This window comes from Nocardia callitridis, assembly GCF_039543305.1.
Taxonomy (GTDB): Bacteria; Actinomycetota; Actinomycetes; order Mycobacteriales; family Mycobacteriaceae; genus Nocardia; species Nocardia callitridis.
Window position 1 is genome coordinate 230,687 of record NZ_BAABJM010000001.1, and the last position, 57,671, is coordinate 288,357.

Consider the following 57,671-nt stretch of genomic DNA (forward strand, 5'->3'; position numbering starts at 1 on the left):
AAGTCGATCAACTGCTCGCGCGTGATCGACTCCGCACCCAGCCAGGTGAGCGTGGTTTCCTCGACGAAGGCGATCCAGCCGCGCATGGCCAGCAGCAGCCGGGGACGATCCACCTCGTCCACCTCCACCGGGACCTCGGTGAGGATGATGCCGATGATGGCGCCTCGGGTCTGGTCGACCAGCGGGACGAGGTCGGGGCTCACGCTGGTCGGGCCGCGCAGCAGAGCGGCGTACGAGGACCGGTTCTCGCTGACGTACTCGATGTAGCGGGTGATCGAATCGCGCAGCATCTCGAAGACGCCGAGATTACGGTCGGGGGTGACGCGTTCGATCAGTTCCGCGTTCGCGTGCTGCACGATCGCCAACTGGAAGTCCTGCTTGGTCGGGAAATAGTGGAACAGCAGACCACGGGAGATCCCGGCCGAGGCCGCGATCTCGCTGATGGAGATGTCCTCGATGGCACGCTCACCCAGCATTTTCGTGCCGAGAGTGATGAGTTGGTCGCGGCGTTCGTCGGGGCTCAGGCGGGTGCGTTTCGTAGCTTCTCCCGAAATCTTGCTGCTCACATCGGCCACTTTACTGAACGGCAGTCAATACTGTTGACTCGCGCTCAATAGGACCGTACGCTTCGTTACATGAGTCGCAAGGTTACAGACAACACCGGTGTTGCTGACGCCGCTGAGGGCACGCCTGCCCGCCACGCCAAGACGATCATCATCGGCAGCGGACTCGCGGGGCTCGGCCTGGCGATCCGACTGAGCCAGCAGGGTCGTACCGACTACCTGGTGCTCGAACGCGGCAGCGATGTCGGTGGCACCTGGCGCGACAACACCTACCCGGGTGCCGCCTGCGACGTGCCCTCGCACCTGTACTCGTATTCCTTCGCGCTCAACCCCGACTGGTCGCGCTCGTTCTCCCGCCAAGGCGAGATCCAGCAGTACATCCAGAAGGTCTCCAAGCAGCACCGCGTGCTCGACAAGCACATCTTCGACTGCGATGTCACCAGCGTCCGCTGGAACGCCGAGGCCAGCCAATGGGAAATCAAGTCCACCCAGGGCGAATTCACCGCTGACACCGTGGTTTCCGCGGTCGGCGCACTGTGCGAACCCGCGCTGCCCGACATCAAGGGCATCGACACCTTCGAGGGCGAGACCTTCCACTCCGCGCGCTGGAACCACGACGCCGACCTCACCGGTAAGCGCGTCGCCGTGATCGGCACCGGCGCCTCCTCCATCCAGATCGTTCCCGCGATCGCGGAGCAGGTCGGCCACCTCGACGTCTACCAGCGCACCGCACCCTGGTTGCTACCGCGCTTCGACCGGCCCTACACCAAGCTCGAACACCTTGCCTTCAAACACATTCCAGGATTCCAGCGACTGTCTCGGGCCGCCATCTACGCCGCGCGCGAAACCCAGGTCGTCGGCTTGGCCAAGTTCCCGCCGTTGATGCGCGGCTTCGAACTGATCGCCAAGGCGAAACTGCGCAGCGAGGTGCCCGACCCCGAACTGCGCAAGAAGGTCACCCCGAACTTCCGGATCGGCTGCAAGCGCATGCTGATCTCCAATAACTACTACCCCGCCGTGAGCAGGGACAACGTCGACGTCGTCACCGAAGGCATCGCCGAGATTCGCGCCAACTCGATCGTCACCGAGGACGGCACCGAACGCGAGATCGACGCGTTGATCGTGGCCACCGGCTTCCACGTCACCGACTCGCCGACCTACAACGCGATCGTCGGCCGTGACGGCCGCACCCTGGCGGAGGTCTTCGACGACATCGGTCAGCAGGCCTACAAGGGTGCCTCGATCGCCAACTTCCCCAACCTGTTCTTCCTACTCGGCCCCAACGTCGGGCTCGGGCACACCTCGATGGTGTACATGATCGAATCGCAGATCAACTACGTCGCCGACGCGCTGCGCACGATCGAGAAGAAGAACCTGCGCACCGTCGAGGTCCGACGCGGCGTGCAGGACGCGTTCAACACCGACCTGCAACGCAAGCTGCGCAACAGCGTGTGGCTCAACGGCGGTTGCGCCAGCTGGTATCTGGACAAGCACGGCAACAACACCACGCTGTGGCCCGATTTCACCTTCCAATTCCGTAGGCTGACCAAGGAATTCGACGTGGCGGCCTACAACACGACAACCATCGATCCCGACCACGGCAACCGAGCCGATCTGAAAGCGGTGACAACCCGATGAGCAATGACGCTTACTTCAAGGACAAGGTCTGTGTGATCACCGGGGCGGGCTCCGGTATCGGTCGCGCGCTCGCCCTCAACCTCGCCCGCCGCGGCGCCAAGCTCGCGCTGTCGGACATCGACACCGAGGGCCTCGCCGAAACCACCAAGCGCTGTGAACAAATCGGCGCCGAGGTGAAGTCCGACCGCCTCAACGTGGTCGAGCGCGAAGCGGTGCTGCTCTACGCCGACGCCGTCAAGGCACACTTCGGCAAGGTGCACCAGATCTACAACAACGCGGGCATCGCCTACCACGGTGACGTCATTCGCTCGGAGTTCAAGGACATCGAGCGCATCATGGACGTCGACTTCTGGGGCGTCGTCAACGGCACCAAGGCATTCCTGCCGCTGATCATCGAGTCCGGTGACGGGCACGTCGTCAATATCTCCAGCCTGTTCGGGCTGATCGCGGTCCCGAGCCAAAGTGCTTACAACGCGGCGAAGTTCGCGGTGCGCGGGTTCACCGAGTCGCTGCGTCAGGAAATGCTGATCGGCAAGAAGCCGGTGAAGGTCACCACCGTGCACCCCGGCGGCATCAAGACCGCCGTCGCGCGCAGCGCCACCTACGCCGAGGGCATCGACGGTAAAGAGGCCGCGTCGATGTTCGACAAGAAGCTGGCCATCCACACCCCCGAAATGGCGGCGCAGACCATCACCGAGGGCGTGCGCAAGGGCCACGGCCGGGTGCTGATCGGCTGGGAAGCCAAGCTGCTCGACATCTTCGTCCGCGTCACCGGGTCCTACTACCAGCGCATCGCCGCGACGGTCAGCGGACGCTTCATTCCGTAAACCGGTCGAACGCAGGACCCGATCGAACACGTGCCTGATTCGAACACGTCGAGCACTCAGCCGAAGCAAGGAAAAGCAATGCGGGACATCACCTTTCCGCTGCCCGTGGTGCGGGCGGCGCTGAATCCCCTTTACCGAGTCACGCTCAACCGCCGGTTGCCGTGGCGCACGCAGCGGCTGCTGCTCGACCTCAGTTCGCGGGCGCAACCGGTGCCCTCCGACACCAATGTGGCGCGTATCCAGCTCGGCGGACGGCCGACCGAGCTGGTCACCAATAACGTCACCGAGCAAGCCGGTGCCGTGCTGTATCTGCACGGCGGTGGGTACGCGGTCGGCTCACCGCAGACCCACCGCTCGCTCGCCGCGCGGCTGGCGAAGGAAATCGGTTGCGCCGTCTACGTTCTCGACTACCGGCTGGCACCGGAGCACCCCTTCCCCGCCGCACTGGAGGACGCCGAAGCCGCGTATCTCGAGTTGATCGACAACACCGGATTCAGCGCCGACCAGATCGCCGTCGCGGGTGACTCGGCCGGTGGCGGGCTCGCGCTCGCGCTCGCCCAGCGACTCATCGCGAAGCACGGGCACACCCCCGCCGCGCTCGGACTGATCGCGCCATGGGTCGACCCCAACCAGATCCCCGAACGAGATCGCGACCTGGTGATCAGCAAGTCGTGGTCGCGCGTGTGCGCGGCCGCCTACCTCGGCGGCGGCGACAGCGCCGACCCCGGCTACGCGCCGCTCACCGGCACCCTGCACGGGCTGCCGCCGACCTACGTTCAGGTCGACCGCAGCGAGTTGCTGCACCCGCAATGCGTGGACTTCGTCGAGGCACTACACGCGGCGGGCGTGCACGCGCGCTTCACCGAGAGCACGGGCCTGTGGCACGTCGCCCAGCTGCAATCCGGGCTGGTCGCACACGCCGCCGCGGCAACCACCGAGCTGGCCGAATTCCTCAGGGAAGCGATCCAACCAGTGCGAATGCGCGACCTAGGATAGAAACCGACGCCGCAAGGGCGCTCGACGCTCGCGCGGCGCCACTTCGGCGAGAGTTGACGCCTCACTCGCAAGCCTGGACGCGGGTGTCGTAGATTACTGGCGAGTAAACCCACCTGGAAGGGCACAGATGCGAGAGTTCGAAGTCCCGGCTTCCTACACCATCCCGGACGACGCGAACAATTCCGATAACGTCTTCCGGCACGCCGAGCAGGCGCCGAACACGGTCGTGTTCAACGTCCCCGGCGCCAACGGCGGATACGAGGACGTGACGGCAGCGCAGTTCGCGAAGACCGTCACCGGGGTGGCGAAGGGCCTGATCGCTTCGGGCATCGAACTCGGCGATCGCGTCGCCATCATGGCGCCGACCCGCTACGAGTGGGCCGTGCTCGACTTCGCCATCTGGGCCGCGGGCGCCTGCACCGTCGCGATCTACGACAGCTCCGCCGCCGAACAGGCCAAGTGGATCCTGCAGGATTCGGCGACCAAGCTGGCGGTAGTCGACAGCGACAAGCACCGCGCCGTCATCGATGAGATCGAGGCCGACGCACTGCCCGATCTGAGCGAAACCTTGCAAATCGACAAGGGTGCCGTCGATGAGCTCATCACTCGCGGCGCCGACCTCGACGACGACGCCGTGCACCAGCGGCGCGCCAAGGTGAACGCGAGCTCGCCCGCCACTCTGATCTACACCTCCGGGACCACGGGCCGCCCCAAGGGCGTCATGCTCTCGCACGCGAACCTCTACGCCGAGTCCAAGTCGGACCGAATCGCGTTGAGCGAGTATGTCACCGAGGGCAAGAAGACACTGATGTTCCTGCCGCTGGCGCACGTGTTCGCCCGCGCGGTCGCCCTCGCCGCCTTCGACGCCAAGGTCGTCGTCGCGCACAGCTCGGACTGGTCGACACTGGTCGAGCAGTTCGGCAGCTACCAGCCGCACTTCATCCTCTCGGTGCCGAGGGTGTTCGAGAAGGTGTTCAACGCCGCCAAGCAGAAGGCACACGACGGCGGCAAGGGCAAGATCTTCGACGCCGCCGCCGAGACCGCCATCGAGTGGAGCGAATCCCTCGACAAGGGCGGGCCCGGCTTGGTGCTGAAGCTCAAGCACGCCGTGTTCGACAAGCTCGTCTACGCCAAGCTGCGGGCCGCGCTCGGCGGACAGTGCGAAGCGGCCGTCTCCGGTGGCGGCCCGCTCGGCGCGCGCCTCGGGCACTTCTTCCGCGGCGTCGGCGTCACCATCTATGAGGGCTACGGGCTCACCGAGACCACCGCGGCCATCACGGTGAACACTCCCGGCCACATTCGTGTCGGTTCCGTCGGTCGCCCGCTCGACGGCCACGCCGCCAAGATCGCCGAAGACAACGAGTTGCTGCTGCGCGGTCCCGTCGTGTTCAACGGCTACTGGGGCAACACCGAAGCCAGCGAGGAAGCCCTGGTCGACGGCTGGTTCAAGACCGGCGACCTCGGCGCCATCGACGGCGACGGCTTCGTCACCATCACCGGGCGCAAGAAGGAAATCATCGTGACCGCGGGCGGCAAGAACGTCTCCCCCGGCGTGCTGGAGGACTCACTGCGCGCGCACCCGCTGATCAGCCAGGTGATGGTGGTCGGCGACGGCAAACCGTTCGTCGGCGCGCTCATCACCCTCGACCCCGAGTCGCTGCCCGGCTGGCTGCAACGCAACAACCTGCCCGCCGACACCCCGATCGAGAAGCTGATCGAGAACCCCGACCTCAACGCCGAGATCGAGGCCGCGGTCGCCGACACCAACAAGAAGGTGTCGCGGGCCGAGGCGATCAAGAAGATCCGCATCCTGCCGATCGACTGGACACAGGAGACCGGGGAACTCACCCCGAAGATGTCGCTCAAGCGCGCGGTCGTGATGAAGCAGCACGAGCAGGACGTCGCCGAGATCTACAGCTGAGCCCTCTCGGATAGAGGCGCTGCCCGCGAACTATTGACGCGGGCAGCGCCTTTCCTTGTCATTGCGCTATCCCTACACGCACCGTCGCCCGTCCTCGATACGAGATACCGCAAGTCGATCAGCGTGATTTCCTGGGAGATTCGTCTTACCGGCAAGCGTGCGGATCCACGATGCGCTCGAGTGCGTGCAGGTCGGATTCGAGGGTGTAGCCGCCGACGACTTCGACGCCACCGACGTCGGCCCCGCGGACTACCCAGACGTGGATGCGCACCCCGGTCGTCACCGCAGCTCGGCACCACGCTCGCGGCCTGTGTCACCAACGGCAAGCGTGCATCACCGACGTCGACGGCGCAGGATCCGCTACTACAGGGATCTCCTCGTCGGGAAAGCCAGGTGCTCGACAGCGGTGTCGAGTGTGACGCCGAGTGGGTGATCACGCACAGCATTTGATGCGGACAGTGCGGTGTCGGCGCACTTGATGGCGTGCCGCATGCCGCGACCTGGCCAGCGCCTTCGGTCTGCCACCGTCCGCAGCAGTTCGCACGTCACAGAATGGTCATCTTGTGCGCGTGCGCGCGGACGTAGGCTCGCAACCATGGCTCACCTGCGTCTTCGTGTGATAGCCGGGATCCTCGCCGCGGCGGTGATCCTCGGGGTCGCCGAACTGCTCGCGGCATTCTTCGGTGCCGACACCGCCCCGCTCAACGCGCTCGGCGCCACCGTCGTCGACCACACGCCGGACGCACTGCGGGAGTGGGCCATCAGCACTTTCGGCACCAGCGACAAAGCGGTGCTGTATCTGATCATGGGTGTGGTCGCGGTGGTTGTCGCCGGGCTTGCCGGTGCGCTGGAACGGACGGCGGTGTTCGCGGGGTCGGCGATGCTCGGGGTTTTCGGGCTGGTGGCCGCGGTCGTGGTGATCGGGCGCGGTGGCGTGATCGCGGTGGTGCCGACCGTTATCGGGGTGGGTGCGGGAATCTATGCCCTGCGGGCACTGACTCGGCGGATCGATGACCTGCCCGAGCCTGCACGATCAAGCGAAATATTCAGCGACACAGGCACATCTGACCTCGCTGACACCTCCGATGAAACGGACACAGGTGAGCCTGCCACGGGCGTGTCCGGCGCAGAGATGACGGCGGAGCTCCCGAACACCGACCCCGCGGCAGCGCTTCCCGCCGATGACACGAAGAAGCTACCGAACACCGCCGACTCACCTCGAGTCGCGCCGACGGGCGAGTCACAGCACGACGTCGACAAAGCCCCCGCACCCGTAGCGAAGGACTCGAACCGCGCGAATGCCCCCAGCACGTCGGGTGGAACTCGGGACCCGAGCACAACGGCGCGAACCGAAAACGACTCGGCCAGCACGCTCCCCGCGCGACGACAAGTGTTGCGCGGCATGGCGATCGCGGGTGGCGTCGCCGCAGTCGCGGGGATCGGCGGCAAGCTGTTCGGCTCGTTGCGCACCGATGTCTCCGGCGAACGCGCCGCCGTGCGGCTACCGCAGCCGATCGCACCACCGGAACCGATCCTGGAGGGATCGGAACTGCGGTTGCCGGGACTCACGCCCTTCCTCACACCGAACGACGAGTTCTACCGCATCGACACCGCTTTGGTGGTTCCACAGGTCTCCAAGGACTCGTGGTCGTTGCGCATCCACGGCATGGTCGACCGCGAAATCGTGCTCACCTGGGATGATCTGGCGAACCGCGCTGCCGTCGAACGCCTGGTCACCTTGGCGTGTGTGTCCAATGAAGTGGGCGGTGACCTGATCGGCAACGCGCGCTGGCTCGGCTACCGACTCGACGAACTCCTCGCCGAAGCCGGACCACACCCCGACGCCGACATGGTGCTCTCCCGCAGCACCGACGGCTGGACGGCGGGCACGCCGCTGTCGGCACTCACCGATGGCCGCGACGCCATCCTCGCCGTCGGCATGAACGGCGAACCCCTTCCCGTGCAACATGGTTACCCGGCACGGCTCGTCGTGCCCGGCCTCTACGGGTACGTCTCCGCCACCAAATGGGTGACCGAACTGGAGGTCACCCGCTACGACCGCGCCACCGCCTACTGGACCCGTCGCGGTTGGTCGGCACAGGGCCCGATCAAAACCGGCACCCGCATCGACACCCCACGCCCACGACGCCGAATCGACAAGGGCCACACCATGATCGCGGGCATCACCTGGGCCCAACACCGAGGCATCAGCGGCGTCGAGGTCCAAATCGACAACGCCGCATGGCAACCCGCCCGCCTGGCCGACGAACAATCCATCGACACCTGGCGCCAATGGGTCTACGAATGGGATGCCACCCCCGGCCAGCACACCATCCGCGCCCGCGCCACCGACGGCACCGGCGAAACCCAAACCGCCACCCGCGCCGACGTCATCCCCGACGGCGCCAGCGGCTACCCGTCGGTCCTGGTCCAGGTGGGGTGAGCTGCGGCTAAGATCGAGTTTGCCCCCATCGGGCCCGACCCAAGGAGTGCAGATGTCCGCCATCTTCGACTGGGCAAAATCCGATAACTTGCAGCCGGAGCCCATCACCCTGGAGATCTGGCGACAACTCCCCGAGGACTTCTGCCGTGAGGTCGAAGTGGTCAATGGCGAGGCTATCCGAGCCGAGTCACCGACAAGGCCGCATCAGAAGGCGGCCCGCCGGTTGGCGAACATGCTCGAATCGGCCGCCGAAGCACATGTGCGCCAGTATCAAGACGGTTGCCTCGACGTGGAGACTGATTTCGATGTCGTGCTGTGGGAGTTACCCAGGACAACGATCCGACGGCCGGACGTCGCCTTGTTCGAGTGCGCGCCACCCGAGGTCCGACCGCTTCCGACATCGCTGGTGAAGCTGATCATCGAGGTGGTTTCCCCCGGCACGGAAAAGGTCGACGTCGCCGAGAAGAAGGCCGAATACGCACTCGCGGGGATCCCCTGGTACTGGATCGTCTGGGTCGTCGACAACAGCGTGAAATCCATCGAAGTCCACGTCCTTGATCATGCCTTCGGCCAGTACCGCCCGCACGGCGTACTGGATGCGCGGAGTTCGGAAACAGTGGCGGAACTGCCGATTCGCGTCACCATCGACTGGGACCGGCTCACCGAGCTTTCGCTGTAACATGTTGCCTTACAACATGATCGGTTGGACCCGGTAAGTCCTACCTCGACCGATGCGGCGTTCTTCTCCCATGACCCTGATAAAGACCTTGGCGCACGTCGACGCCGACGACTTGGCGACTAGCAAAGAAGCCGCAGTACGCGACGACGTCAGCGAAGCCGCGATCTTGCGCGACGCGATACGTCTTGCGGCCGCACGGGTTCGCCGCCAGTCAGAACCACTACAGCCCAGGCGATTTGCGAGCGGTGATCCCACCCTTGCCGAACGTGTCGGTATCTCCATCGACGAGGTCTAGACAGGAAACCCGTTGCTCCACAGCGGTAATGCCGCGGAGCAACGGGTACTGGATCAGGCGCTGACGGAGTCGGCCTTGGCTCGGCGCTCGCCAGGGTTGGTGGGGGCGGAGGCGCCGTGGCGGATGAACAGGGCCGAGGCGACGACGCCGATCAGCAGGATGAAGGCCGGTAGCAGGATGGCCTGGCCGAGGGCGCTGCTGAAGGAGTCCTTGACGAATTCGGGGATGGCGCCGCCACCGCCCTCCATCGACTGTTGCTGACCGCCGCCGAGACCGTTCGCGCTCAACCGTGCCGCGACCAGTGCGCTGATCGCCGCACTACCGAGTACCGCACCGACCTGACGGGTGGTGTTGTAGACACCGGCACCCGCGCCGGCCAGATGGATCGGCAGATTGTGCGTCGCGGTCGAGGCCAGCGGCGCCCAGATGCAAGCGTTCGACAGACCCGCGAGCGCACCCGCGAGCATGAACCAGATGATCGGCGAAGTCGGTGTCATCAGCACCGCGAACAGGAACACCGAGATCGCGAACAACCCGAAGCCCGCCGTCGGAATGATCCTCGGGTGCACCCGATCGGAGAACTTGCCGATAAACGGCGCGGCGACGCCACTGAGGACCGCCATCGGCGCGAACACCAGGGCCGACTCGGTCGGCGTCATCTCGCGCACGCTCTGCAAGTAGAAGTACGCGGGCACCATCATCGCGGTCACCGAGGCACCCATCGCGGCGATCGCCGCGTTCGACATCGCGAAGTTCCGATCGCGGAACAAGCTCAGCGGGAGCAGCGGCTCACCACGGTTGCGTGCCTGGTTGATGACGAACGCGATCAGCACCAGAACACCGGCGCTGATCGTCACCCAGATGCGCGGCGACCAGTCGTAGCTATTGCCCTCCTGAATGCCGAACACCAGCAGGAACAGGCCGATACCGCTGAGCAGCACACCGGGCACGTCGAACTTGTGCTTGTGGGTGGGCAGCGCCGGAACCAGCCACACCGCCAAGCCGAACGCGATCAGGCCGACGGGAACGTTGACGATGAAGATCCACTCCCAGCCGAGGCCGTCGACCAGCAGGCCACCCAGGATCGGGCCGACCAGCGTCGCGAGACCGGCAACGCCGCCCCACAGGCCCATCGCCGCACCTCGACGGTCGGGCGGGAAAGTCCTGGTGATGATGGCCATGGTCTGTGGTGTCATCAGCGCGGCGCCGATGCCTTGCGCGGCACGCGCGGCGATCAGCATGCCGATCGTGCCCGACAATCCGCACCACAGCGAGGCGGCGGTGAAGACGGTGAGGCCGATCAGGTAGATGTTCTTGGGCCCGTAGCGGTCACCGAGTCTGCCGGTGACCAGCAGCGGCACCGCGTAGGTGAGCAGGTAGGCGCTGGTCACCCAGATCACCTGGGAGATGTCGGCGTGCATACTGCTGAGGATCGCCGGATTGGCGACCGCGACGATCGTCATGTCCAGCAGGATCATGAAGAAACCGACGACAAGCGCGCTGAGCGCTAGCCACGGGTTGCGTTGTGTGGACATGAAATCCGATTCCTATCTCAGATTTTGCGCGCCGACTCGGCGCTGTGTGGCATCGGCTCGGCGTCTGGTACGTGCGCCGAACACGCTTCGTCGTCTGTGTCGATCCGACCGCCGGTGGCCGGATCGAATTCCGCCCACTCCATCTCCCCGCTGATGAGGTCGGCGATGAAGCCGTTGACCCATTCGATCTGAGCGCCCGTTGTCGCGTGTAGATACGGCAGAACGATCCAGTAACGCCGCTTCGACTTGCGCGCCAGCGCCGCCTCGATGATCGACTCGATATCGGCCAGGTCGGCCTCGAGCCGAGACACCCGTTCACGCAGCAGCGCGAGCACATCTTCCTTGGGCAGGTTGTGCGCTTCTGCCAACGCGACGGAGAACTCCGGATATTCCTGCGCGGGCTCGGTGAGCATCTGCGAAACCCGCGTACGCAGGCTCTCGCGGCCGTAATCGGTGATTCGGTAGGTGGTCCGTTCGGGACGATTGCCGTCGCGGTCCACGCCCTCCGACCGCACGAGTTCGCGCTCCGCGAGCCGCGACACCGTGTGGTACAGCGACCCCGGTCGCAGCTTCACCAGCCGGTCCTGACCACGAGATACCAGCAATTGATACATCTCGTAGGGATGCATAGGTCGCTCTTCGAGCAGTGCGAGCACCCCGACCCCCAGCGGCGTCAACCCCATGCCACACCTCTCTTCCTCGAATACGCGAAACGGCACCCGCAACCCGACACATACTCCAACCGGAATACTCCACGCCGAATAATCCAAATGGACTATACGCCGCCCCAAGCCCCACCCAAGCAGATGTGGTGGCCGTAACAGTGAGATCTACAAGATCACCAGGACATGGGTGTGGGCATTTGTGGGAGCAGCCGACAGGATGTCCTGGTGATCTCGGCTTTTTTTTTGGGGGGGGGGTTAGAGTGCGTGGTCGTCTAGCCAGGCGTTGGCTACTGTGGCCGGGGTTTCGTGTTGGTCGCGGACGCGGCGGATCATTTCGGTGAGTTCGTCGGTGGTTAGTTCACCGGATACGTAGTTCACCTTTTTGGACTGGGTTGCGTCGAGCATTCCTTTGCGCATCAAGGCCACCACGTTTTCGGCGGGGATGGCGTAGGTGTCGTCGGGCAAGACGACTAGTCCTGTGGTGGCCTCGGCGGTGGGGGCGTTCAGGAGGGCGGCGTGGATTTGGCCGTCCAGCAGGGCTTTTCGCAGGGTAGCCCAGTCGGGGAACTCGAGGGTCGCGGCGAATTCGCAGCCGGAATCCCTGGCGAGGGTGTTGGGTTGGGCGATCGAGTCCGTGGTGGCGAGGACGCCGACGGCGGTGGTCGCGCACTGTGGCGCGAGGTCATCGACCTTGTGGATGTCCGCACTGGTCGCGGCTTCTTCGGTGAGCAGGACGCGCGCGCGGAGGTCGGCGCCGTCGGCGGGGTCGGAGACGACGAGGCCTTCCGGGAGTGCGCCGTTCACCGCGTCGGAGACTTCTTTGGGCTTGCGCGTGCGGTTGCCCGCATCGGCATCGGCATCGGCATCGGCATCGAAGTAGCTCAGCAGCGCGCCGGTGTGTTCGGCGACGAGTTGCACACGGTTCGCGTCCAAGGCGGCGAGATAGTCGGCGCGTTCGCCGAGATCGCGCTGCACCGCGGTACGGGCGCCGGTCCTGGCGAGGGCGTTGGCGTAGATCTCGGCCAGCACCGTGGATTCGAGGGAATCGCCTGCGCCGACCGTGATTCGCGCGCCGTCGTCAGCGCCGCAGGACACGGCCAGTGTCGCGGTCGCGACGATCATGATTCGAGCCAGCATCCGCGGCGGCGCGGCCAACATCACTCTGCGACACCAACTCTCCGAGAGACCGACGAAGCCGACATGAATCACCATGCGGCCGAACACACAGAATGTACCGGCGAACGTCCCGTCGCCAGGATTCGCCTCGCACTCCGGCGGGTGAACACGGCCCGAGACACCCTGACAGCCCCCGAAACCCACCGACTGCCACGGCCCGCGCCGACGGATCGAGCGCGCCCTCGCGCGTGACCCCTCGCGCGTGACCCCTCGCGCGTGACTACGACATCACCCACACCACACTGCGGGTCGACGACGAGCGACGCCCACCGCCGCAACGACGGTGGGCGCCTGCTGCGCACGAAAACGTGGGCCTACGCCACACCCTCCGCGCGAGCCGCGGCCGCGACGGCCTCGGCCACCGCGGGAGCGACGCGCGGGTCGAGCGGGCTGGGGACGATCATTTCGGGGCCGATGTCGTCGCCGACCACATCGAGGATGGCGTTGGCGGCGGCCAACTTCATGCCCTCGGTGATCCTGCGGGCGCCCGCGTCCAGCGCGCCCTTGAACACGCCGGGGAAGGCGAGAACATTGTTGATCTGGTTCGGGAAGTCGCTGCGCCCCGTGGCCACGATCGCGGCGTACTTGCGCGCGACGTCGGGATGGATCTCCGGGTCCGGGTTGGACATCGCGAACACGATCGACTCGGGCGCCATCGAGGCGATGTACTCCTCCGCGATCTTGCCGGCGGACAGGCCGAGGAACACGTCCGCCCCGGCCAGCGCCTCGGCCGCGCCACCATTGCTGCCGCGCGGGTTGGTGCGCGTTGCCAACTCGGCCTTCACCTCGTTGAGGTCGCCGCGGTCGGTGCTGATGATGCCGCGCGAATCGAGCACGATGACATCGCGGACACCGGCGGCCAGCAAAATGTTGGTGCAAGCCACACCGGCGGCGCCGGCACCGGAAACAACCACCTTCAGGTCCGCGATATCGCGGCCCTGGGTCTTGGCGGCGCCGTTGAGCGCGGCGAGCACCACGATCGCGGTGCCGTGTTGGTCGTCGTGCATCACCGGGCAGTCGAGCGCTTCCACGACCCGCTTCTCGATCTCGAAGCAGCGCGGTGCGGAGATATCTTCCAGGTTCACCGCGCCGAAGCTCGGACGCAGCCGGATCAGCGTCTCGACGATCTCGTCGACATCCTTGGTGTCCAACACCAGCGGAATGGAATTGAGCCCGGCGAACTTCTTGAACAGCGCCGCCTTGCCCTCCATCACCGGCAGCGAGGCGCGCGGGCCGATATCACCCAGGCCGAGCACCGCGGTGCCGTCGCTGACGACGACGACCAGCCGGTCGGTCCAGGTGTAACGCTTGGTCAACTCCACATCCTGCGCGATGGCGCGACTGACCTGCGCGACACCAGGGGTGTAGGCGATCGACAGGTCGCGCTGCGTATCCAGCGGCGCGCTGAGTTCGACCGAGAGCTTGCCGCCGAGGTGTCCCGCGAAGATCTCGTCGTGGCTGATCTCGGAAAGGTCAGCGGTTGCGTTCGGTGCATCAGTCACAGAGGACACGATTTCACTCCTGCTCGGATCTGGCTATACCGGGGGACGGTTACCACCGGGTATCTGGCTAAAAGGTGATACACAACGCTCATCGAGTGCGCTGACCTGGACGTTTCCTGGTCACGACTGGCATGTGAACTCGCCGTGGCCAAGCCGACGACGGGTAGCTCGAGCACCTGCGCGTAATGATCCGCGCGGCGGAGGCCGGACGGGTGTGTCCGGACGGAACTGGCGTTATCTCGGGTCGCGACAAGTGCGTCGCGGCGCGGAGACCGCTTAGATCTCCGTGGCTCCGATACCCCGCGGTGGCATGGGTACGGACTTCGCCACATTCTGCCAGTACACGCGGCCAGTTGCCAAGCCTGGTCACCGCTCGCGCCGCCGAATGCCACCGTTCGAGCCTAAGGCGCGCGAATTACCCTGAGGTAAGCGGAAACTCGCGACGTCGAGAGTTGGAGCGGTGAGCTTTTCCCTTGCGCCCGGTACTCCTGAGGTGCGCGGGCACCGCGACGCCGACCTTTCCCGAATCACTCTTTCCCGAATCACTCGGCGCCGCCGTCACCAACGCGTCCGGGCGCACCCACACGCTGTCGAGCCCACCGGAGGCCACGCGAAGCCGCCAGCCCTCGGCAACACCGGGGTGGTCGGTGCGCCGATGCATCCCCCTGGACTCGACCCGAGCCAACGCGCTGTATTCGGTCCACCGCGCCACCGCGAGCAAGGCCGCCGCCTGCCTGGCGACCAAACGGTCGGCGCCGCTCCCGCCGAGACCGTGCTGGGCGCCCGGCCACAGCGAGTCGAGTTCGGCGATGCTGTCGCGCAGGCTGCTCGCGCTGCGCCGGTAACTGCGCCGCAGGGGCAGCGTGTGTTCCTGCACGAGCCCGACCACCGCACGCGGGTCGATGCGCGAGGACGCGCGCAATCCGGCGCCCGGCACCATACGCACCGGAGCTTCGCGGTCGGCAGCGTGCGCGAACTCGGCGGCACCGGCCCCCGCCCACGCACCGGACGCCATCGCCCACGCGCCACCTTCGCCGCCGAAACCACCTGCCGCGCCGGTGATCTGCTCCCTCGTGGTGACGTCACCCGCGCCATAGAGACCGGGAACCGTTGTCGCGCAATGCTTTCCCATTACCTTGAGGCCGCCCGTACCGCGCACGGTGCCCTCGAGCACGGCACGCACCGCGACCTTGCGCCGCACATCGCCGACGCCGTGTCCCGCGAGCCAGGCCCGCACGTGATCCGGTGCCTCACCGAACGCGGCGAAAACCCTTCGCCCGTCAGCGAGCGCCGCGAGCGCCGCGGCGCGGTTGCCCTCCAGCGCGGCACCGGTCTGGTCGTAGAAGGTGGCGAAGTGCAGCACCGTGCCGGTGGCGAAACCCGACTGCACGGCGGCGGCGACCGCACGCGGCGGAGCGATCAGACTGTAGGCGCTGGAGAACTCCATCCCCGACAATTCGGCGCCCGCCTCCGCGGCCAGCAGCAATCCGTCGCCGGTGTCGACCTCCGTCCCGACACCACCGGAGAGGAAGGCGCACCCACCGGTCGCGACCACGACCGCGCCCGCGCGCACGCGCCAGTTCCGAAACCTGTTGCGCTGCTGTACTCCCGCCGCACCCGCGACGGCACCGTCGCGGTCGACCATCAGTTGCAGCGCGGGATGGTGATCGAGAATCCGCACCCCCGCCGCGAGCGCGTCCTCGCGCAGACGCCGTAGGTAATCGGCGCCGTCCAAGTACACCCGCAACGCCGGGTCGGATGTGCCGGGCCCCTCGGGGAATCGGTGCCCCCGCCGCGCCAACTGCTCGATGCGGGCGTGGGTTTCGGCGAGCACCCTGTGCATCGACGCCGCGTCGCCGAGCTCGCCGCCGTGCTGATACACCCGCCGCACGGCCTCGTCGCGAAAACGGCCAGGCGGGATGTTCCACAACGAGGTGACGCCGAACGCCGTCGGCCCGCTGGCACCGCAGTACGCCTTGTCGGCCAACACCACTCGCGCGCCCGCCGCCGCGGCGGAGACGGCCGCCCAGATCCCGGCGGGGCCACCGCCCAGAACCAGTACGTCCGTCTCGAGTTCACTCACAAGATAAAATGTTCGGCCACAATTCACCTGGCCGCAACCAATATCCCGATATCAACCCCACCATTGTGACCAGAGCAGCACCCCGGCCGTCACGAACACCACCGCCGAACCGAACAGAGACGCGACACCGCGGCGGCGATCCGAATAGATCTGCGCCCCAACGGCAATAACCGACGCCACCACATGCCAGGCGACCGCCTCGCCACCCGGACCGGGAAACCCGCGCCGGCCCGCGATCACCGCGGCACCGACCACCACCAACATCAACGCGACCGCGCCACCGGCGGCCACCCCGCTGAGCCCGCGCAGCACCCTCACGACACGACCACGGGGACACCGGTGGCTTTGCCGACCAACTCCTCGAATTGCGCGGGGTCGGTGGTGAACTCCCCTAGCTCGATGGTCTTGTTCGCGCCGTGATAGTCCGACGAGCCGGTGCGCAACAGACCCAACTCGGCTGCCAGCCCGGCCAACGCTTCCCGGTCGGGCGCGGAATGGTCCGGGTGCGCGATCTCCAAACCACCGAGCCCGAGCTCGGCGAGTTCCCGAATATCCGACTCCGCGAGCAGCCGACCGCGCTTGCGCGCCTTGGTGTGCGCGAGCACGCTCACCCCGCCCGCCTCGGCGATCATCGAGACCGCCCGTCGCAGCGGAGTATCGGCCTTCTCGACGTAGTAGCGTCCCCGCGCGGCCAGCAGATCGGTGAAGGCCGCGTCCACACTCGACACCACACCGGCCGCGACCAACGCGCGCGCCAGATGCGGTCGACCCGCCGACGGCCCCGCCGAGGCGAGTACGGCCTCGGGATCGATCGGTAGTCCGTCGGCGGCCATGCGCTGCGCCATCGCACGCAATCGGTCGACCCGTTCGGCGCGCAACCGCTCACGCTCGTCAGCGAAACTGCGATCGGTCGGATCGAACAGATAGGCCAACAGGTGCACCGACACCGGATAACCGTCCTCGCCGAGCCCGATACACGACATCTCCATGCCACGCACCAACGTCAACCCCGCGGGCAGCGCCTCGACAGCGGGAGCCCATCCCGCCGTGGTGTCGTGATCGGTGATCGCGACGACGTCCAACCCCGCCGCGGCCGCGTTGACCACCAATTCGGCAGGGGTATCGGTGCCGTCGGAGGCGGTGGAATGGGTATGCAGGTCGATGCGCACATCCTCCAGTCTTGCAGTGCGCGCCGAGGAGTTCACACGCGACGGCGACAATGCCGTGCTCGACGTAGCATCGTCGGCGTGCCGTCGATACCCCCACTACCGTCGTTTCGCGGGTCGAACCGGGCCACCGCGGCGCGTCCCCGCGTGCCGGTGCCCACGGCGCGGGCGATCGTCGACTGCGCCGTCTACGTCGACGGCGCACGGCTGAAGGGGCGCTTCACCCACGAGAGCGCGCTGGCCGAAGTACGCGAGCGCGGAACCGGATTCGTGTGGGTGGGTCTGCACGACCCCGACGAAACCCAGCTCGCCGACATCGCACACACCTTCGGACTGCATCAACTCGCGGTAGAGACCGCATCGCACAAGCATCATCGCCCGAAACTCGAGCGCTACGACGACGTCCTCGTGCTCGTGCTGCGCACCGTCAGCTACGTCGAACACGAATTGCACAGCGTCAGCGAGATCGTCGAGACCGGCGAGATCATCGTGTTCACCGGGCCCGATTTCGTGGTCGCGGTCCGCCACGGCGAACACTCGAAACTCACCGAGGTGCGCAGGGCGCTCGAACACGATCCGAGTCAACTCGCGCTCGGCCCCGGCGCGGTACTGCACGCGATCGCCGACCGTGTGGTCGATTCCTACATCGAGGTCACCGAGCTGATCGAGAACGACATCGATGAGATGGAAGAGGAGGTGTTCACCCCGCGCAGCGCCGTCACCATCGAGTCGATCTATCAGCTCAAACGCGAGGTCGTCGAGCTACGCCGCGCGGTGAATCCGCTCGCGGTGCCGCTCCAGATGCTCAGCCACAAGCCGGATCTGCCTGTCCCCAAGGAGGTTCGCCGTTATCTGCGCGATGTCGCCGAACATCACACCACCGTCGCCGAACGGATCAACGACTTCGACGACGCGCTCAGCGCACTGATCAGCGCCGCGCTCGCCAAGATCGGCGTGCAACAGAACACCGACATGCGCAAGATCTCCGCGTGGGTGGCGATCGCCGCGGTACCGACCATGGTGGCGGGCATCTACGGCATGAACTTCGAGCACATGCCCGAATTGCACTGGACCTACGGCTATCCCGTCGTCATCGGCATCGTGCTGCTCATCTGTCTCGGGTTGTTGATCAGCCTGCGCCATCACCACTGGCTGTAAGGATTCCCTTCACAGGCTGGCCGCACCGCGCGCGGGATCGTGCACATCGATTCCGGCCTCGCTCCACGCCTCCCGCAACGCGTCGGCGCCGCGCACCCGCACCCACGCGGCCTCGGTCGCGGTCACCGGCGTCACCGCGAAGTACCGCACGGGGTCGGCGGGTTCGGGCAACACCACCTCGGGCAACTCGCTCGGACCGAGCAGCACCGCGGTGAACGGCGCGCCGTGCCAGAGCGACTCGCTCACGTCGAGCAACGCGTCCGGTTGCAGCACAACGCCTTCCACCGCGGGCGCCGCGGCGAGCACGCCCAACGACTTGGCGAGTCCTGTGGTCGATCCCGCACCGAAACGCAAGGTCAACACCAGTTCGCCGCGCGGGCCGCGTTCCGGATCGGCGAGCAACTCGCTCGGGTCACCCATCGGCTGCCGCGAGGCGCCCAGCGTCAGGTAATGCACCAGGTCGCCGCGCACGATCCGCAGAATCTCGATCGGCGCCAACCCCAGGAAGGTCACCGACGCCGAATCCACCCCGGCCGCGTCGACGCCGTAATGCTCGAATATCTCGCCGCGGACTTGTTCCACTACCTCCACGGGTCAGATCGCCAACCGCGCCAGCAAGTCCCTGGCCTGCTCGGCCGACTTGGGATCACACAGCACGTCGTAACGACCGGCCACCAACTGCATGCTGGAGGCGAAGTCACGCTGGCCGCGGCTGGCCGCGTACGGGATCGAGGTGGTGATCACGCCGAAGATGATGCCGCCGACCAGGCCGACCAACAGCGGGCCGAGCGCGCCGCTGGTGGTGAACAAGCTCAGCAGCAAGCCGAGAAACAGGCCGAGCCATGCCCCGGACACGACACCACCGCCGATGACCTTGCCCCAGGTCAAGCGGTAGAGCACCCGCTCGACCTGCATCAGGTCGACGCCGACGATGGTCACGTCCTGCACCGGGAATTGGCCGTCGGCCAGAAAGTCGACGGCCTTCTGTGCCTCGGCATAGGTCGGATACGACCCCACCGGCCAGCCCGAAGGCGGAGTTGGCAGCCCCTGTCGCGCGCGATTCGAGTTCCCCAAGGGATTCGTCATGCCCCTATTCTGCTACTCCGGCGGGGCGAATTGCGTGGTGCGTCGCATTCCGGCCGCCCTGCCCTGCTCCGCGATCACCGCCGCCATCTTCGCGCTGGCCTCGTCGATCATCTCCGAACCCAGCATCGCCGCACCTCGGGAGCCTCCCTCGGCCGAGGTATGGAAGGCATATGCCTCCAGGATCAGCTCCGCGCGATCGTAATCAGATTGTCGCGGACTGAAGATCTCGTTGGCCGCGTCGATCTGACTCGGATGCAATACCCACTTGCCGTCGAAGCCGAGTGCGGCGGTGCGCGCGGCCGCGCGCCGGAATCCGTCCAGGTCGCGAATCTGTAGATACGGACCGTCGATCGCCTGCAATCCGTGCGCACGCGCGGCGAGCAGGATGGTCATCAGGATGTGGTGGTAGGCGTCGCCGGTGTCATAACCCTCCGGCTGCTCCCCCACCACCAGGGTGCGCATATTGATGCTGGCCATGAAATCGGCGGGCCCGAATACCAGCGCCTGCACCCGAGGGCTCGCCGTGGCGATCGCGTCGATATTGCGCAGTCCCAGCGCGTTTTCCAGCTGTGGCTCGATCCCGATCTTGCCGACCTCGAGGCCGCAGGACTTCTCCAACTGGGTCAGCAACAAATCCAGCGCGCGCACCTGACCGGCATCGGTCACCTTCGGCAACAAGATCGCATCCAGTGCCGCGCCGCCGCCCTCGACAACGGTGATCACATCGGTGTAGGTCCACGCCGTCGACCAATCGTTGACCCGAACCACCCGCAGTTGCGTGCCCCAGTCGGTGTCGTTGAGCGCGGCGACGATATTGGCACGGGCCTGCGCCTTCGCCGAGACGGCGACCGCGTCTTCCAGATCGAGGAACACCTCGTCCACCGGTAGCGACTTGGCCTTGCCGATCATTTTCGTGTTGCTGCCTGGACACGCGAGCACCGAACGGCGCGGCTTCATGATCACTCCCATCGACGTCAACCTCTAGCCTTGGCAGCATGGCAGCAACCAAGGTGTACGCCGCCAGGCTCACCGGCCTGGCGGTGCTCGGGCCGGACGGCGAGTCTATCGGCCGCGTTCGCGATGTGGTCGTCGCTGTGCGCTACGACCGGCAGCAACCGCGCGTGCACGGGCTCGTCGTCGAATTGCCCACCCGGCGCAGGATATTCGTGCCGATGCTGCGGGTCACCAGCATCGAACCCGGCGCGGTCGCGCTCAACACCGGCACCGTGAGCCTGCGTCAATTCACCCAGCGCCCCGGCGAATTGCTCGCGATGGCGCAGATCGTGGACTCCTCGGTGCGGGTGGAGGATCCCGATCTTCCCGACCTCGCCGGGGTCGAGGTGTTGGTGGTCGATCTCGGGATCGAACAGACCAGGACGCGGGACTGGCGGGTCAGCAGGGTCGCGGTGCGCGGTCATCGCAGGCTCGGGCGGCGCAGGAGCGTGCACGTCGTCGACTGGATCATGGTGTCGGGTCTGACGCCGTACGAGATCAACAAGCCGGGCCAGGACGTCACCCAGTTGCTCGAACAATTCGAGGGTCTGCGCGCCGCCGACGTCGCCAACCAGCTGCGCGAATTGCCACGCAAGCGGCGGATCGAAGTGGCCGCGGCGCTGGCCGACGACCGTCTCGCCGACGTGCTGCAAGAACTGCCCGACGAGGCGCGCATCGAAGTGCTGCACAGCCTCGATCCCCGACGCGCCGCCGACGTGCTGGAAGAGATGGACCCCGACGACACCGCCGACCTGCTCGGGGTGCTGCCCGATACCGAGGCCGAATCGCTGCTGGCGATGATGGATCCGAAGGAATCCGAGCCGGTGCGTCGACTGCTCGAACACTCCCCCGACACCGCGGGCGGTCTGATGACGCCGAAGCCGGTCATCCTGACACCCGCGACCACCGTCGCCGAAGCGCTGGCCAGGGTGCGCAATCCCGACCTCAGTCCGGCGCTCGCCTCGATCGTGTTCGTAGTGCGCCCGCCGACCTCGACGCCCACCGGCCGCTACCTGGGTTCGGTGCACATCCAACAGTTGTTGCGCGAGCCGCCGGCACACCTGGTCGGCGGGATTCTCGATTCCGACTTGGCCGCATTGCATCCCGAGGTGCCGCTGTCCGCGGTGACCAGGTACTTCGCCACCTACAACCTGGTGTGCGGGCCGGTCGTCGATGACGGGAACCATCTGGTGGGCGCGGTCAGCGTCGATGACGTGCTGGATCATCTGTTGCCCGACGACTGGCGGGATCAGGAACCCGACCACCGGCAGGTGGCCGAGGAAGGGTCGGCCGAAGACCACGCGCCGCGCGCGGTCGGCAACGCGATCCGATCAGGCAGCCACGACCCACGATTCACCGAAGGTGTCGAAAAGCTATGACCGACAAGGAATCGGTGAACACCAGGGTCGCGACCGCCGCACGGCAGCGCCTGGAAACCCCCGCGGGGGCGCGGTTCAGGTTCGACTGGGACTCGGATGCGATCGCGCGCGGCAGCGAACGGGTCGCGCGCTTCCTCGGCACCGGTAGGTATTTGGCGATCCAGACGGTGGTGGTGGTTGTCTGGATCCTGCTCAATATCTCGCTGGTCGCTTGGCGTTGGGACCCTTACCCGTTCATCCTGCTGAATCTCGCGTTCTCCACCCAGGCCGCGTACGCGGCGCCGCTGATCCTGCTCGCACAGAATCGGCAGGACAATCGCGACAGGGTGGCACTGGAAGAGGATCGGCTGCGCGCGGCACAGACCAAGGCCGACACGGAGTTTCTCGCACGCGAACTCGCGGCGCTGCGCCTCGCGGTCGGCGAGGTCGCGACACGCGACTATTTGCGCCGCGAACTCGATGAGATGAGGGAGATACTCGAGCGGATCGAAAACGCGGGAGCCCACGCGGATCTCGCGGACGACGAACCGGACGAGGCGCGAACCGAGCGATCGAACAAGGCCGCGAAGAAGGTGCAGCGCAAGAAAAGCACTGGTCAAAAGCAGTCCTCAGTTCCGGTTTCACCACCCGCAGCGGACGATTGACCGGAAATACCGAATTTTTCCTTACTGGTAGGTAGCCTGGAAGACGTTGTCCAGAGCGGGACAGGGGCGCCGAACGTCCACCAGTGGCCGTTCCCACGACGTAGATTGGTGCGGCTGAATGCGAATATCTACACCGGTAACCGTGTCGGCCATGGTCGTCGCTGGTTTGGTCGCCTCGGGCTCGGCCGCACACATCCCGCATTCGGACACACCCCCCACCGCACCGGAGGCACACTTCGCGGCCTCGGATCCCGACGGCCCCGAAAACCGCGACGCCACACCCGCATTGTCGAAAACTGTGGGACTGCTTCCGGTCAGCCCCGAGGCCCCGCGCAAGCTGCGCGCGATGAAGGCACCCGGCGACGGCGCGCCGCTGTTCGCGGGAACGGTGCCACTGGGCACCCTCGAGCTACCCCGATCCGGTGGGGCACTCGGCATTCCCGAAATCGTCCTCGCCGCCTACCGCAATGCCGAACTCGCGCTGGCCTCCACCATGCCCGGCTGCGGGGTGTCCTGGAGTTTGCTCGCGGGGATCGGTCGCATCGAATCCGGTCACGCCAGTGGCGGACACACCGACGCGGCGGGCACCACGACCACCCCGATCTACGGCCCGACGCTCGACGGCACCTTGCCCGACAACGAGGTAATCCGCTCGGCCGACGGCGGTTACGTGCGCGCGGTGGGGCCGATGCAGTTCCTCCCCAGCACCTGGACGCACTACGCCTCCGACGGCAACGGCGACGGGGTCGCCGATCCGAACAACGTCTTCGACGCCGCACTCGGCGCTGGCAAGTACCTGTGCTCCGGCGGAATGAATCTGCGCGATCCGGCACAGGAGCTACGCGCGGTCCTGCGCTACAACAACTCGATGTCCTACGCGGCGAACGTACTCGGCTGGTCGGCGTCCTACCGCAGCGGAGGCACAACGACGCCCGGCCAGGTCACACCGGGAATCATTCCGCCGGGCAGCATCCCACAGGGACCCGACATGTCGGCCGCGAACACCACGAAACCGCCGACAACGCCACAGCCAGAACAGACGCCACCACGTGGACTGCCGCAGCAGCGGCCACAGACACCTGCGCCTGAGTTGATGATCAGGGTGCCCGGCCTGCCGCCGATCCCCTGCGGGATCCTCTGCCCTCCACCACCGCCGAAGCCCTCCTCGCCGTGTGAGCCCGACCAGCTCGCGATCGTTCCGGCGCCGATGCCGCGTCCCGGGCAACCGCAGCAGACCCTCAGCCCCGCACAGACCTACGGTTCCGGCGTCGACCCGAACAGCACGGCCACCCCCACCGAGCCCGAGTCCACCGACAGCAGCGCGTGTATGCGCGCGATCGGTCCCGACGAGGCCGCGCCGGATCAAACCGGACATTCGGAAGACCCGACACAGCAGACGGACTCGCAGAGCCCGGCTACCACGATGCCGGAATCCGAAGCGCAGCAATCAGATTCGGACCCCTCGGAGCCCACCATCACGACCGAACCCGCGCCATCGGCCGAACCGGCACCGATGCCGCCGCCCGCGCTCACCCTCCCCTTCGGCATCGTCGTTCCGCTGCCAGCGGCGCAGGGCTGATTCGGTCGCGAATCCGTGCGGGAGTAGGGTCGGCGACTCGAACCCATGATCCGCGCGGTGCGCGATCATGCACGGCCGTCGCAAGAGTCGGTATCGAAGGCAGGATGATCGCACGTCGAGCCCGCCCGAAAATACAGGTCACGAGGGAGTAACAAAAAGGTCTCGAATGCGGTAATCTTCTCTTCGTTCAGTCACGAAGGGCTCACCCCGAGCCATTGGAGGGTCACCGAACAGTGGGGCGTCACCGCAAACCGCAGCCTGCTACCACCAGGCGTAACAGCTCCGTTCTCGCGCTGACCGGACTTGTTCCCGTCGGACTCGTCGCCGTCACCGCCGTGACCGATATCGGCGGCGCCAGCTCGGCCACCGCCTCCGTGCAGCAACAGCTTCCGGACGGCGAAGCGCAGCAGCCAGTGCTCGCGCAGCAGGCCGCCGTCGCACCGATCGATATCGACGTGGACGCCGAGAACTCGATGGCGAAGTCCTCACCGGGCGCTCCCGCGGTCGTGAAAGCCGTTGCGCTGGCCGAAGGTAGGCAGATCGCGGATCTCCCCGCCGGCCCGCTCGATGTTCCGGGTGTTGCCGTTGCCGCGTACAAGAACGCCGAAAGCATTCTGGCCGCGTCGAATCCGGAATGCGCCATGCCGTGGTCGTTGCTGGCCGGAATCGGCCGGGTCGAATCCCACCACGCCAACAACGGCGCGGCCGACGCCGACGGCTACCCGCTCACCCCGGTCTACGGACCGGTCCTCGACGGATCACTCTCGGGCAATCGCGCCGTCACCGACACCGACGGCGGCGCGCTCGACGGACTGTCGGGCTACGACCGCGCGATCGGCCCGATGCAGTTCCTTCCGCAAACTTGGGAGAAATTCGGTGCCGACGGTAACGGCGACGGCATTGCCGACCCGCAGAACCTCTTCGACGCGGCGCTCACCTCGGGGAGGTACCTGTGCGACGGCGGCCTCGAGATGGGCGACCTCTCGCAGCAGTCCCGCGCCATCCTGCGCTACAACAACTCCATGGCCTACGTCGCGAACGTGATGGCATGGGAGACCGGCTACAGCACCGGGGTCGCACCACGGCCCGGCCAACTGCCAAAAATTTGACACGCCTAAAATTTCTGCCATGTCAGTAGTTGCGGAAGCCGATGTCCGGGGTGCCCTCGCGAAGGTCGACGACCCGGAGATCCGCAAACCGATCACCGAACTCGGCATGGTCAAAAGCGTCGCGATCGCCGACGACAGCGCCGTGCACATCGAGATCTACCTGACGACGGCGGGCTGTCCGCTGCGGACCGAGATCACCCAGCGAGTGAGTAAAGCCGTCGCGGATGTACCCGGCGTCGGCGCCGTTACCGTCGAACTAGACGTCATGGACGACACGCAACGCACCGAGCTGCGCAAGAAGCTGCGCGGCGACTCGGCCGAGCCGGTGATCCCCTTCGCCCAACCCGGTTCGCTGACCAGGGTTTACGCGGTGGCCTCCGGAAAGGGTGGGGTCGGAAAGTCCAGCGTCACCGTCAACCTCGCGGCGGCCATGGCCGCACGCGGCCTCTCGGTCGGCGTGTTGGACGCCGACATCTACGGTCACTCCATTCCACGCATGCTCGGCACCGACGCGCGTCCGACCCAGGTCGAGCGGATGATCATGCCGCCGATCGCGCACGACGTGAAGATGATCTCCATCGCGCAGTTCACCCAGGGCAATACCCCGGTGGTCTGGCGAGGGCCGATGCTGCACCGCGCGTTGCAACAGTTCCTCGCCGACGTGTTCTGGGGCGACCTGGACATCCTGTTGCTCGACCTGCCGCCGGGCACCGGCGATGTCGCCATCTCGATCGCCCAGCTGATTCCCAATGCGGAGATCCTGGTCGTCACCACACCGCAGGCCGCGGCGGCGGAGGTGGCCGAGCGCGCGGGCGCGATCGCGTTGCAGACCCGGCAGCGCATCGCGGGCGTGGTGGAGAACATGTCGTGGCTGGAATTGCCCGACGGCAGCCGGATGGACCTCTACGGTTCCGGCGGCGGCCAGGCCGTTGCCGAACGACTCACCCGCGCGGTCGGCGCGAACGTGCCCTTGCTGGGGCAGATCCCGATCGAGCAGGCCTTGCGCGAGTCCGGCGACGAGGGAACCCCCTTGGTACTGCAGGAGCCGGCTACCCCGGCGGCCAAGGCTTTGCTGGAGGTCGCCGACAAGATCGCTGTGCGGCGACGGGGGCTCGCCGGCATGTCGCTCGGGCTCGACACCAACCGCAAGTAGCTGGTCGCGGGCGGCGTGAGCACATGATCGAGAGTCCAGGTGTCAGGGCTGTCGGTGGGTGCCCATAAGCTCGTGTCATGCTCACGCTGCTGTTGTATGTCCTGATCGTCGGTCTGGTCGCCGCGGTGTTGTTCCTGCTCGCCAGCGCCGTGTTCGGCCGTTCGGAGGAGCTCGCACCACTACCAGAGGGCACAACGGCCACGGTGCTGCCGGCCGAGGGCCTCTCCGGCGCCGACGTGCGCGCCCTACGGTTCCAGCAGGTGTTGCGCGGTTACAAGGCCAGCGAGGTGGACTGGGCGCTGGCTCAGCTCGCGGGACGGATCGACGAGCTGCAACACCAGCTCGCCGAGGCACAGGCCGCGCAGTGGACCCCCGTTGGACCGGTCGCGCCGTTCACGCCGGAGATCTGATGCCCGCGACACCCGCCATGGTGGACGACGGCAAGGTGCGTTGTTCGTGGCCGATGAACGACCAGCTCTACCTGGACTACCACGACACCGAGTGGGGCAGGCAGGTGCACGGCGACGACGCCCTGTTCGAGCGGATGTGCCTCGAGGCGTTCCAGTCGGGTCTGTCGTGGATCACCATCCTGCGTAAACGGCCCGCGTTTCGTGCCGCGTTCGCCGGATTCTCGATCGAGCGGGTCGCCGAGTTCGGCGACGACGACGTGACGCGATTGCTCGCCGACGCTGGCATCGTGCGCAACCGGTTGAAGATCGCTGCCGCGATCAACAATGCCAAGGTCGCGCGGGAACTGGACATCGGCCTGGACGCACTGCTGTGGTCGTTCGCGCCGGCGCCACGCCCGCGCCCGAAGTCGGGTTCCGACGTCCCCGCGGTCACCGCGGAATCTACGGCGATGGCAAAAGAATTGAAGCGAAGGGGTTTTCGCTTCGTCGGGCCGACCACCGCCTACGCGCTGATGCAGGCGACGGGAATGGTCGATGACCATTTAGCCGACTGCTGGGTGGAAAACCGCGCCGACTGATTCGGCCACGGTGGTCACTTTTCGAACTCAGCTACCCGTCTGCATCGGGGATAGGGAAGAATAGGGCGGGTGTAGCTCGCCAAATGCCGGCGGGCTACTTGGTTGGTGACAACTGGAGTTGGCGAGAACGTGCGCAGGATACCGCGCAGATCTGGAGGGAGCAGAGGATGGCGGCCATGAAGCCCCGTACCGGGGACGGTCCCCTCGAGGCAACCAAGGAAGGGCGTGGAATCGTCATGCGGGTTCCACTCGAGGGTGGCGGGCGTCTGGTCGTCGAACTCACGCCGGATGAAGCAGCGGCACTCGGAGACGAATTGAAGAGTGTCACCGGCTGAGTGGCCTCAGCTGATTTCCCGGCCTTGGCGGCCGTAGCCGATCTTTTGGCGTGCCCACAATGCGCGCGTCCCGGTCGGTCGGCCGCCGAAGCCGATTCCGCCACGACGACCGGCGCGGCGCTCGCACTCGAACCAGGAGAGCGGGCGCTGCGTTGCGTGCGTGGCCACAGCTTCGACATCGCCAAGCAAGGCTATGTCGGGCTGCTCACGGGTGCCTCGACCAAGATGACCGGCGATACCCCGGCCATGCTCGACGCGCGCGCGGCATTTCAGCGCCGACAACACTTCACCCCCATCGCCGCCGCGGTGACCCGTGCCGTCACCGCGGACACCGGCCCCGGCGCCACGCTGCTCGAAATCGGCGCGGGGACCGGCTACTACACCGCCGACGCACTCGACGCCGCTCCCACCGCCACCGCCATCGCGGTCGATGTCGCCAAACCGGCCGCGCGACGCTGCGCCCGCGCGCATGAACGCGCCGCTGCGGTACTCGCCGACGCCTGGCTCGGCCTCCCGGTCCGCGACGGCACGCTGACGGCGGTGCTTTCGGTGTTCGCGCCGCGCAATCCCGACGAGGTCGCTCGCGCGCTCGCCCCCGAGGGGCGGTTCGTGGTGGCGACACCCACCGATCGGCATCTCGGCGAACTGATCGGGCCGTTGGGCATGGTGACCGTGGACCCGGACAAGGACCGTAGGCTCGATGCCGCACTGTCGGGACGCTTCGACGTCGCCGACCGTGTCCTGATCGAATATCCGATGGAACTGGACCGAGCGGACGTGGCGAACGTGGTCGGTATGGGGCCGTCGGCATTTCACGCGGGGACCGACGACTCCAGGCTGGCCGCCGTGGCCGACACGACGAAGGTCACCGCCTCGGTGCTGGTGTCGACCTATCGCGTCACGCCGCGCGCCCACTCATAGACCTCGATCGCCACCACGCGATCCACCCCGGCCGAACCCCGCGACCACCGTCGAACGGCGGCCGTGGCCATCACCATCACCGCGCGGCACCGGTATCGACCTACCGCCTCACGCCGCGCGCCCACTCATAGACCTCGATCGCCCACCACGCGATCCACCCCCCGGCCGAACTCCGCGACCACCGTCGAATGGCGGCCGTGCCCATCACCACCACCGTCACCGTGCGCCGCCGGTATCGACCTATCGCCTCACGCCGCGCGCCCACTCATAGACCTCGAACGTCCACCACGCGATCCACCCCCCGGCCGAACTCCGCGACCACCGTCGAATGGCGGCCGTGGCCATCACCACCACCGCGCGGCACCGGTATCGACCTACCGCCTCACGCCGCGCGCCCGCGCATAGACCTCTAGGGTGCGCCGCGCGATCCTCGGCCAGCCGAACTCGGCGATCGCCGTCGCCCTGCCGCGCGCACCGAAATCGGCGGCGAGCACCGGATCACCCGCCACCTCGTTGACCGCCTCGGCGAGCCCCCGCTCATAGTCCGCGACGGCCAGCGGGTCGTAGTGCACCAATCGACCGGTGTGCCCGTCGGCGACCACCTCGGGGATACCGCCCACATCCGAGGCGACCACGGCGGTCGCGCACGACATCGCCTCCAGATTCACGATGCCGAGCGGTTCGTATACCGAAGGGCACACGAAGACCGTCGCCGCGGCGAGGATCTGGCGGATCTGTTCGGTCGGCAGCATCTCCCGCACCCAGAACACGCCGCCCCGATGACGTTGCAGCCGCCCGACCGCCTCGGCCACCTCGTCGGCCAATTCCTCGGTGTCCGGGGCGCCAGCACACAACACCAGTTGGATGCCCGGGTCGAAGTCGCGCGCGGCGGCCAGCAGGTGCCCGACACCCTTTTGCCTGGTGATCCTTCCGACGAAAGCCACGATCGGGCGGTCCAAACGCACCCCGAGCGTGTCGAGTACGGGCCGCATGCCCTCGGCGACCGAGCCAGGATGCCACGTTTGCGCATCGATCCCGTTGTGCACGACGTGCACCCGGTCGGGGTCGACGGACGGGTAGGCGTCGAGGACATCGCGGCGCATGCCCGCGCTTACGGCGATCACGGCGTCCGCGTGCTCTACGGCGTTGCGTTCCGACCACGAGGACAGCCGGTATCCACCACCGAGCTGTTCGGCCTTCCACGGCCGTCGTGGCTCCAGCGAGTGCGCGGTCAGTACGTGCGCGCCGCCGGAGAGCGTGGCGGCGAGGTGTCCGGCCAGCCCGGCGTACCAGGTGTGCGAATGCAGGATCTCGGCGTCACGGGCGGCATCGGCCATGCGCAGCTGTGCCGACATCATCCGGAGCGCGGGATTGGCGGCGTCGAGCGTCGGATCGGGTTGATGCGCAACAGCGTTCACCCGTTGCGCGCCCATGCAGTGCACGGTCACCTCGGTCAGCCCGCGCAGGTGCGCGGCCAACTCGGTGACGTGCACCCCGGCCCCGCCGTATACCTCGGGCGGATACTCACGGGTCAACATCGCGACCCGGAGCCGATTCTCTCCGTAGGAGTCCGCTGCCGGAGTATCGCCGTGCGTGCCGAAACTCACCGATTCAAACTAGACGTTCGGGTCGGCTGCAGCCACTCGCACGGCGACCACCCGGTACTTTGTCAGTGTGAGGAGCCAGCCGCACGTACTCGGGATCGTGCTCGCCGGTGGCGAGGGTAAGCGCCTTTTCCCACTCACGGCCGACCGCGCCAAGCCCGCGGTGCCCTTCGGCGGGGCCTACCGTCTGATCGATTTCGTGCTGAGCAATCTGGTCAATGCCGGGTATCTGCGACTCTGCGTGCTCACCCAGTACAAGTCGCATTCGTTGGACCGGCACATCTCGCAGACCTGGCGGCTATCCGGATTCGGCGGGGAGTACATCACGCCGGTGCCAGCGCAGCAGCGACTGGGCCCACGGTGGTACACCGGCAGCGCCGACGCGGTCATGCAGTCGCTCAACCTCATCTATGACGAGGACCCCGACTACATCGTGGTCTTCGGCGCCGATCACGTGTACCGGATGGACCCGGAACAGATGGTCACCCATCACATCAATTCCGGCGCGGGCGTGACCGTTGCGGGCATCAGGGTGCCGCGCAGCGAGGCCAGCGCCTTCGGCTGTATCGACTCCGACGAATCGGGGCGCATCACCCAATTCCTGGAGAAGCCCGCGCACCCGCCGGGCACACCGGACGATCCGAACGTCACCTTCGCCTCCATGGGCAACTACGTATTCACCACCAAGGTGTTGGTGGACTCGATCAAGGCGGACGCCGACTGTTCGGATTCCGACCACGACATGGGCGGCGACATCATCCCGTCGCTGGTGGCCGAGGGCAGGGCCGGTGTCTACGATTTCGCCGACAACGAGGTGCCCGGCGCCACCGCCCGCGACCGCGGTTACTGGCGCGATGTCGGCACCATCGACGCTTTCTACGACGCGCACATGGACCTGGTCTCGGTGCATCCGGTATTCAACCTCTACAACAAGCACTGGCCGATTCGCGGCGCCGCGGAGAACCTACCCCCGGCGAAGTTCGCTCAGGGCGGGCTGGCGCAGGAGTGCATCGTCGGCGCGGGCAGCATCCTGTCGGCGGCGACAGTGCGCAATTCGGTGCTGAGCTCGAATGTGATGGTCGACGACGGTGCGACGGTCGAGGGGTGTGTGCTGATGCCAGGCGTTCGGGTGGGCCGAGGCGCGGTGGTGCGCCGCGCCATTCTCGACAAGAACGTCGTGGTCAGCGAGGGCGAGATCATCGGGGTCGACCGCGAACGCGACCGGAGCAGGTTCGCGATCAGCAATGGCGGCGTGGTGACCGTCGGCAAGGGCATCTGGGTGTAGCGCGGCGCGGTGGGTCAGCCCCGTGCGGCGCAGAGCAATCCGTCACCGACCGGAACCAGCACGGTGGTCAGTTCGGGGTCCTCGGCGATCGCGCGGGTCGCGGCGCGTACCGCCTGGGTCATGGCGTCGCGTTGCGCGCTATCGGGGACCCGACCACCCAGCAGCGCGTTGTTCAGCACCAGCGCTCCCCCCGCGCGCAGTAATCGCACCGCCTGTTCGACGTACTGCGGGTGTTCCAGCGGCGCGGCGTCGATGAACACCATGTCGTAGCCGCCGTCGGCCAGGCGTGGCAGCACGTCGAGTGCTCGGCCGTTGATCAGACGAGTCCGCGCGGTCGGAATGTCGGCGGTGCGGAATGCCTCCTTGGCCGCCCGCTGATGCTCGGGCTCGGAGTCGATGGTCGTCAGCGTGCCGTCCTCACGCATGCCGTCGAGCAGCCACAGGCCGCTGACACCGGCCCCGGTGCCGACTTCGACCACGGTCCGCGCGCCGAGCAGTTGCGCGTACATGCTCAGCAGCGCTCCGACCGAAGGCGGTACGGGTGCCGCACCGAGTTCGGTGGCCCGTTCACGCGCGCTGATCAGGACCTCGTCCTCTACGACGGATTCCTCCACGTAGGCGAGATTTCTCTCGAGATTCGATGCCACAGGGAGAAGATTAATGGGGTGAGCGGGTGAACGGTGCCGCGAACCTGGCGCGCCGCAGGTGAAACTACCCGTGAGTTTTCTCAGGCGTCCTTCAGGATCTCCACACCCCGGCCATATCAGAGCAGGAAAGAGTGGTACTCGACGCAAGACCGCACGGCCGTTTAACACCGGGCGTGGGAACAACGACATACGTGTTGTCGGTTGTCACCACAGGAGAGGTTCGCAGATCCGAACCGATCCGAAATACCGACGTTTGCGGTCCCTAGTAGGAGGTAGCCCCATCCACATGGTCGATGCGGCGCATGAGCACGCCACCCTGCCGGAGCAGACCCTGCCGATCGAGAAGGGTCTTCCGGTCGAGAAAGCCCGGTTCAGCGGTGCGACCGCGGAGCCGGAGGGCACGCGTCCTGCCGAAACAGCAGCCGACTCCGGCGCCGATGCGAACCCGTCGGTGCCGGACGCGGAAATGACCGACCCGGAGATCGAACTGAGCGGCACGGCCGCGTTCGACGCTACCGGTGATCGCACGGCCATGCCGTCGTGGGACGAACTGGTGCGCGAGCACGCCGACCGCGTCTACCGGCTCGCCTACCGGCTCTCCGGCGACGCGCAGGACGCCGAGGACCTCACCCAAGACACCTTCATCCGGGTGTTCCGCTCGCTGTCGAATTACCAGCCGGGCACCTTCGAGGGCTGGCTGCACCGCATCACCACGAACCTGTTCCTGGATATGGTGCGGCGGCGCAATCGGATTCGGATGGAGGCGCTGCCCGAGGACTACGACAGGGTGCCTTCGGAGGGTCCCGGCCCCGAGCAGCTTTACCACGACGCTCGACTCGATCCCGATCTCCAGTCCGCGTTGGACGCGCTCGCCCCCGAATTCCGCGCCGCCGTGGTGCTGTGCGACATCGAGGGGCTGTCGTACGAGGAAATCGGCGCTACCCTCGGAGTGAAGCTGGGAACAGTGCGCAGTCGCATCCATCGTGGGCGACAGGCGTTGCGCGATTACCTCGCGCATAATGGAAGTGGCCAGCGGCTCGCCGCTGACGCGAACATAGGGTGACACGGAAGAGGATTGCCGATCGGCAGTCACTCGTATCCGGATCGGTTGATGTCGGTTGGAAGGGTGAGCACCGAATGAGTGGCGACTCGAGCACGTCAGGTCGTCGTCCGCCTCGTTTCCGCCCCACCGAGCACCTGGCCAGCGAGGCAGTCGCGGCCTATGTGGATGGCGAATTGCGGATGAACGCCTACTTGCGTGCCGCGCAACATCTTTCCGTGTGTGCCGAATGTGCCGCCGAGGTCGACGCGCAGCAGCAGGCGCGTATCGCGTTGCGCCGCGCCGACCAGGTCGCCATTCCCACCGGATTGCACGACAGCCTGACTCGAATTCCCTTGGCCGAATTGCCCGGCGGCGCCACGAGCAGGGCCGACGCCGCGCATGGAACACCGCGCAACGACGCGGTTTTCGGATTTCTTCCGGATTCGTTCACCGCGACTCGATGGACCACTTGGTGGCGCAAGTAGAGTTTCCGGCGTGACCACCGAATCGACGAACACCGGATCGGCCGACACCTCTGATTCGGCGGCCAACAGAGGGAATTTGCGGCCGCACGATGCGCCCGAACTCGGCCCGCGTCCGGTTTATCGACCTGAAGTCGACGAACACACCGCACAGGCTTTCGCGAGACCCGATGGCCAGGCCGGTTCCTTCGCGCAGCCGTTGCCGACGCGCGCCGAGGGCGCCGCACCGCCGCTGGGCCCCGAATTACAGAACCGCCCGCCGGACGCCGTGCTGGCCGAGGCGTTCTCCCGCCCCGAGGGCTCCGCTGAACTCCTGCAACGAGATCCGACGGCCTCGGACGCACCGCCGCCCGCGGCGGGTCCGAGCGATCCGTGGCGCGACCCCGACGCGGCCGCCCGGCTCGGCGCGCCCGCGTTGGCGACGCCGAGGGCCGAGGAACTGCCACCGGCGAACAAGCTGTCGGCACGCGAGGTGCTGTTCGGGTCGCGCGTCGCGCCGAAGGCACTTGCGCTGTTGGGTGTCTTGGCGCTGGTGCTCGGCCTGCTCGGCGGGCTGATCGGCAGGGTGACCGCCGAAACCACCTCGACGCTCACCTCCCGCAAGGTCGAACTGCAGCAGGGTTCCGACGCCGATCGCCCGCACGGCGAGATCGCCCAGGTGGCGGACGCGGTGTTGCCTTCGGTGGTGTCGATCCGTACGACCGTCGGCGATAATGGCAGCACCGGTTCCGGCGTGGTCATCGACGGCGCCGGCTACCTCGTGACCAACAATCACGTGGTGGCGATGGCGGCGCTGGACAAGTCGGGCAAGGCCGCGATCCAGGTGCAGTTCTCCGACGGCACACGGGTTCCCGCGAATATCGTCGGCCGCGACCAGAAGGCCGATCTGGCCGTCCTGAAGGTGGATGTGAAAAATCTCACCGTCGCGAAGTTGGGTAAGTCCAACGAGGTTCAGGTGGGCGACGACGTGCTGGCCATCGGTTCACCGCTCGGCCTGAGCAAGACCGTCACCTCCGGCATCGTCAGCGCGCTGCATCGTCCGGTGAAACTCGCGGGCGAGGAAAGCGACACCGACGCGGTGATCGACGCCGTGCAGACCGACGCCTCGATCAACCCGGGTAACTCCGGTGGCGCGCTGGTGGACCTCGATGGCCGAGTGATCGGCATCAACACCGCCATCCGCAGCGAGTCCGGCGGTTCGGTGGGTCTGGGGTTCTCGATTCCGGTGGACATGATGGTCGCGACCGCGCAGACGTTGATTCACGACGGCGTGGTGCATCACCCGACGATCGGAGTGAGCGCGAACACCAAGCAGGTCGCCAACGAGGTGATGAGTGGCGCCGCGGTGGCCGATGTCGCGCCGGGTGGCGCGGCCGCGAAGGCTGGCATCGTGGAGAACGACGTGATCGTTCGCGTCGGCGATCGCGAGGTGACCGGCCCGGACGAGCTGGTCGTCGCCGTGCAGTCGCGCAGTATCGGCGAGACGGTGAACGTGCAGGTCATCCGGGATGGCAGGCAGGTGGACATTCCTGTGACTCTGGAATCCGACTGACCTCGGCCGGCGGTGCGCGGGTAGCCTGTTCACGTGTTCAGCAATATCGGCTGGAGCGAGTTGGTCATCTTGCTCGTCGCCGCACTCGTGATCCTCGGACCGGAGCGACTGCCCGGCGCGATCCGCTGGACCACGCGCAGTTTGCGGCAGGTCCGCGACTACGCGAGCGGCGCGACCTCGCAACTGCGCGAGGAAATCGGCCCCGAGTTCGACGACCTGCGTAAACCGCTGGCCGATCTGAACGAACTGCGCAGGATGAGCCCTCGCAGCGTGGTAACCAAACATCTTCTGAATAATGACGATTCATTATTGAAGGACTTGGATGGTCTGTTGCCCAACAAGAATGACGTGTATGGGACAAACAGCGGAATGCCAGAGCACCCGAAGACGCCACCGCCGAGTCTGCAAAAGCCGTTGGCGCGCAACGAACCTCCGCCGATCGACATGGATGCCACCTGACCTGTGGTTTCCGTCGGAGCGTCAAGAAGCCTAGACGCACAGGGCAGTTCAGCTGTCTAGACTTCGCACATGTCGGCCGATGACGTGGCGCGAGTGTTCGCAATCGAGGATAAAGTCGAGCGACTCAAGGCGGCTACCGACGGGGTGGCGGCGGCGCAACAGACAATCAATGAGCTCACCAGGATTCGCCGTTCGGTGATCCGCGACCTGCATGACGAAGGCTGGACTTTCGCCAGAATAGGTGCGGCGGCGGGACTTTCCCGTGCCCGAATCCACCAGGTGAGCACCCAGGGACCCGCGCCGGAGGGGTTGTTCTTCGGGCACGGCGCGCTCACCGTCCTTGTTCCGGAAGTACGGGCGGGCCGGGTCATCGGCGCGCCGGACCCCGCGGCGCCGCAGCGCTTGTCGGAGTTGCTGCGCGAGTTGGGTTTCAGCGTCGAGATCGAGCATTTCCTGCCGGGTCGACCGGTGGATCTGAATCGCAACGGCCTGGTCGTGCTCGGCGGGCCGGAGCTCTCACCGAATTTGCGTCAGCTGATCATGGGCGACCCTCGGCTGCGCCGGACGGTGGCCAGGGCCGGTGACGCACGGCGCGGCATCGAGGACAGGGCGGCGCGTCGGGTGTATCGCCCCGGCGGGCCGGAGCCGCACGACATCGCCTACCTGGCCAGACTGCCGCGACCGGATGGCCGCGGCAGTGTGGTGATGATCGACGGGATGCATCCACCGGGGTCGCTCGGTGCGATCCGGCTGCTGGCCACCCGGCTGTCCACCCTGCACGAGCGGGCGAGCACCCAATTGTTCTCGGTGCTCGTCGCGTGCCGTTTCGATCGCGCGACGGGTGAGCCACTCGAAGCCGATCTGCTCACGCCGATCTACCGGCACGAATCTGAAACGCGTTTGCCCGCACCCGGCCAGCATCGCTGAATCCCGCAAAGCCGCCGCGGCCCATAGCGGGTCGGTGCGGGGTTGAACCGGCCAAAAACCGACCCCGGTTCGGTATCTAAACGCCACCTACGTGTATCAATAGAGTAATGTGACGCAGGTCACCACTCCCTTCCGATGACGGGGATTGCGAGCCGGTGTTTCAATTGCCAGAAGATAACTATGCGTTGGTAGGTGAGCTTCGTGAGTGGCACACGTTCGACAGCACATTCCGGACCGTCCGTTCCCATGTCCCGGCTGAAGCCCAGGACACCACAGCCCGCACAACAGACCTCGCAACCGTCACGGGGTACCGACACACCCCGACCCGTCGATACCTCGGGCCCGACGCTGGCCACCCACCGGGTGACCTACAGCGATCGGCTGAAGGTTTTCATCGGGCCGGGCGAGGTCATCTACAACTTCCTCCGTCCGCTGCGCAGGCTGGACGGATATCACCGCTACACCATCGACATGACCTGCCTGCCCGAACCGATGCGCGCCACCGAGATCACCCAGGTGGTCAGTTCCGCCCCAGGACGCGATTACCTGCGCTGCACCGGTTCGGCGGATGCCATGGCCATCGAGATGTCGGCCACCAGCCATGGGGTCACTCGGCGCTACACGATCGGCCGGGGCGGCGACCGCACCGGATTGCCCGACACCGACGTCTCGGCACCCTCGGGTGTGCACGTCCCGCGCGTGTATTCGGACGAGGTGTTCACCGCCGAGGAAGCCTCGGAGATTTTCACGTCCTATTTCCAGAGCGGCAGCGTCGCGCCGGGCTTCTACCTTCGCGAAACGGTCGCATAACACCAGCTGGCGAATGTCCACGACTTCCGGACACCAGCGCGCTCGATCAATGCTGAGAACGCCCGGCCGACAACACCTTTGCGGCCGACCAGGAACGCGACCGTGAAGGGGATGCAGCGGTGATTGTGCTCATTGTCGTCGGCGGCGCCGTGCTCGTGAGCGGCCTACTAGCCCTCGTCGTCGCCCTCAAGCTACGACCGACCACGGCACATCGGCATGTGACGGTCGCCGAGTTGCAGGCCCGGCTGGCCGAGGAGCACGCGGCCGAACGGCTACCGGAGCCCGAGGAGGCCGCCGACGCCGAGGGCCCGCCGACTCAGCCGCACACGATCGCGACCGAACAACGCGTCCGCGAGCCGATCGTCGAGCACCGCCGCCGCCGCGCGGAATAGGCCGCACGCCGTACCCAGGTGCCGAAGCCTCGCCCACCAAGACGAGCGACACCCGCACGCACGGTCACGTCGACGTGGTAACCAGGCCACGCGTTCAACGCGGTGTCGGCGCGTGCACAACCGCTGCCCGTCCCCACCGGCGTCAGCCTATTGGCCCGCAGTACTCGTTCGCATGTTCGGGCTGACCGAGGTACGGCGGCGTTCGAGCGGTCCAGTCACCCCTCGCAGCGGCCGAGCACCCGAGCCGTGGGGTGGGGAGCCGTGGTCGAACGACCCCTCATGCCGCGGCCCGCTGCGGGCGCAAGGTCTTCATCGGCGGCCGATCGACCAGCGAGACGTCGGTGCGCTGCGCGGTGAAGACCCCGTCGACCATGGGGAACTGGGTGAGCGGCGCACCGGAGTCCGAGACGCCACTGCGCCCGAGCGCGGTGCCGAGGATCTGGCGACTCATCACGCCCAGGTCGGCCAGCGGCCGGTTGCGGTGGGTGCGCACCCCCAGGTTCACCTGGCCGATCGCCGAGAGGCCGAGCCGGTCGTAGGTATCGAGCAACAGCCCGATCTCCACGCCGTAGCCGGGTGCGAACGGCACCGAGGTGAGTAATTCCCTGGTACCGGCGTACTCACCACCCAGTGGTTGCAGCAGCGGCGACAGTCCTGGTCGCAGCGCGGCGAGCAGCGGCCTGGCAACCAGTTCGGTGACCCGGCCGCCCCCGTGCGCATCAATCGAGTCACCTTGCCGCAACGGGCGACGGTAATAAGCCTTCACCAGGTGCATCTCGGGCATGGTCAACAGCGGACCGAGCAGCTTCGGGACGAAGGCGGGGTCCGGGTCGAGCAGATCGGAGTCGACGAAGGCGATCACGTCACCGCTGGTCACCGCAAGCGAACGCCAGAGGGCCTCGCCCTTGCCTGGCACCGGCTCCAGTTCCGGGATGGCCTGCTCGCGACTGAAGACCTCGGCGCCGGCGGCGCGCGCGCGTTCGGCGGTCGCGTCCGTTGACCCGGAATCGAGCACGATCAACTCGTCGACCAGGGTGCCGAGCAACGGCCGGATGCTGGCCACCACCTGCGCGACGGTGTCCTGCTCGTTCAACGCCGGCAGCACCACCGAGACGGTGCGGCCATTCTTGGCGGCGACGAGTTCACGCACCGACCAGGTCGGGGTCTCCCAGGAATGGGTTGTCGCCCATGCCGATTCGTGACGGATCGAGTCGTGCGGGAATTCGGACTCGTGTCGAATGTCGTGTGGGATTGTCAAACCAGACCTCGCAAGGTTCGTGCGGGGGGCCGGATTCCCTGAATCGCGGCGATCATATCCACCACGCGCCGGGTCGCGGCGACTTCGTGGACTCGAAAGACTCGGGCGCCCGCGGCGGCCGACCAAGCTGTTGCTGCCAATGTGCCCTCCAACCGTTCGGATAGTCCGACACCTAGAGTCTCCCCGATAAAATCCTTGTTGCTCAATGCCATAAGCACAGGCCACCGGGTATTTACAAGAACGTCGACTCCGCGCAACAACTCGAGCCCGTGATAGGTGTTCTTGCCGAAATCGTGCGTCGGATCGATCAGGATCGAATCCTCGTCGACACCTAGCGCTAACGCGCGCTCGGCCGAACGCACCACGGTCTCGGCGACATCGGCCACCACATCCGGATAACGCACCCGATGTGGACGGGTGCGTGGCACCGCGGCACCGGTGTGTGTGCATACGATGCCGACCCCTTCGGCGGCGGCCACCGCCACCAGTTCGGGGTCGGCACCCGCCCAGGTGTCGTTGATCAGGTCGGCGCCGACCGCTGCGGCGGCGCGCGCGACTTCCGAGCGCCAGGTATCGACACTGATCAACAGTTCCGAGTATTCGGCACGGATGGCCGCGACGAACGGCACCACCCGTCGCATCTCCTCGGCGGCGTCCACGGCGCTGCCCGGCCCCGCCTTCACCCCGCCGATATCGACCAGGTCGGCACCCTCGTCCACCGCGCGGGCGACGGCGGCCATGGCGGCATCGTCGTGGAAGGTCGCGCCCTTGTCGTAGAACGAGTCGGGGGTGCGGTTGACGATCGCCATCACCAACGCTCGATCCGTCGCGACCGGCCTACCGCACAGTGTCGGGGACGGTGTGACGATCGGGCTACCCATCTCTTGACTGTAACCAGCGGTGCCGGTCGGTCGAATACGCAGGCCGGGCTAGTTCTTCGGTGCCTTACCCTCGGCGACCTCGGCGGGGTAGGCGGCGTAGGCGGGTACATATCCCTCGGCCTTGCCCGCGAGCACGTAGAGGACGCTCTCGTCATCGGCTTCGTAGCCCTGCTTGCGCAACTCGACCTTGCGGCTCTTGAAGGTCGAGGTCTGCGCCAGCGTCGCGACGGTGCGAACGAACAACGGCACCGCGTAGCCTGGCAGTTTCCGGTACGCCTGTTCGGCCAGGGCTCGACCGTCGAACTCGGCGCCGTCGCGCAGCGTCACCGCCGCCATCCCCGCCTTGCCGTCCGTGCCGGGAATCCGCACGCCGTAGACCACGGACTGTTCGATCGCGTCCGCTTGATCGAGGACGCCCTCGACCTCGGTCGTCGCGACGTTCTCCCCCTTCCACCGGAAGGTATCGCCGAGCCGGTCGACGAAGGCGATGTGCTTCCACCCCTGGTCGCGCACCAGGTCACCGGTGTCGAACCAGACGTCGTCGGGCTTGAAGCCAGCGCGCACCAGCTTCGCCTCGGAGGCCGCCTTGTCGGTGTAGCCGTCGAACGGTGAACGGTCGGTGACCTTCGACAGCAGCAACCCGACCTCGCCGGTGCCGACACGACGCAGGCGGCCTTTGTTGTCCCGCTTGGCTTTTCCGGTGGCCTCGTCGTACTCCACCACCGCGTAGGGCAGCGGCCCGAATCCGGCGGTGCGATCGAGACCGAAGGCGTTGACGAAGGCGACGTTCGCCTCGCTCGCGCCGTAGAACTCGACGATGCGCGGGATCCCGAACCGGTCCTTGAACTCGTCCCACAGTTCCGGGCGCAGGCCATTGCCCACCGCGAGGCGGATACGGTGTTCGCGATCGGAGGGTTTGGCGGGCTGGTTGAGCAGGTACCGACACAGCTCACCGATGTAGATGAACGCGGTGGCCTGCTCGCGAACGACCTCGTCCCAGAACCGCGACACCGAGAAGTTGCGCCCGAGCGCGAAGGTTGCCCCCGCCGACAGCACCGTCGACAGCGCGACGGTGAGCGCGTTGTTGTGATAGAGCGGCAGACACGAATACAGGGTGTCGTTGCCGTGCAGGCGAATTCCGAGTCCGCCGAGTCCCGCCATGCTCTTGGTCCAGCGCAGATGTGTCATCACGCTGGCCTTCGGCAGGCCGGTGGTGCCCGAGGTGAAGATCAGGAACGCGCGCTCACCCGCGGTGACCTCGCCGCAGCTGGCAGGATCGGTTGCGTCCGCTTTCCGCGAGAGCGCATGTAACTGCTTGGCGGACAACACATTCGATGGTTCTTCCGGCAGCGATTCGATGGCATCCGCGCATTCCTCGCCGACCACGTTGAGCACGCTGTTCAGCAGGCCGAAGCTGTGTGCGAGGACGCGATCGCGCTGATGGTGGTTGAGCAAACCGACCGTCGCGCCGAGCTTCACCGTGGCCAACACCACGAACAACGTTTCCGGCCGATTCGTCATCAGCACGCCGACGACGTCGCCGCGCCCGACCCCCTGCTCGGCGAGAACGGACGCGTACCGGTTGACCTCGGCGTTGGCCTCGCCGTAGCGGTAGACGGTGGATTCGAAGCGCAGGAACGCCCGATCGGGGTGCCGGTGGGCATTACGTTGGAAATACAGTCCCACCGAGGATTTGCTGCTCGAGGTGACCAGCATGTTCGGTACATTGCGCACCATGCCCGGCGCGTCGAGGGCCATCGCGGGCAGGCTCTTGAGCAGGTCGACCAGTCCGACCGTCGACCGAGCGTCCTTACTCACATTCAGCTCTCTTCGTCGGGGGTACCGCCTAACACCTCCAACGCCGCGAACGCGGCGGGAAGATCGGTGACCACGGTAACGCGATCCATCGCTGTCTGGGGAACGAACTTTCGGTCCTGGAGCTCGGTCAACCAGCGAAACAGGCCGGTATAGAACCCGTCCAGATCCAGGATGACGACCGGCTTGTCGTGCTGGCCGAGGTAGCCGCCGGTCCATGCCTCGAAGAATTCTTCCATGGTGCCGATGCCACCGGGCAGCGTGAGAAAGGCGTCAGCACGGTCCTCCATCACCTGCTTGCGCTGGCGCATGGTGTCGGTGACGACGAGTTCGTCGGCGGCGGTGTCGGCGACCTCTTGGTGCACAAGGTGTTTCGGGATGACGCCGATGGTGTTGGCACCGCCTTCGCGCGCCGCGACGGCCACCGCGCCCATCATCGAAACCCGGCCGCCACCGGAGACCAATTGCCAACCACGCCTGGCGATTTCCGTGCCCACATCGGCGGCAAGGGTGAGATAGGACTGCTCGTGCGTGCTCGCCGAGCAATACACGCACACGGTGTAGCGCTCGGTCGGGGTCTGTTTCGCGTCGGCCATCACTCGTTCTCCGTACCTGCCGCTGGCCCGTCGGCCGCTTCCGTACCACCGGATTCGGCATTGGCCACCACGATGTTCACCACGTCGTCGATGCTGTCGGTGACGTGCAGCAGTTCGAGATCCTCCGGCGAGACCTTGCCGGAGGCGGCCAGCGTGCCGCGCAACCAGTCGACCAGGCCCGCCCAGTACTCGCTGCCGAACAGGATGATCGGAAAACGGGTGATCTTGCGGGTCTGCACCAGAGTGAGCGCCTCGAACAACTCATCGAGCGTGCCGAAACCGCCTGGCAGACAGACGAAGGCCTGCGAGTACTTCACGAACATCGTCTTGCGGACGAAGAAGTAGCGGAAGTTGATCCCGAGATCGACCCAGTCGTTGAGGCTCTGTTCGAACGGCAACTCGATGCCGAGGCCGATGGAATAGCCGCCCGCCTCCGAGGCACCGCGGTTGGCCGCCTCCATGGCACCCGGTCCGCCGCCGGTGATCACCGCGAATCCGGCCTTGGCCAGCGCGGTGCCCAGTGCCATGCCGGTTTCGTACTCGGGATGATCGGTAGGCGTGCGCGCCGACCCGAAGAGGGTGACCGCCTTCGGTACCTCCGCGAGCGCGCCGAACCCTTCGACGAACTCGGCCTGGATGCGGAGCACGCGCCAGGGGTCGGTGTGCACCCAATCGGAGTCGCTGCGTTGGTCGAGGAGGTTGCGGTCGGCGGTGCTCGCGCCTTCCTTGCGATCACGGCGGAACATGATCGGCCCGCGGAACTTCGCTGTCGACTTCGGCTTGGGGGCAACCTCGTGGTCGGCGGCGTCGGTAGACATGCCGATTACGCTACCGCCCAGCTGAGCGCGAATCTCGAGCAGGCGAAAGAAGTCGTCGCCCGTTCAGCTGCTGGTTCGGCGTTCGTCGGTGAGATAGCTGCGCAGCAGTTCGGTGACGGCGCCGATCTGCGCCACCGGCACGTGCTCGTCGCGCTTGTGCGCCAGGTTGGGATCGCCGGGGCCGAAGTTGACGGCGGGGATCCCGCGCGCGGCGAAGCGCGAGACATCCGTCCATCCGTACTTGGCGCGCACGCCAGCACCGCCACGGCCGTTCACCGTCGACACCAGGTGTGCGGCGGCGGGCGCGGTGAGTCCGGGAAGTGCGCCCGGTGCGGCATCGGTGACCTCGAAGCCGAGGTCCAGGCCCGCGAACACCTCGCGAACGTGTGCGATCGCCTGCTCGACGGTGCGGTCGGGCGCGAAGCGGAAGTTCACGTCCACCTCGGCGACATCCGGCACCACATTGCCCGCGACGCCGCCGGTGACCCGGACCGCGGAGAGCCCTTCCCGGTATTCGAGGCCGTCGATGTCGACCGTGCGTGCGTGATAGTCCGACAGCCGGGAGAGCACCGGCGACAATCGATGAATCGCGTTGTCGCCCAACCATGCTCGGGCCGAGTGCGCACGCGTTCCCGACGTGCTCAGCCGAACCCGCAGCGTGCCTTGGCATCCTGCTTCGATCCAGCTACCGGAGGGCTCCCCGAGCACGGCGAGGTCGCCGCTCAACCATTCGGGTAGGTCCCGTTCCACCGACCCGAGGCCGTTGAACTCCGCCGCGATCTCCTCGCAGTCGTAGAAGATCAACGTCAGGTCGTGCACGGGTTCGGCGACCGTCGCGGCCAGGTGCAGGAACACCGCGTCGCCGGACTTCATGTCGACCGTGCCGCATCCGTACAGCACTCGCTGTCCGTCCTCGTCGACCTCGAACCGGCCAGGCACATTGTCGGCGATGGGCACCGTGTCCAGGTGTCCGGCGAGGATCACCCTCGTCGGCAACCCACGATTGGTACGCGCGAGCACTACGTTCCCGTGCCGCAGCACCTCGAATCCGGTGGTCTGCTCGCGCAACGCACGCTCGACGACGTCGGTGATCGCCGCCTCGTCTCGCGACACGCTCGGGATGTCCACCAGGGCGGCGGTGAGCGTGATCGGGTCGGCGCGCAAGTCGATGGTCGTCACGCGGTCAGCCTACGGGCGGCCGCTCCGACGGGGATTCACCCATCGGCAGCAGGGTCGGTAACCTCTGTCGATGTGAGCATTCAGGGAGCAGCTGCCATCGGTATCGCCAACGTCACCACGGACGGGACCGTCCTCGACACCTGGTACCCGAGCCCGGAGTTGGGTGAGTTCGATGCCACCGGCTCCCAGCGACTGGAGCAGGTGCCCGAGGAGTACGCGGCCCTGCTCGGTGTGGATGAAGCCCGCGGCGTCGAGGTGATCGCGGTGCGCACCACCATCGCGGACCTGTCCTCGGCCCCGGTCGACGCGCACGATGTCTACCTGCGCCTGCACCTGCTTTCGCACCGCCTGGTTCATCCGCACGGCCTGAGCCTGGACGGCCAGTTCGGTCTGCTCAGCAATGTGGTGTGGACCAACCATGGACCGGCGGCCGTCGAGGGCTTCGAGGTCACCCGCGCCAAGCTGCGCGCGCGTGGCCCGGTGACGGTGTACAGCATCGACAAGTTCCCGCGCATGGTCGATTACGTGATCCCCACCGGCGTGCGCATCGGCGACGCGGACCGCGTCCGGCTCGGCGCGCACCTGGCTTCGGGCACCACCGTCATGCACGAGGGCTTCGTGAACTTCAACGCGGGCACGGTCGGCAACTCGATGATCGAGGGTCGCATCTCGGCGGGTGTCGTGGTAGGCGACGGCTCCGACGTCGGCGGCGGCGCCTCGACGATGGGCACCCTCTCCGGCGGCGGCAAGACCGTCATCTCCATCGGCGAGCGCTCCTTGCTCGGCGCCAACGCGGGCCTGGGCATCCCCCTCGGCAACGACTGTGTTTTGGAAGCGGGCCTCTACCTCACCGCGGGCACGAAGGTCACCACGCCCGACGGCACCACGATCAAAGCCGCCGAACTCAGCGGCCGCGACAACCTGCTGTTCCGCCGCAACTCCCAGTCCGGCGCGGTAGAGGTAGTCCCCCGCAAGGGCACCGGCATCGAACTCAACGCCGCACTACACGCCAACGACTAGGCGCGCTCGTACCAAGATCAACAGGGTCCCCCTGCTGGACCGGGACTCGATTCTCTCGCTGGTGACCTGGTGATCTTCGATCCACAAGGACCCGGTCGGCGGCGCGGGAGTTCAGCGCCGCCGACCGGTAGGCAGGGTTCGAGTCGGCCTGGGTCTGGGTCTCCTCGGAACCCGTGTAGTTCGACTTCTACTATGGGCGGCCACACTGAGGACTGACCCTTACGCAGGCTGAGAATCGCCTGGTAGTTCCTGCTCGAGACCGAAGGCGATGATTCGCCTCGGGTGAATGCGGATCATCTCGCGGGAGTCGACCGCGACGTAGGGCTCGATGTCGGTCAGCGCTTCTGCGGTGCCGCGGATTTCGAGGTATCGGACGTGACGCGGGTCCAAGGACGAGGGCACGTCGTCGACGATGAAGGCGATCTGGTTGTTGTGGGCGAGGTTGCGGAACTTGTATGAGGCACCCATTTTCCAGCCCGCGATGTCGATGGTGCGGTGCTCGGGGTTGTAGCGGAAGCCGACGGGGTTGTTCTGCAAGGTGCCGTCGGCGCGTGCGGTGGCCAGCCGTCCCAGCGGCTGGCTGCGCAGGTATTCGATCTGTTCGGGGGTGAAAGTCGCTGTCATGCCTCGACGGTAAAACCTCGAGTTAGCTAGAGGTCAAGGCCGTTCAGGCGAGCAGCTTCTTCTGCACCTTTCCCATGGCGTTGCGCGGGAGCGTGTCGACGATGCGCATTTCCCTCGGCCGTTTGTGGACCGAAAGCTGGTGGGCCACATGGTCGATCAGTTCGGTTTCGGTGACGTCCGCACGCAGCACGACGTAGGCGACGATGCGTTGTCCGAGATCGTCGTCGGGGACTCCGACCACCGCGGCTTCGGCGACCGCCGCGTGACCCAGCAGCGCGGTCTCCACTTCGCCCGCGCCGACGCGGTAACCGCCGGATTTGATGAGGTCCACCGATTCCCGTCCGACGATGCGATGGAAGCCGTCGGGATCGATGACGGCGACATCGCCGGTGATGAACCAGCCGTCGTCGGTCCAGCTGGCGGCATTGGCGTCAGCCCTGCCCAGGTAGCCGTCGAAAAGCATGGGACCGCGCACCTGGAGTCCGCCGATGTTCTCACCGTCGTGTGCGACGTCGGCACCGGTTTCGTCGCGCAACCGGGTTTCCACACCGCGCACCGGTGTGCCGACCCAGCCGGGACGACGTTCACCGTCGGCCCTGGTGGAGAGGGTGATCATGGTTTCGCTCATGCCGTAACGCTCGATCGGCGCGTGGCCGGTGAGTTCGCGCAGCCGTTCGAAGACGGGGACCGGAAGCGGCGCGCTACCGGAGACGAGAACGCGAGCGTCTGCCAATGCGCGTGCCGCATCAGGGTTTTCGGCGATTCGCGACCATACGGTCGGCACGCCGAAGTACAGGGTTCCACCCGCTTCGGCGTAAGCCTGCGGTGTCGGCTTGCCGGTGTGCACCAGCGGGCTGCCCACCCGCAGCGGGCCCAGCAGGCCGAGGATCAGTCCGTGGACATGGAACAACGGAAGGCCGTGCACCAGAATGTCTTTCGAGGTCCATGACCACGCATCGGCAAGCGCGTCCAGCCCCGCCGCGATGGCACCCCTGGAAAGCAGGACACCCTTGGGCGGCCCGGTGGTCCCGGAGGTGTAGAGAATGAAAGCCGTTGTCTCGGCGGGGGGTTCGGGGTATTGGTGCCACGACCTCGCGTGCGTGCGCACGGGAACCACCGGGAGGTCAGTGCCCTCGAGTGCCCTGCCCAGCCAGGCTTGTGCGCCCGAATCGGTGAGGATGTGCGTCAATTCGGCCGCGCCGGAGTCGGGCGGCACCGGCACCACGGTCACCCCCGCGAGCAAGCAGCCGACGACCGCGAGCACCGTCCGCACGGTCGGCTCCGCCAGGATCGCCACCCGCTCGGCGACGGCGATGCGTTCGGCGACCGAGGTGGCGGCGCCGAGCAGATCGCTGCGCGAGAGGGTGACCCCCTCTATCGTGACGGCGTCGGGAATATCCGCACCCGCCGCGACGGCCAGCGGGTCGAGCGAACGAAGCAGCAACGACATGCGTTTACCGTACTGCGCGAGCTCGGTGACCTTTCGCCCGCTCACCCGCCGGTAGCGGCCCCCGTATGGTTGACACCCCTCGGTGAGACGTTGACACTGTTTATATATTTTCCTCTCACGAAACGGGGTCAACGATGATCAGGCCATCGCGCGCGGCGGCGGAGGACACCGCGCCAACAGAGCTCGATATCACCCGCTTCGTGTACGGCGCCAGCGCTTTCCTCGGCGGCACCGCGAACGTGATCATGCAGCTGAGCAACCGACCCGTCGGCTACGGCGTCCTGGAGAGCACGGTCGACAGCGGCAAGGTCACCCTGCATCCGCTGAAGCGGTTGCGCACGACCCTCACCTATCTGTCGGTGGCGCTGCTCGGCACCGAGCGCGACCGCGAGGACTATCGCGAGGCGGTGAACGTGTCACACCGCGCGGTGCACTCGAACGCGTCGAGCCCGGTGCGCTACAACGCATTCGACCCCGCACTACAACTGTGGGTCGCCGCCTGCCTGTACTGGGGAACGGTCGATCTCTACGAACGAATGCGCGGCCCGGTGGACGCGGCCAGCGCCGAGTTGCTCTACCAGCACGGCGCCCACCTCGGCACCACGTTGCAGATGCGCGCGGACATGTGGCCACCCGACCGCGAGGCGTTCACCCGCTACTGGGACAAGACGCTGGCCGAGACCACCATCGACCCGCCGATCCGGGAGTACTTCGACGACCTGATCGACCTGAAGATGTTGCCGCTGCCCCTGCGCGTGCCCTTCGCGGGCATCCACCGCTTCTTCGTCTCCGGCCTGCTTCCGCAGCACCTGCGCGAGCAGATGGGAATCACCTGGAGCGAGCGCGACGAACGCCGCCTCGACCGTGTTCTGCGCACCCTCGGCGCCACCAGCGCCGCGCTCCCGAAACCGCTGCGCATGTTCCCGTTCAACGCCTATCTGATCGACATGCGGATTCGGCGCAGGCTCGGCCGAGGTCTCGTGTAGCCGCGCACGGCGGCGAATATTCAGCTTCGGTAGCTAAAGGCGAATACCGCGCACAACAACCCCGTCGGCGGGCAATACTCGTTTCACTCTGTTTTCTGAGCACACCTAGCGCGGAACGGAGAATTCGATGGGCAAACGCAGCACGGTGATCGTCGGAGCCTGCTTCGCACTCGCACTCGCGTTTCCTTTTTCCACCGCACACGCCGCCCCCGACATACCGCCGCCGGTCCCGCCGCGCACAGCCATCGCCCTGCGCTCCCCGGTTCTCCAGTGGGGCACCCCGAATGAGCACGAGCGGCGGTCGGGATTGTCGCTGACCAAGCTCTACGTGGTCGACTACGCGCTGCGCCACGGCGACCACTCCGCCGCCGATCGCGACCTGTCCGAACGCATGATCAGCTACTCCGACGACGGCGCGGCGACCGAGCTGGATTCGAAGTATCCGCAGGCCATCGATGCCGTGGCCGCCGAATACCACCTCACCGAAACCGGCCGAGGCGCCGAGTGGGGCACCGCGACCACCAGCGCCGCCGACGTATCGGACTTCCTGGCGGCCAAGCAGCGCACCGATCCCGAGTCACCGATTCTGCGCTGGATGGCCGACGCGGGCGCGACCGCGGCCGACGGCACCGCACAGGACTGGGGCACCGCACGGCTGCCTTCGGTGCGCGGAACGAAGTGGGGATGGTCGGACGCCGGTGAACCCGAAGTCGCCTCGGCGTCCTACGGCCCGGGCTTCGCGGTCACCGCCCACACCCGGGGGACCGCCGACGAGCAGACCGCCGACGTGATGGACGCGCTGGCGGAGGTCATCGCCGTGCTGTTTCCGCGCTGAACCGCACACCGCGCCGTCACGGCACCCGGAACGAGACCGCCACGTGGTCGCGGGCGAATCGACGAATCGCCTGCTCGTCCTCGAGCGGGATCACGGTCTGCGGTGTGAGCGCGAGCGACAGCGCGGTGCGCGCGATCATCTCGGCCAGCGGCTCGGGATCGTATTCGGGCAACCGACCTTCGCGCTGCAACCGGGTGATGAACTCGGCCACGTAGTCGCGGCCGAGTTCGAGGACGGGCGCGCCACGGGTGGTGAGGTAGGGCAGGACGAGTTCCGGTTCGGTCGCCAACAATCGGTGGACCAGCTGGTTGTCGCGCAGCCCGCTGATGAACGCGGCGAACAGTTCGACGATCTGTTGCTCGGCGTCCGCATCCTGATCGATGTGGCGTTGCAGCGCGGCATCGACCTGTTCGACGAATTCGCGGGTCTGGCGCAGGCCGACGGCTTGGATGAGGTCGGACTTGCTGGAGAAGCGCCGATACAGCGTCGCCAACGACAGTCCACAGCGCCGCGCGACCTCCACCATGCTGGTGCGTTTGACCCCGAAATCCAGGAAGGCGACCAGCGCGGCGTCCAGCACCCGTGTCTGATTGCGATCCTCCGGCTCGGTGCTGCGCACGAGCGGGAGCAGTTTGGTCAACCTCGCCATGACCTCATGGTATCGGCGGCGGCGAAATGATGACGCGATGACTATCGCACGGCATCAATTGACGCTGTGCCAGTACTCGGCAGCTCAGGAGTCACGAACCAACGCGCGCAGGAAGAACCGCAGGTTTCCCGGCCGTTCCGCCAGCCGCCGCGTGAGGTAGCGGTACCAGGCGTCGCCGTAGGGCACATACACCCGCACCGTCGCGCCCGCGTGCACCAGCCGCGCCTGCTCGGATTCGCGCACGCCGTAGAGCATCTGATGTTCGAAACCGTCTGTTTCCCTGCGGGTTTCCAGCCGCAGCCGCTCGGCGGCGTTGATCGCCACCGGGTCGTGCGAGGCCACCATCGGATACCCGTCGCCGCACATCAGGATGGCGAGGCACCGCAGGTAGGAATCGGTCACATCGCGCCCCCGATGCGTCGCGATGTCGACGGGCTCGTGATACGCGCCCTTGCACAACCGAATTCGCGAGTCCGGTCCTGCCAACTCGTGGCAGTCGGTCGCGGTGCGGTGCAGTTGCGCCTGCAAAGCCACACCGAGCAGGGGGAACTCCTCGCGCAGTTCGCGCACCGTCGCCAGCGTGGCATCGGTAGTGGTGTGGTCCTCGGCATCGACGGTCACCCACACCCCAGCCTGCGCGGCCTTGGTGCAGATAATGCGCAAATTCTCGGTCGCGAGATCCTTACCGGCGCCCGGCAACGCCTGCCCGAGCGCCGAGAGTTTCACCGACACCTCGACCGGCGCCACCTCGGTACTCGCCAGCGCGGGACTGTAGCGCGAGGCCAATTCGTTGATGAGCGAAACATATTCGGCCACCACCGCGTCCGCCTGATCGGCTTCGGTGATGTTCTCGCCGAGATAATCGACGCTCACCATGCGTCCGCCGCGACGCAGCGCATCCACCGCGTCCAATAATTCGGCCCTGGTCTCCCCCGCCACGAATCGTCGAACCACGGCGGCGGTGACAGGAACCTTGGTGATGAACTCGCGCATTCTCGCCGAATTGGCCGCCGCGAGAATCACCGGCCGTAGCGGGTTCATGCCGAGCCGGGTAGTACGGTCGCGCCGGACGCCGTGCGATGCTGTGTCATCGACTACACCTCCATGTGCGGGTATCGGTAATCCACTGCGGGAACGAAGGTTTCCTTGATGACGCGCGGTGCCACCCAGCGCACGAGATTCAGCGGCGAACCCGCCTTGTCGTCGGTCCCCGAGCCACGCGCGCCGCCGAACGGCTGCTGCCCGACCACGGCGCCGGTGGGCTTGTCGTTGACGTAGAAATTGCCCGCCGCGAAACGCAGTGCGGTACTTGCCTGTTCGATCGCGTGCCGATCGCGCGCGAACACGGCTCCGGTCAACGCGTACGGCGCCGCCGACTCCACCTCGGCCAGGATCGCCGCGTACGCGCCGGGTTGGTCGTCGTCATAGACGTGGACGGCGAGGATCGGGCCGAAGTACTCGGTGGCGAACGCCTCGTCGTGTGGGTCATCCACCAGCAGCACCGTCGGGCGAACGAACCAACCCTCGCTGTCGTCGTAGGTCCCGCCGACCGGAATGGTGATCCCGGCGGCGCGGGCGCGCTCCAGCGCGGCGACGTTCTTGTCGAAAGCACGTCGATCGATCAGCGCGCCACCGAAATTCGACAGATCGGCCACATCGCCATAGGTGAGCCCGTCGACCAGATGCAGGAAATCCGCACCCATCGCCCGCCACACCGAGCGCGCGATGTAGGCGCGCGAGGCGGCCGAACACTTCTGACCTTGATACTCGTAGGCGCCGCGAATCAGGGCCGTCCGCAGCGCGTCCGGCTCGGCCGAGGAGTGCGCGACGATGAAATCCTTGCCGCCGGTCTCCCCCACCAACCGCGGATAGCCGTGGTAACGGCCGATATTCGCGCCGACCTGCTGCCACAGATAGTGGAAGGTCTTGGTGGAACCGGTGAAGTGAATCCCGGCCAGCCGGGGATCGGCAAGCGCCACCTCCGACAGCTCGACGCCGTCACCGGTCACCAGGTTGATCACACCGGGCGGCAACCCAGCCGCTTCCAGCAGCGTCATCGTGTAATACGCGGCCAGCGTCTGGGTCGGCGACGGCTTCCAGATCACCGTGTTGCCCATCAGCGCGGGTGCGGTGGGCAGATTCCCCGCGATAGCGCTGAAGTTGAACGGGGTGATCGCGTAGACGAATCCCTCCAACGGCCGATAGTCGAAGCGGTTCCACACGCCGGGGCCGGACTCGGGCTGTTGAGCGATGATCTGGCGCGCGAAGGCCACATTGAATCGCCAGAAGTCGATCAGCTCACAGGGTGCGTCGATCTCGGCCTGTTGCGCGGACTTGGACTGACCGAGCATGGTCGCGGCGGCCACCGTCTCGCGCCACGGTCCGGCGAGCAGGTCGGCGGCGCGCAGGAGAACCGAGGCGCGTTCGTCGAAGGGCAGCGCACGCCAGCCCGGCGCGGCGTCGATCGCGGCATCGATGGCCGTGCGCGCGTCGTCATGCGTGGCGTCGGTGTAGGAGCCGAGCACGTGCCGATGGCGGTGCGGAGCAACGATATCGTGGCGCTCGCCGACGCCGTGTCGATGTTGTCCACCGATCACCAACGGCACGTCGACCGAATTCTCGGCAACCTCTTTAAGTTTGCCGATCAGTAGCTCACGCTCAGAACTACCCCGAGCATAAGAATGCGCCGGTTCGTTTCGTGGCGGAGGGACAACCGAGACAGCGTCCATAACCCAAGGTTAACGCCGTGACCCCAGCGCACGCTCCGCTTCAGCGGAACCGCTCGGCCAAGAATTTGCCAGCCAGAATTTTCCGACCGGAGACCCCGCAAGCCCCGCGCTCAGTCGCGCAGTCGCTCGACCGCCGCCGCGATCCGCTCGTCGGTCGCGGTGAGCGCCACCCGGACATGCTCGACACCCGAAGGCCCGTAGAAGTCGCCCGGCGCGGCGAGGATGCCACGCTCGGCCAACCAGTCGAGGGTGGCACGGCACGGTTCACCCCTGGTGGACCAGAGATACAGACCCGCCACCGAATCATCGACCCGGAAACCCGCCTGTTCCAATGCCTTCCGCAGCACCTCGCGCCGCGCACGGTAGCGCTCGCGCTGACGTGCCTCGTGCGTGTCGTCGCCGAGCGCCGCGGTCATCGCCGCCTGGATCGGCAGCGGCACCATCATCCCGGCGTGCTTGCGCACCGCGAGCAACTCTCGCACCAACTCCGGGTCGCCGGTGACGAAACCGGCGCGGTAGCTGGCCAGGTTGGAGGTCTTCGACAACGAGTGCACCGCCAACAGGTTGGTGTGATCCCCCCCGGACACCGCGTCATCGAGAATCGAGGGCGCAGTGCCCTCCCAAGTCAGCCCCAGATAACACTCGTCGGAGGCGACGATCACATCACGCGCACGCGCGAACTCGACCACCTTGCGCAGATGCTCGACCCCGAGCACCCTGCCGGTCGGATTCGACGGCGAGTTCAAGAAGATCAACGCGGGCTTGCGCGGGCCGATGCGGGTCAACCCGTCGGCGCGCAACACCTCCGCGCCCGCGAGCAACGCACCCACCTCGTAGGTCGGATAGGCGACCTCGGGGATCACCACCAGATCCTGCGCGCCGAGCCCGAGCAGCTGCGGCAGTCCCGCGATCAACTCCTTGGTGCCGATCACCGGAAGCACCGCCGAGGGATCGAGGCCAGCGAGACCGAAGCGTCGCTTCATCGCCTCGACCGCCGCCGTGCGCAACTCCACCGTTCCGTGCGTGGTCGGATAACCGGGAACCTCGGACACCGACGCCAACGCCGTCCTGATCAACGGATCGACCGGATCCACCGGGGTGCCGACCGAAAGATCGACGATGCCGCCGGGATGGGCCGCAGCCTTCGCCTTCGCCGAGGCGATGGTGTCCCAAGGGAATTCGGGCAGTAATTCGCTGACCCGACGACGTGACGCCACCGGCATTACTCCTGCGCCATCGGCGGCAGTTCCTTGATCAGGGGTACGTCGTAGTCGACCAAGCCGACCTTGGTCGCGCCACCGGGCGAGCCGAGATCATCGAAGAAATCGACATTCGCATTGACATACCCGCTCCACTGATCCGGGGTGTCGTCCTCGTAGAAGATCGCCTCTACCGGGCAGACCGGCTCGCACGCACCACAGTCGACGCATTCGTCGGGATGGATGTAGAGCATGCGCCCGCCCTCGTAGATGCAGTCAACGGGACATTCCTCGATGCACGCCTTGTCCTTCACGTCAACGCACGGTTCAGCGATGATGTACGTCACTGCCGTTCTCCTAGTCTGTCCTCACCTGCGGGGACGGTTCGCCCGGCGAAACCCTATCCACAGCGCCAACGCTACACGTGGCCAGCCTGCCCTAACCTGGGCTGGCCGCGCGGCATCGGCCCCCGTCATCGCAAAACGGTCGGAGACCGGGCGATTACCCGATTTCGTCACCGTTCGTCCCACCTCGTCGTGGGCGAGTTTCGATCTTGTCGTCCTTATTGTCGCCGGTCCGGCCGCGCCGGTGCATACCGCCCCGGCCACGGCGTGACGAATCCGATCACCGACCCGAACACGGCCTATCGCCAATCAGATTCCTCACCGTTGGACCGACCGATCGCTATCCCACCGGTCGCCGCTCCCACCACGCCGATACATACCGCCCCAGCCACGGCATGACGAATCCGATCACCGACCCGAACACGGCCTATCGCCAATCAGATTCCTCACCGTTGGACCGACCGATCGCTATCCCACCGGTCGCCGCTCCCACCGCGCCGATACATACCGCCCCAGCCACGGCATGACGAATCCGATCACCGACCCGAACACGGCCTATCGCCAATCAGATTCCTCACCGTTGGACCGACCGATCGCTATCCCACCGACAGCGGCAGCGCCGACACCTTGCGCTCCGGGTGTTCCGGCACGCCATACAGCGTGGTCCGTTCGCGTGCTGGACGCCCGATACCCGTTGCCACCTCGGTCAACTCCGCGACCGTCTTCGCCGAACCATGCTGCGAACCGGCCATCCTGGAGATGGTCTCCTCCATCAGCGTGCCGCCCAGATCGTTGGCGCCGCTGTTGAGCATCACCTGCGTTCCGGTGTTGCCGAGCTTCACCCAACTGGTCTGGATATTGGCGATTCGGCCGTGCAGCATGATGCGCGACAGCGCGTGCGCCGCCTGGTTGTCCCGATTCGTCGGCCCCGGCCGCGCCGCGCCCGCCAGATACAACGGCGAGCTCTGATGCACGAACGGCAGCAGCACGAATTCGGTGAAACCACCGGTCTCGTCCTGGATTCCACGCAACACCCGCAGGTGGCCGACCCAGTGCTTCGGGTTGTCCACATGCCCGTACATCATCGTGGAACTGGAACGCAGTCCCACCTGGTGCGCGGTGGTGATCACCTCGATCCACGCCGAGGTCGGCAGCTTGCCCTTGGTGAGCACCCAGCGCACCTCGTCGTCCAGGATCTCCGCGGCCGTGCCAGGGATGGTGTCGAGCCCGGCCTCCTTCAGCGCGATCAACCAATCACGAATGCTCTGCCCGCCGCGCGAAGCACCGTTGACGATCTCCATCGGGCTGAACGCGTGCACATGCATCGAGGGCACCCGCGCCTTCACCGCGCGCACCAGATCCGCGTAGCCGGTGACCGGCAGATCGGGATCGATACCGCCCTGCATACACACCTCGGTGGCGCCGTCCACGTGCGCCTCCCACGCCCGGTCGGCAACCTCCTCCGTACTCAGGGTGAACGCGTCCGCATCCCCCTTGCGCTGGGCGAAGGCACAGAAACGACAACCGGTGTAGCAGATATTGGTGAAATTGATATTCCGGTTCACCACGTAGGTGACGTCGTCGCCGACGGTGTCGCGCCGCAATTGATCGGCGAGCGCGGCGACCGCTTCGAGATTCGCACCCTCGGCCGTGGCCAACGCCAGGTACTCGGCGTCGCTGAGCGCACCGGGGTCACGCTCGGCCGCGCGCAGTGCGGCGAGCACCTCGGAGTCGAGTCGTTCCGGCGCCGTGACAGCCAGGTCACGAGCCTGCTCGCGAATGGTGTCCCAATCGCCGAAGGCGCCGATGAGCTCGCTGCCGAGCCCGGAATCGCTGCGGCTCTCGGTATTACGCCCCTGGGTGTCGATCTCGGTATTGAGATCGACCCGACCCGCCGACTCCCACGATTCGTCCGGCTCCTGCCACGGCAGACCGGTCGGGATCGCGTCGACGGTGGCCAGACCGGTCTCCCGGTCGGTCAGCGCCGCCACGTGCGCACCGATCCTGGGGTCGATCCACGGGCTGCCAGCGCGCACGTACTTCGGGTGCGCCGAAGTCCGCTCGACCAGCTCGTATCCGGCGGCCGCGGTGATCTCACGCAAGGTATCCAGATCCGGCCACGGCCGTTCCGGGTTCACATGGTCCACCGTTACGGGCGACACCCCGCCCCAGTCATCGATGCCCGCATCGATCAGGTCGAGGCAGTCCTGCTGCGAGACCAGATTCGGCGGCGCCTGCACCGCCACATCGGGGCCCATCAGCAGCCTGGTAACGGCGACGGCGGCGCGGAATTCCTCGATTCCCGCGTCGGGGACACCGCGCATGGCGGTGTCGTCCTTGGCGCGGAAATTCTGCACGATCACTTCCTGGATGTGCCCGAAAGCCTTGTGCTGCTTACGAAGCGCCATGATCGAGTCGGCCCGCTCGGCGACCGTCTCACCGATGCCCACCAGAATGCCGGTGGTGTAGGGCACCGAGAGACGACCGGCGTCGGTGATCGCACGCAACCGGACCTCGGGGTCCTTGTCCGGGCTGCCGTAATGGCAGTTGCCCTTCTCGGTGAACAACCGCGACGACGTCGTCTCCAGCATCATGCCCATCGACTGCGACACCGGTTTGAGCCGAGAGATTTCCTCCCACGACAGCACACCGGGATTCAGGTGCGGCAGCAGGCCGGTCTCCTCCAGCACCAGGATCGACACCGCGCGCAGGTAATCGAGCGTGGAGTCGTAGCCGCGCTCGTCGAGCCACTGCGCGGCTTCCGGCCAGCGGTCCTCCGGCCGATCACCCAGCGTGAACAGCGCCTCCTTACAGCCGAGTTCGGCGCCGCGACGCGCGATATCCAGCACCTCGTCCGGCTCCAGGAACATGCCGTGGCCCTCGGCACGCAGCTTGCCCGGCACGGTCACGAAGGTGCAGTAATGGCATTTGTCCCGACACAATCGGGTCAGCGGGATGAAGACATTGCGTGAATAGGTGATCGTCTTCGAACGGCCCGCCGATGCCAGGCCGGCGTCGCGCACTCTGGCGGCGCTGCGGCTCAAATCGGTGAGATCGTCCCCGGTCGCGTGCAGCAGCACGGTCGCCTCATCGACGTTCAATGTGACGCCGTCACGGGCTCGCCGCAACGCCCGGCGCATGGCCGATGGCGTTGGCGGTGCGGTCGGAACGCTCAGGTTGGGTAAGTCGGTCACGTCTTCGATCATGCGCTACACATCCGGAACTGTCTCCCTCCAGAGGTTACGAATCAGCAT

56 protein-coding genes (1 of these 56 cut by a window edge) are annotated in these 57,671 nt (G+C 66.5%); 28 read left to right on the forward strand and 28 right to left on the reverse strand.

Annotation, left to right across the window (positions count from 1 at the left end; genetic code table 11):
• Positions 1-566, reverse strand: the 5' portion of a protein-coding gene (locus ABEA50_RS01005; RefSeq protein WP_345493041.1) for a TetR/AcrR family transcriptional regulator. The gene continues 70 nt to the left of window position 1, outside the view; only the first 566 of its 636 coding nucleotides appear in the window; its start codon is at positions 564-566; its stop codon lies beyond the left edge, outside the window.
• A 69-nt stretch (positions 567-635) separates the two neighbouring features.
• On the opposite strand from ABEA50_RS01005, the gene ABEA50_RS01010 reads away from it, so the two are divergent.
• From ABEA50_RS01010 to ABEA50_RS01025, 4 genes are all read left to right on the forward strand, one after another.
• A complete protein-coding gene (locus tag ABEA50_RS01010) occupies positions 636-2,201 on the forward strand; it encodes a flavin-containing monooxygenase (protein WP_345493042.1) in 1,566 nt (521 codons plus the stop codon).
• A complete protein-coding gene (locus tag ABEA50_RS01015) occupies positions 2,198-3,028 on the forward strand; it encodes an SDR family NAD(P)-dependent oxidoreductase (RefSeq protein WP_345493043.1) in 831 nt (276 codons plus the stop codon). Before ABEA50_RS01010 ends, ABEA50_RS01015 begins: the two co-directional genes overlap by 4 nt.
• A gap of 78 nt (positions 3,029-3,106) precedes the next feature.
• Complete coding sequence (locus ABEA50_RS01020; protein WP_345493044.1) at positions 3,107-4,024, forward strand: alpha/beta hydrolase; 918 nt, start codon at positions 3,107-3,109, stop codon at positions 4,022-4,024.
• A 127-nt stretch (positions 4,025-4,151) separates the two neighbouring features.
• The gene (locus ABEA50_RS01025; RefSeq protein ID WP_345493045.1) at positions 4,152-5,945 is read left to right on the forward strand and encodes an AMP-dependent synthetase/ligase; all 1,794 of its coding nucleotides are present in this window, start codon (positions 4,152-4,154) and stop codon (positions 5,943-5,945) included.
• A 145-nt stretch (positions 5,946-6,090) separates the two neighbouring features.
• Here the strand turns inward: ABEA50_RS01025 and ABEA50_RS01030 are convergent, their stop codons facing one another.
• Entirely contained in the window at positions 6,091-6,228 is a 138-nt protein-coding gene (locus tag ABEA50_RS01030; RefSeq protein WP_345493047.1) for a hypothetical protein, read from the reverse strand.
• A 312-nt stretch (positions 6,229-6,540) separates the two neighbouring features.
• Between ABEA50_RS01030 and ABEA50_RS01035 the strand changes: the two genes are divergently transcribed.
• The 3 genes from ABEA50_RS01035 to ABEA50_RS01045 all read left to right on the forward strand — a co-directional run bounded on the left by ABEA50_RS01035 (position 6,541) and on the right by ABEA50_RS01045 (position 9,362).
• On the forward strand, positions 6,541-8,388 hold the full coding sequence (locus tag ABEA50_RS01035) for a molybdopterin-dependent oxidoreductase (RefSeq protein WP_345493048.1): 1,848 nt from the start codon (positions 6,541-6,543) through the stop codon (positions 8,386-8,388).
• A 52-nt stretch (positions 8,389-8,440) separates the two neighbouring features.
• A complete protein-coding gene (locus ABEA50_RS01040) occupies positions 8,441-9,067 on the forward strand; it encodes a Uma2 family endonuclease (protein ID WP_345493049.1) in 627 nt (208 codons plus the stop codon).
• A gap of 70 nt (positions 9,068-9,137) precedes the next feature.
• Positions 9,138-9,362: a hypothetical protein gene (locus tag ABEA50_RS01045; RefSeq protein WP_345493050.1), complete on the forward strand. Its 225-nt coding sequence runs from the start codon at positions 9,138-9,140 to the stop codon at positions 9,360-9,362.
• A gap of 53 nt (positions 9,363-9,415) precedes the next feature.
• Here the strand turns inward: ABEA50_RS01045 and ABEA50_RS01050 are convergent, their stop codons facing one another.
• The 7 genes from ABEA50_RS01050 to ABEA50_RS01080 all read right to left on the reverse strand — a co-directional run bounded on the left by ABEA50_RS01050 (position 9,416) and on the right by ABEA50_RS01080 (position 17,492).
• Positions 9,416-10,897 (reverse strand): DHA2 family efflux MFS transporter permease subunit, encoded by a 1,482-nt coding sequence (locus tag ABEA50_RS01050; protein ID WP_345493051.1) that lies wholly within the window; start codon positions 10,895-10,897, stop codon positions 9,416-9,418.
• A gap of 17 nt (positions 10,898-10,914) precedes the next feature.
• Positions 10,915-11,580, reverse strand: coding sequence for a PadR family transcriptional regulator (locus ABEA50_RS01055; RefSeq protein WP_345493052.1), 666 nt, complete (start codon positions 11,578-11,580; stop codon positions 10,915-10,917).
• A gap of 237 nt (positions 11,581-11,817) precedes the next feature.
• Positions 11,818-12,774 (reverse strand): glycine betaine ABC transporter substrate-binding protein, encoded by a 957-nt coding sequence (locus ABEA50_RS01060; protein WP_345493053.1) that lies wholly within the window; start codon positions 12,772-12,774, stop codon positions 11,818-11,820.
• A gap of 278 nt (positions 12,775-13,052) precedes the next feature.
• Positions 13,053-14,249, reverse strand: coding sequence for an NAD(P)-dependent malic enzyme (locus ABEA50_RS01065; RefSeq protein ID WP_425577497.1), 1,197 nt, complete (start codon positions 14,247-14,249; stop codon positions 13,053-13,055).
• Between the two features lie 406 nt (positions 14,250-14,655).
• Entirely contained in the window at positions 14,656-16,323 is a 1,668-nt protein-coding gene (locus ABEA50_RS01070) for an FAD-binding protein (protein ID WP_345493055.1), read from the reverse strand.
• Between the two features lie 51 nt (positions 16,324-16,374).
• Positions 16,375-16,641, reverse strand: a complete 267-nt coding sequence (locus tag ABEA50_RS01075; RefSeq protein WP_345493056.1) for a hypothetical protein — start codon at positions 16,639-16,641, stop codon at positions 16,375-16,377.
• Positions 16,638-17,492: a PHP domain-containing protein gene (locus ABEA50_RS01080; RefSeq protein ID WP_345493058.1), complete on the reverse strand. Its 855-nt coding sequence runs from the start codon at positions 17,490-17,492 to the stop codon at positions 16,638-16,640. Before ABEA50_RS01080 ends, ABEA50_RS01075 begins: the two co-directional genes overlap by 4 nt.
• A 78-nt stretch (positions 17,493-17,570) precedes the next feature.
• On the opposite strand from ABEA50_RS01080, the gene ABEA50_RS01085 reads away from it, so the two are divergent.
• Complete coding sequence (locus tag ABEA50_RS01085) at positions 17,571-18,647, forward strand: magnesium and cobalt transport protein CorA (RefSeq protein WP_345493059.1); 1,077 nt, start codon at positions 17,571-17,573, stop codon at positions 18,645-18,647.
• Positions 18,648-18,656: 9 nt separating this feature from the next.
• Here the strand turns inward: ABEA50_RS01085 and ABEA50_RS01090 are convergent, their stop codons facing one another.
• The 3 genes from ABEA50_RS01090 to ABEA50_RS01100 are packed head-to-tail and all read right to left on the reverse strand — an operon-like array spanning position 18,657 to position 20,702.
• Positions 18,657-19,238, reverse strand: a complete 582-nt coding sequence (locus ABEA50_RS01090) for a suppressor of fused domain protein (RefSeq protein ID WP_425577498.1) — start codon at positions 19,236-19,238, stop codon at positions 18,657-18,659.
• A gap of 3 nt (positions 19,239-19,241) precedes the next feature.
• A complete protein-coding gene (locus tag ABEA50_RS01095) occupies positions 19,242-19,733 on the reverse strand; it encodes a YflT domain-containing protein (protein WP_345493061.1) in 492 nt (163 codons plus the stop codon).
• A gap of 12 nt (positions 19,734-19,745) precedes the next feature.
• On the reverse strand, positions 19,746-20,702 hold the full coding sequence (locus tag ABEA50_RS01100; protein WP_345493062.1) for an HpcH/HpaI aldolase/citrate lyase family protein: 957 nt from the start codon (positions 20,700-20,702) through the stop codon (positions 19,746-19,748).
• 26 nt (positions 20,703-20,728) lie between these two features.
• Here ABEA50_RS01100 and ABEA50_RS01105 point away from each other — a divergent pair, with 26 nt between their 5' ends.
• From ABEA50_RS01105 to ABEA50_RS01145, 9 genes are all read left to right on the forward strand, one after another.
• Positions 20,729-22,105, forward strand: a complete 1,377-nt coding sequence (locus ABEA50_RS01105; RefSeq protein WP_345493063.1) for a magnesium transporter MgtE N-terminal domain-containing protein — start codon at positions 20,729-20,731, stop codon at positions 22,103-22,105.
• Positions 22,102-22,749: a DUF1003 domain-containing protein gene (locus ABEA50_RS01110; protein WP_345493064.1), complete on the forward strand. Its 648-nt coding sequence runs from the start codon at positions 22,102-22,104 to the stop codon at positions 22,747-22,749. The genes ABEA50_RS01105 and ABEA50_RS01110 overlap by 4 nt, the downstream gene beginning before the upstream one ends.
• 151 nt (positions 22,750-22,900) lie before the next feature.
• A complete protein-coding gene (locus ABEA50_RS01115; protein WP_345493066.1) occupies positions 22,901-24,328 on the forward strand; it encodes a lytic transglycosylase domain-containing protein in 1,428 nt (475 codons plus the stop codon).
• 233 nt (positions 24,329-24,561) lie between these two features.
• Positions 24,562-25,437: a lytic transglycosylase domain-containing protein gene (locus tag ABEA50_RS01120; RefSeq protein ID WP_345493067.1), complete on the forward strand. Its 876-nt coding sequence runs from the start codon at positions 24,562-24,564 to the stop codon at positions 25,435-25,437.
• 19 nt (positions 25,438-25,456) lie between these two features.
• Positions 25,457-26,590: an Mrp/NBP35 family ATP-binding protein gene (locus ABEA50_RS01125; protein ID WP_345493068.1), complete on the forward strand. Its 1,134-nt coding sequence runs from the start codon at positions 25,457-25,459 to the stop codon at positions 26,588-26,590.
• A gap of 77 nt (positions 26,591-26,667) precedes the next feature.
• A complete protein-coding gene (locus ABEA50_RS01130) occupies positions 26,668-27,000 on the forward strand; it encodes a DivIVA domain-containing protein (protein WP_345493069.1) in 333 nt (110 codons plus the stop codon).
• Positions 27,000-27,578, forward strand: coding sequence for a DNA-3-methyladenine glycosylase I (locus ABEA50_RS01135; protein ID WP_345493071.1), 579 nt, complete (start codon positions 27,000-27,002; stop codon positions 27,576-27,578). The genes ABEA50_RS01130 and ABEA50_RS01135 overlap by 1 nt, the downstream gene beginning before the upstream one ends.
• A 167-nt stretch (positions 27,579-27,745) precedes the next feature.
• Positions 27,746-27,913, forward strand: a complete 168-nt coding sequence (locus ABEA50_RS01140; protein WP_064484472.1) for a DUF3117 domain-containing protein — start codon at positions 27,746-27,748, stop codon at positions 27,911-27,913.
• The gene (locus tag ABEA50_RS01145) at positions 27,914-28,834 is read left to right on the forward strand and encodes a putative RNA methyltransferase (RefSeq protein WP_345493072.1); all 921 of its coding nucleotides are present in this window, start codon (positions 27,914-27,916) and stop codon (positions 28,832-28,834) included.
• Positions 28,835-29,208: 374 nt separating this feature from the next.
• Here the strand turns inward: ABEA50_RS01145 and glgA are convergent, their stop codons facing one another.
• Positions 29,209-30,372 carry a glycogen synthase gene (gene glgA / locus ABEA50_RS01150; RefSeq protein WP_345494597.1) on the reverse strand — a complete coding sequence of 388 codons (1,164 nt, stop codon included), beginning with the start codon at positions 30,370-30,372 and terminating at the stop codon, positions 29,209-29,211.
• Positions 30,373-30,508: 136 nt separating this feature from the next.
• Between glgA and glgC the strand changes: the two genes are divergently transcribed.
• Complete coding sequence (gene glgC / locus ABEA50_RS01155; protein ID WP_345493074.1) at positions 30,509-31,723, forward strand: glucose-1-phosphate adenylyltransferase; 1,215 nt, start codon at positions 30,509-30,511, stop codon at positions 31,721-31,723.
• 14 nt (positions 31,724-31,737) lie between these two features.
• Here the strand turns inward: glgC and ABEA50_RS01160 are convergent, their stop codons facing one another.
• Positions 31,738-32,370 (reverse strand): O-methyltransferase, encoded by a 633-nt coding sequence (locus ABEA50_RS01160; protein ID WP_345493075.1) that lies wholly within the window; start codon positions 32,368-32,370, stop codon positions 31,738-31,740.
• A 286-nt stretch (positions 32,371-32,656) separates the two neighbouring features.
• Between ABEA50_RS01160 and sigE the strand changes: the two genes are divergently transcribed.
• From sigE to ABEA50_RS01195, 7 genes are all read left to right on the forward strand, one after another.
• Positions 32,657-33,433 carry an RNA polymerase sigma factor SigE gene (gene sigE, locus ABEA50_RS01165; protein WP_425577499.1) on the forward strand — a complete coding sequence of 259 codons (777 nt, stop codon included), beginning with the start codon at positions 32,657-32,659 and terminating at the stop codon, positions 33,431-33,433.
• A 74-nt stretch (positions 33,434-33,507) separates the two neighbouring features.
• Positions 33,508-33,897, forward strand: coding sequence for a hypothetical protein (locus tag ABEA50_RS01170; RefSeq protein WP_345493076.1), 390 nt, complete (start codon positions 33,508-33,510; stop codon positions 33,895-33,897).
• Positions 33,898-33,907: 10 nt separating this feature from the next.
• A complete protein-coding gene (locus ABEA50_RS01175; protein ID WP_345493077.1) occupies positions 33,908-35,446 on the forward strand; it encodes a S1C family serine protease in 1,539 nt (512 codons plus the stop codon).
• A 33-nt stretch (positions 35,447-35,479) separates the two neighbouring features.
• Positions 35,480-35,905, forward strand: a complete 426-nt coding sequence (tatB, locus tag ABEA50_RS01180) for a Sec-independent protein translocase protein TatB (protein WP_345493078.1) — start codon at positions 35,480-35,482, stop codon at positions 35,903-35,905.
• A gap of 69 nt (positions 35,906-35,974) precedes the next feature.
• The gene (locus ABEA50_RS01185; protein ID WP_345493079.1) at positions 35,975-36,832 is read left to right on the forward strand and encodes a hypothetical protein; all 858 of its coding nucleotides are present in this window, start codon (positions 35,975-35,977) and stop codon (positions 36,830-36,832) included.
• A 246-nt stretch (positions 36,833-37,078) separates the two neighbouring features.
• Positions 37,079-37,642, forward strand: coding sequence for a hypothetical protein (locus ABEA50_RS01190; protein ID WP_345493080.1), 564 nt, complete (start codon positions 37,079-37,081; stop codon positions 37,640-37,642).
• Positions 37,643-37,761: 119 nt separating this feature from the next.
• Positions 37,762-38,034 (forward strand): hypothetical protein, encoded by a 273-nt coding sequence (locus tag ABEA50_RS01195; protein WP_345493081.1) that lies wholly within the window; start codon positions 37,762-37,764, stop codon positions 38,032-38,034.
• A gap of 277 nt (positions 38,035-38,311) precedes the next feature.
• Here ABEA50_RS01195 and ABEA50_RS01200 read toward each other — a convergent pair whose 3' ends face one another.
• The 6 genes from ABEA50_RS01200 to dapE form a co-directional block, all read right to left on the reverse strand.
• A complete protein-coding gene (locus ABEA50_RS01200; protein ID WP_425577559.1) occupies positions 38,312-39,241 on the reverse strand; it encodes a glucosyl-3-phosphoglycerate synthase in 930 nt (309 codons plus the stop codon).
• A gap of 47 nt (positions 39,242-39,288) precedes the next feature.
• Positions 39,289-40,173: a dihydropteroate synthase gene (gene folP / locus ABEA50_RS01205; protein ID WP_345493082.1), complete on the reverse strand. Its 885-nt coding sequence runs from the start codon at positions 40,171-40,173 to the stop codon at positions 39,289-39,291.
• A gap of 48 nt (positions 40,174-40,221) precedes the next feature.
• Positions 40,222-41,991: a long-chain-acyl-CoA synthetase gene (locus ABEA50_RS01210; RefSeq protein WP_345493083.1), complete on the reverse strand. Its 1,770-nt coding sequence runs from the start codon at positions 41,989-41,991 to the stop codon at positions 40,222-40,224.
• A 2-nt stretch (positions 41,992-41,993) separates the two neighbouring features.
• On the reverse strand, positions 41,994-42,584 hold the full coding sequence (locus ABEA50_RS01215) for an LOG family protein (RefSeq protein WP_345493084.1): 591 nt from the start codon (positions 42,582-42,584) through the stop codon (positions 41,994-41,996).
• Positions 42,584-43,402 carry an LOG family protein gene (locus ABEA50_RS01220; protein WP_345493085.1) on the reverse strand — a complete coding sequence of 273 codons (819 nt, stop codon included), beginning with the start codon at positions 43,400-43,402 and terminating at the stop codon, positions 42,584-42,586. Before ABEA50_RS01220 ends, ABEA50_RS01215 begins: the two co-directional genes overlap by 1 nt.
• A 63-nt stretch (positions 43,403-43,465) precedes the next feature.
• The gene (dapE, locus tag ABEA50_RS01225) at positions 43,466-44,581 is read right to left on the reverse strand and encodes a succinyl-diaminopimelate desuccinylase (RefSeq protein ID WP_345493086.1); all 1,116 of its coding nucleotides are present in this window, start codon (positions 44,579-44,581) and stop codon (positions 43,466-43,468) included.
• 72 nt (positions 44,582-44,653) lie between these two features.
• On the opposite strand from dapE, the gene dapD reads away from it, so the two are divergent.
• Entirely contained in the window at positions 44,654-45,601 is a 948-nt protein-coding gene (gene dapD, locus ABEA50_RS01230; protein WP_345493087.1) for a 2,3,4,5-tetrahydropyridine-2,6-dicarboxylate N-succinyltransferase, read from the forward strand.
• Positions 45,602-45,820: 219 nt separating this feature from the next.
• Here the strand turns inward: dapD and ABEA50_RS01235 are convergent, their stop codons facing one another.
• The gene (locus ABEA50_RS01235) at positions 45,821-46,225 is read right to left on the reverse strand and encodes a PPOX class F420-dependent oxidoreductase (protein ID WP_345493088.1); all 405 of its coding nucleotides are present in this window, start codon (positions 46,223-46,225) and stop codon (positions 45,821-45,823) included.
• A 43-nt stretch (positions 46,226-46,268) separates the two neighbouring features.
• Positions 46,269-47,675 carry an acyl-CoA synthetase gene (locus ABEA50_RS01240; RefSeq protein WP_345493089.1) on the reverse strand — a complete coding sequence of 469 codons (1,407 nt, stop codon included), beginning with the start codon at positions 47,673-47,675 and terminating at the stop codon, positions 46,269-46,271.
• A gap of 134 nt (positions 47,676-47,809) precedes the next feature.
• On the opposite strand from ABEA50_RS01240, the gene ABEA50_RS01245 reads away from it, so the two are divergent.
• Both ABEA50_RS01245 and ABEA50_RS01250 read left to right on the forward strand, forming a co-directional pair.
• Positions 47,810-48,661: an oxygenase MpaB family protein gene (locus ABEA50_RS01245; RefSeq protein WP_345493090.1), complete on the forward strand. Its 852-nt coding sequence runs from the start codon at positions 47,810-47,812 to the stop codon at positions 48,659-48,661.
• Positions 48,662-48,788: 127 nt separating this feature from the next.
• The gene (locus ABEA50_RS01250) at positions 48,789-49,496 is read left to right on the forward strand and encodes a hypothetical protein (RefSeq protein WP_345493091.1); all 708 of its coding nucleotides are present in this window, start codon (positions 48,789-48,791) and stop codon (positions 49,494-49,496) included.
• A 16-nt stretch (positions 49,497-49,512) separates the two neighbouring features.
• Here the strand turns inward: ABEA50_RS01250 and ABEA50_RS01255 are convergent, their stop codons facing one another.
• The 6 genes from ABEA50_RS01255 to ABEA50_RS01280 form a co-directional block, all read right to left on the reverse strand.
• Entirely contained in the window at positions 49,513-50,145 is a 633-nt protein-coding gene (locus tag ABEA50_RS01255; protein ID WP_345493092.1) for a TetR/AcrR family transcriptional regulator, read from the reverse strand.
• Positions 50,146-50,229: 84 nt separating this feature from the next.
• Positions 50,230-51,186, reverse strand: a complete 957-nt coding sequence (locus tag ABEA50_RS01260) for a proline dehydrogenase family protein (protein WP_345493093.1) — start codon at positions 51,184-51,186, stop codon at positions 50,230-50,232.
• A 53-nt stretch (positions 51,187-51,239) separates the two neighbouring features.
• On the reverse strand, positions 51,240-52,874 hold the full coding sequence (gene pruA, locus ABEA50_RS01265) for an L-glutamate gamma-semialdehyde dehydrogenase (RefSeq protein ID WP_345493094.1): 1,635 nt from the start codon (positions 52,872-52,874) through the stop codon (positions 51,240-51,242).
• Between the two features lie 110 nt (positions 52,875-52,984).
• Positions 52,985-54,097 (reverse strand): succinyldiaminopimelate transaminase, encoded by a 1,113-nt coding sequence (gene dapC / locus ABEA50_RS01270; protein WP_345493095.1) that lies wholly within the window; start codon positions 54,095-54,097, stop codon positions 52,985-52,987.
• Positions 54,097-54,420 (reverse strand): ferredoxin, encoded by a 324-nt coding sequence (gene fdxA / locus ABEA50_RS01275; protein WP_345493096.1) that lies wholly within the window; start codon positions 54,418-54,420, stop codon positions 54,097-54,099. Before fdxA ends, dapC begins: the two co-directional genes overlap by 1 nt.
• Positions 54,421-55,013: 593 nt before the next feature.
• A complete protein-coding gene (locus ABEA50_RS01280; protein WP_345493097.1) occupies positions 55,014-57,623 on the reverse strand; it encodes a bifunctional FO biosynthesis protein CofGH in 2,610 nt (869 codons plus the stop codon).
• Positions 57,624-57,671: the final 48 nt, after the last annotated feature.

Coding starts and splice junctions, on each gene's coding strand:
- ABEA50_RS01010 (WP_345493042.1), top strand. CDS start 636: ATGAGTCGCAAGGTTACAGACAACACCGGTGTTGCTGACGCCGCTGAG.
- ABEA50_RS01015 (WP_345493043.1), top strand. CDS start 2,198: ATGAGCAATGACGCTTACTTCAAGGACAAGGTCTGTGTGATCACCGGG.
- ABEA50_RS01020 (WP_345493044.1), top strand. CDS start 3,107: ATGCGGGACATCACCTTTCCGCTGCCCGTGGTGCGGGCGGCGCTGAAT.
- ABEA50_RS01025 (WP_345493045.1), top strand. CDS start 4,152: ATGCGAGAGTTCGAAGTCCCGGCTTCCTACACCATCCCGGACGACGCG.
- ABEA50_RS01035 (WP_345493048.1), top strand. CDS start 6,541: ATGGCTCACCTGCGTCTTCGTGTGATAGCCGGGATCCTCGCCGCGGCG.
- ABEA50_RS01040 (WP_345493049.1), top strand. CDS start 8,441: ATGTCCGCCATCTTCGACTGGGCAAAATCCGATAACTTGCAGCCGGAG.
- ABEA50_RS01045 (WP_345493050.1), top strand. CDS start 9,138: ATGACCCTGATAAAGACCTTGGCGCACGTCGACGCCGACGACTTGGCG.
- ABEA50_RS01050 (WP_345493051.1), bottom strand. CDS start 10,897: ATGTCCACACAACGCAACCCGTGGCTAGCGCTCAGCGCGCTTGTCGTC.
- ABEA50_RS01055 (WP_345493052.1), bottom strand. CDS start 11,580: ATGGGGTTGACGCCGCTGGGGGTCGGGGTGCTCGCACTGCTCGAAGAG.
- ABEA50_RS01060 (WP_345493053.1), bottom strand. CDS start 12,774: ATGGTGATTCATGTCGGCTTCGTCGGTCTCTCGGAGAGTTGGTGTCGC.
- ABEA50_RS01095 (WP_345493061.1), bottom strand. CDS start 19,733: ATGACGAATCCCTTGGGGAACTCGAATCGCGCGCGACAGGGGCTGCCA.
- ABEA50_RS01100 (WP_345493062.1), bottom strand. CDS start 20,702: ATGGGAGTGATCATGAAGCCGCGCCGTTCGGTGCTCGCGTGTCCAGGC.
- ABEA50_RS01105 (WP_345493063.1), top strand. CDS start 20,729: ATGGCAGCAACCAAGGTGTACGCCGCCAGGCTCACCGGCCTGGCGGTG.
- ABEA50_RS01110 (WP_345493064.1), top strand. CDS start 22,102: ATGACCGACAAGGAATCGGTGAACACCAGGGTCGCGACCGCCGCACGG.
- ABEA50_RS01115 (WP_345493066.1), top strand. CDS start 22,901: ATGGTCGTCGCTGGTTTGGTCGCCTCGGGCTCGGCCGCACACATCCCG.
- ABEA50_RS01125 (WP_345493068.1), top strand. CDS start 25,457: ATGTCAGTAGTTGCGGAAGCCGATGTCCGGGGTGCCCTCGCGAAGGTC.
- ABEA50_RS01130 (WP_345493069.1), top strand. CDS start 26,668: ATGCTCACGCTGCTGTTGTATGTCCTGATCGTCGGTCTGGTCGCCGCG.
- ABEA50_RS01135 (WP_345493071.1), top strand. CDS start 27,000: ATGCCCGCGACACCCGCCATGGTGGACGACGGCAAGGTGCGTTGTTCG.
- ABEA50_RS01140 (WP_064484472.1), top strand. CDS start 27,746: ATGGCGGCCATGAAGCCCCGTACCGGGGACGGTCCCCTCGAGGCAACC.
- glgA (WP_345494597.1), bottom strand. CDS start 30,372: ATGTTGACCCGTGAGTATCCGCCCGAGGTATACGGCGGGGCCGGGGTG.
- sigE (WP_425577499.1), top strand. CDS start 32,657: ATGGTCGATGCGGCGCATGAGCACGCCACCCTGCCGGAGCAGACCCTG.
- ABEA50_RS01170 (WP_345493076.1), top strand. CDS start 33,508: ATGAGTGGCGACTCGAGCACGTCAGGTCGTCGTCCGCCTCGTTTCCGC.
- ABEA50_RS01185 (WP_345493079.1), top strand. CDS start 35,975: ATGTCGGCCGATGACGTGGCGCGAGTGTTCGCAATCGAGGATAAAGTC.
- ABEA50_RS01190 (WP_345493080.1), top strand. CDS start 37,079: ATGTCCCGGCTGAAGCCCAGGACACCACAGCCCGCACAACAGACCTCG.
- folP (WP_345493082.1), bottom strand. CDS start 40,173: ATGGGTAGCCCGATCGTCACACCGTCCCCGACACTGTGCGGTAGGCCG.
- ABEA50_RS01215 (WP_345493084.1), bottom strand. CDS start 42,584: ATGGCCGACGCGAAACAGACCCCGACCGAGCGCTACACCGTGTGCGTG.
- ABEA50_RS01220 (WP_345493085.1), bottom strand. CDS start 43,402: ATGTCTACCGACGCCGCCGACCACGAGGTTGCCCCCAAGCCGAAGTCG.
- ABEA50_RS01235 (WP_345493088.1), bottom strand. CDS start 46,225: ATGACAGCGACTTTCACCCCCGAACAGATCGAATACCTGCGCAGCCAG.
- ABEA50_RS01240 (WP_345493089.1), bottom strand. CDS start 47,675: ATGTCGTTGCTGCTTCGTTCGCTCGACCCGCTGGCCGTCGCGGCGGGT.
- ABEA50_RS01245 (WP_345493090.1), top strand. CDS start 47,810: ATGATCAGGCCATCGCGCGCGGCGGCGGAGGACACCGCGCCAACAGAG.
- ABEA50_RS01250 (WP_345493091.1), top strand. CDS start 48,789: ATGGGCAAACGCAGCACGGTGATCGTCGGAGCCTGCTTCGCACTCGCA.
- ABEA50_RS01255 (WP_345493092.1), bottom strand. CDS start 50,145: ATGGCGAGGTTGACCAAACTGCTCCCGCTCGTGCGCAGCACCGAGCCG.
- ABEA50_RS01260 (WP_345493093.1), bottom strand. CDS start 51,186: ATGAACCCGCTACGGCCGGTGATTCTCGCGGCGGCCAATTCGGCGAGA.
- pruA (WP_345493094.1), bottom strand. CDS start 52,874: ATGGACGCTGTCTCGGTTGTCCCTCCGCCACGAAACGAACCGGCGCAT.
- dapC (WP_345493095.1), bottom strand. CDS start 54,097: ATGCCGGTGGCGTCACGTCGTCGGGTCAGCGAATTACTGCCCGAATTC.
- ABEA50_RS01280 (WP_345493097.1), bottom strand. CDS start 57,623: ATGATCGAAGACGTGACCGACTTACCCAACCTGAGCGTTCCGACCGCA.